Source organism: Microbacterium sp. EB106-03-03-XG65 (assembly GCF_058791955.1).
The window spans coordinates 1,557,199-1,614,032 of sequence record NZ_JBYTEB010000001.1; the positions used below are offsets into that span (position 1 = coordinate 1,557,199).

48 protein-coding genes and 1 riboswitch (2 of these 49 only partly in view) are annotated in these 56,834 nt (G+C 68.3%); of the genes, 19 read left to right on the forward strand and 29 right to left on the reverse strand.

Annotated features, from left to right (window positions below):
- On the reverse strand, positions 1–378 hold the beginning of the coding sequence (locus AC3WS6_RS07275) for a thiamine pyrophosphate-dependent enzyme (RefSeq protein ID WP_492500375.1). It extends 720 nt beyond the left edge of the window; 378 of the gene's 1,098 nt are visible here — the first part of the coding sequence; the start codon lies at positions 376–378; the stop codon falls past the left edge of the window.
- A gap of 151 nt (positions 379–529) precedes the next feature.
- Between AC3WS6_RS07275 and AC3WS6_RS07280 the strand changes: the two genes are divergently transcribed.
- Together AC3WS6_RS07280 and AC3WS6_RS07285 are read left to right on the forward strand one after the other, a co-directional pair.
- Positions 530–967, forward strand: a complete 438-nt coding sequence (locus tag AC3WS6_RS07280) for an Lrp/AsnC family transcriptional regulator (protein ID WP_492500376.1) — start codon at positions 530–532, stop codon at positions 965–967.
- 132 nt (positions 968–1,099) lie between these two features.
- Complete coding sequence (locus AC3WS6_RS07285) at positions 1,100–2,650, forward strand: HNH endonuclease signature motif containing protein (protein ID WP_492500377.1); 1,551 nt, start codon at positions 1,100–1,102, stop codon at positions 2,648–2,650.
- 52 nt (positions 2,651–2,702) lie between these two features.
- Here the strand turns inward: AC3WS6_RS07285 and AC3WS6_RS07290 are convergent, their stop codons facing one another.
- A complete protein-coding gene (locus AC3WS6_RS07290; protein WP_492500378.1) occupies positions 2,703–3,353 on the reverse strand; it encodes an HAD-IA family hydrolase in 651 nt (216 codons plus the stop codon).
- A 74-nt stretch (positions 3,354–3,427) separates the two neighbouring features.
- On the opposite strand from AC3WS6_RS07290, the gene AC3WS6_RS07295 reads away from it, so the two are divergent.
- Positions 3,428–4,534: a DUF998 domain-containing protein gene (locus AC3WS6_RS07295; protein ID WP_492500379.1), complete on the forward strand. Its 1,107-nt coding sequence runs from the start codon at positions 3,428–3,430 to the stop codon at positions 4,532–4,534.
- A gap of 10 nt (positions 4,535–4,544) precedes the next feature.
- Here AC3WS6_RS07295 and AC3WS6_RS07300 read toward each other — a convergent pair whose 3' ends face one another.
- Positions 4,545–5,399: a MurR/RpiR family transcriptional regulator gene (locus AC3WS6_RS07300; RefSeq protein ID WP_492500380.1), complete on the reverse strand. Its 855-nt coding sequence runs from the start codon at positions 5,397–5,399 to the stop codon at positions 4,545–4,547.
- Between the two features lie 75 nt (positions 5,400–5,474).
- Between AC3WS6_RS07300 and AC3WS6_RS07305 the strand changes: the two genes are divergently transcribed.
- The 4 genes from AC3WS6_RS07305 (at position 5,475) to AC3WS6_RS07320 (ending at position 10,002) form a co-directional block, all read left to right on the forward strand.
- Positions 5,475–6,392 (forward strand): BadF/BadG/BcrA/BcrD ATPase family protein, encoded by a 918-nt coding sequence (locus AC3WS6_RS07305; RefSeq protein WP_492500381.1) that lies wholly within the window; start codon positions 5,475–5,477, stop codon positions 6,390–6,392.
- Entirely contained in the window at positions 6,382–7,323 is a 942-nt protein-coding gene (gene murQ, locus AC3WS6_RS07310) for an N-acetylmuramic acid 6-phosphate etherase (RefSeq protein WP_492500382.1), read from the forward strand. Before AC3WS6_RS07305 ends, murQ begins: the two co-directional genes overlap by 11 nt.
- Positions 7,324–7,458: 135 nt before the next feature.
- Entirely contained in the window at positions 7,459–8,907 is a 1,449-nt protein-coding gene (locus AC3WS6_RS07315) for a glyceraldehyde-3-phosphate dehydrogenase (protein WP_492500383.1), read from the forward strand.
- Positions 8,908–8,943: 36 nt separating this feature from the next.
- The gene (locus AC3WS6_RS07320; RefSeq protein WP_492500384.1) at positions 8,944–10,002 is read left to right on the forward strand and encodes a winged helix DNA-binding domain-containing protein; all 1,059 of its coding nucleotides are present in this window, start codon (positions 8,944–8,946) and stop codon (positions 10,000–10,002) included.
- Between the two features lie 19 nt (positions 10,003–10,021).
- On the opposite strand, the gene AC3WS6_RS07325 is transcribed toward AC3WS6_RS07320, so the two are convergent.
- On the reverse strand, positions 10,022–11,464 hold the full coding sequence (locus AC3WS6_RS07325; protein WP_492500385.1) for a helix-turn-helix domain-containing protein: 1,443 nt from the start codon (positions 11,462–11,464) through the stop codon (positions 10,022–10,024).
- Between the two features lie 108 nt (positions 11,465–11,572).
- Between AC3WS6_RS07325 and AC3WS6_RS07330 the strand changes: the two genes are divergently transcribed.
- Complete coding sequence (locus AC3WS6_RS07330) at positions 11,573–13,435, forward strand: phosphoenolpyruvate carboxykinase (GTP) (protein WP_492500386.1); 1,863 nt, start codon at positions 11,573–11,575, stop codon at positions 13,433–13,435.
- A 147-nt stretch (positions 13,436–13,582) separates the two neighbouring features.
- Here the strand turns inward: AC3WS6_RS07330 and AC3WS6_RS07335 are convergent, their stop codons facing one another.
- From AC3WS6_RS07335 to AC3WS6_RS07345, 3 genes are all read right to left on the reverse strand, one after another.
- Entirely contained in the window at positions 13,583–15,466 is a 1,884-nt protein-coding gene (locus tag AC3WS6_RS07335; protein WP_492500387.1) for an ABC transporter ATP-binding protein, read from the reverse strand.
- A gap of 74 nt (positions 15,467–15,540) precedes the next feature.
- Complete coding sequence (locus tag AC3WS6_RS07340) at positions 15,541–15,747, reverse strand: AsnC family protein (RefSeq protein WP_492500388.1); 207 nt, start codon at positions 15,745–15,747, stop codon at positions 15,541–15,543.
- Positions 15,748–15,962: 215 nt separating this feature from the next.
- Entirely contained in the window at positions 15,963–17,423 is a 1,461-nt protein-coding gene (locus tag AC3WS6_RS07345) for an MFS transporter (protein ID WP_492500389.1), read from the reverse strand.
- A gap of 147 nt (positions 17,424–17,570) precedes the next feature.
- On the opposite strand from AC3WS6_RS07345, the gene AC3WS6_RS07350 reads away from it, so the two are divergent.
- Positions 17,571–18,068: a metallophosphoesterase family protein gene (locus AC3WS6_RS07350; RefSeq protein WP_492500390.1), complete on the forward strand. Its 498-nt coding sequence runs from the start codon at positions 17,571–17,573 to the stop codon at positions 18,066–18,068.
- Positions 18,065–18,586 (forward strand): GAF domain-containing protein, encoded by a 522-nt coding sequence (locus AC3WS6_RS07355; RefSeq protein ID WP_492500391.1) that lies wholly within the window; start codon positions 18,065–18,067, stop codon positions 18,584–18,586. The genes AC3WS6_RS07350 and AC3WS6_RS07355 overlap by 4 nt, the downstream gene beginning before the upstream one ends.
- A gap of 9 nt (positions 18,587–18,595) precedes the next feature.
- Here the strand turns inward: AC3WS6_RS07355 and AC3WS6_RS07360 are convergent, their stop codons facing one another.
- The 5 genes from AC3WS6_RS07360 to AC3WS6_RS07380 all read right to left on the reverse strand — a co-directional run bounded on the left by AC3WS6_RS07360 (position 18,596) and on the right by AC3WS6_RS07380 (position 24,045).
- Positions 18,596–18,961 (reverse strand): HNH endonuclease, encoded by a 366-nt coding sequence (locus tag AC3WS6_RS07360; protein ID WP_492500392.1) that lies wholly within the window; start codon positions 18,959–18,961, stop codon positions 18,596–18,598.
- A 37-nt stretch (positions 18,962–18,998) separates the two neighbouring features.
- Positions 18,999–20,738: a glycoside hydrolase family 35 protein gene (locus AC3WS6_RS07365; RefSeq protein ID WP_492500393.1), complete on the reverse strand. Its 1,740-nt coding sequence runs from the start codon at positions 20,736–20,738 to the stop codon at positions 18,999–19,001.
- 75 nt (positions 20,739–20,813) lie between these two features.
- Positions 20,814–22,169 carry an ABC transporter substrate-binding protein gene (locus tag AC3WS6_RS07370; protein ID WP_492500394.1) on the reverse strand — a complete coding sequence of 452 codons (1,356 nt, stop codon included), beginning with the start codon at positions 22,167–22,169 and terminating at the stop codon, positions 20,814–20,816.
- Between the two features lie 66 nt (positions 22,170–22,235).
- Positions 22,236–23,081: a carbohydrate ABC transporter permease gene (locus AC3WS6_RS07375; protein ID WP_314425590.1), complete on the reverse strand. Its 846-nt coding sequence runs from the start codon at positions 23,079–23,081 to the stop codon at positions 22,236–22,238.
- A gap of 46 nt (positions 23,082–23,127) precedes the next feature.
- Positions 23,128–24,045 carry a carbohydrate ABC transporter permease gene (locus AC3WS6_RS07380; RefSeq protein WP_492500395.1) on the reverse strand — a complete coding sequence of 306 codons (918 nt, stop codon included), beginning with the start codon at positions 24,043–24,045 and terminating at the stop codon, positions 23,128–23,130.
- A gap of 159 nt (positions 24,046–24,204) precedes the next feature.
- On the opposite strand from AC3WS6_RS07380, the gene AC3WS6_RS07385 reads away from it, so the two are divergent.
- Positions 24,205–25,188 carry a LacI family DNA-binding transcriptional regulator gene (locus AC3WS6_RS07385; protein ID WP_492501464.1) on the forward strand — a complete coding sequence of 328 codons (984 nt, stop codon included), beginning with the start codon at positions 24,205–24,207 and terminating at the stop codon, positions 25,186–25,188.
- On the opposite strand, the gene AC3WS6_RS07390 is transcribed toward AC3WS6_RS07385, so the two are convergent.
- The 6 genes from AC3WS6_RS07390 to AC3WS6_RS07415 form a co-directional block, all read right to left on the reverse strand.
- Positions 25,189–26,805 carry an MFS transporter gene (locus tag AC3WS6_RS07390; RefSeq protein WP_492500396.1) on the reverse strand — a complete coding sequence of 539 codons (1,617 nt, stop codon included), beginning with the start codon at positions 26,803–26,805 and terminating at the stop codon, positions 25,189–25,191.
- Positions 26,802–27,530: an ion channel gene (locus AC3WS6_RS07395; RefSeq protein WP_492500397.1), complete on the reverse strand. Its 729-nt coding sequence runs from the start codon at positions 27,528–27,530 to the stop codon at positions 26,802–26,804. Before AC3WS6_RS07395 ends, AC3WS6_RS07390 begins: the two co-directional genes overlap by 4 nt.
- A gap of 9 nt (positions 27,531–27,539) precedes the next feature.
- The gene (locus AC3WS6_RS07400) at positions 27,540–28,964 is read right to left on the reverse strand and encodes a DUF2252 domain-containing protein (RefSeq protein ID WP_492500398.1); all 1,425 of its coding nucleotides are present in this window, start codon (positions 28,962–28,964) and stop codon (positions 27,540–27,542) included.
- Entirely contained in the window at positions 28,961–30,415 is a 1,455-nt protein-coding gene (locus tag AC3WS6_RS07405; RefSeq protein WP_492500399.1) for a hypothetical protein, read from the reverse strand. Before AC3WS6_RS07405 ends, AC3WS6_RS07400 begins: the two co-directional genes overlap by 4 nt.
- A 14-nt stretch (positions 30,416–30,429) precedes the next feature.
- On the reverse strand, positions 30,430–31,554 hold the full coding sequence (locus AC3WS6_RS07410; protein ID WP_492500400.1) for an AI-2E family transporter: 1,125 nt from the start codon (positions 31,552–31,554) through the stop codon (positions 30,430–30,432).
- 63 nt (positions 31,555–31,617) lie between these two features.
- A complete protein-coding gene (locus AC3WS6_RS07415; protein ID WP_492500401.1) occupies positions 31,618–34,140 on the reverse strand; it encodes a winged helix-turn-helix domain-containing protein in 2,523 nt (840 codons plus the stop codon).
- Between the two features lie 203 nt (positions 34,141–34,343).
- Here AC3WS6_RS07415 and AC3WS6_RS07420 point away from each other — a divergent pair, with 203 nt between their 5' ends.
- Positions 34,344–34,601 carry a DUF8691 family protein gene (locus AC3WS6_RS07420; RefSeq protein ID WP_492500402.1) on the forward strand — a complete coding sequence of 86 codons (258 nt, stop codon included), beginning with the start codon at positions 34,344–34,346 and terminating at the stop codon, positions 34,599–34,601.
- Positions 34,602–34,645: 44 nt separating this feature from the next.
- Positions 34,646–35,023 carry an SHOCT domain-containing protein gene (locus tag AC3WS6_RS07425; protein ID WP_492500403.1) on the forward strand — a complete coding sequence of 126 codons (378 nt, stop codon included), beginning with the start codon at positions 34,646–34,648 and terminating at the stop codon, positions 35,021–35,023.
- A gap of 19 nt (positions 35,024–35,042) precedes the next feature.
- Here the strand turns inward: AC3WS6_RS07425 and AC3WS6_RS07430 are convergent, their stop codons facing one another.
- Positions 35,043–36,095 carry a hypothetical protein gene (locus AC3WS6_RS07430; protein ID WP_492500404.1) on the reverse strand — a complete coding sequence of 351 codons (1,053 nt, stop codon included), beginning with the start codon at positions 36,093–36,095 and terminating at the stop codon, positions 35,043–35,045.
- A 108-nt stretch (positions 36,096–36,203) separates the two neighbouring features.
- On the opposite strand from AC3WS6_RS07430, the gene AC3WS6_RS07435 reads away from it, so the two are divergent.
- Complete coding sequence (locus tag AC3WS6_RS07435; RefSeq protein WP_492500405.1) at positions 36,204–37,289, forward strand: ATP-binding protein; 1,086 nt, start codon at positions 36,204–36,206, stop codon at positions 37,287–37,289.
- 16 nt (positions 37,290–37,305) lie between these two features.
- Here the strand turns inward: AC3WS6_RS07435 and AC3WS6_RS07440 are convergent, their stop codons facing one another.
- The 7 genes from AC3WS6_RS07440 to AC3WS6_RS07470 all read right to left on the reverse strand — a co-directional run bounded on the left by AC3WS6_RS07440 (position 37,306) and on the right by AC3WS6_RS07470 (position 42,851).
- Positions 37,306–37,665, reverse strand: a complete 360-nt coding sequence (locus AC3WS6_RS07440; protein ID WP_056376022.1) for a hypothetical protein — start codon at positions 37,663–37,665, stop codon at positions 37,306–37,308.
- 55 nt (positions 37,666–37,720) lie between these two features.
- The gene (gene ribH, locus AC3WS6_RS07445; RefSeq protein WP_492500406.1) at positions 37,721–38,194 is read right to left on the reverse strand and encodes a 6,7-dimethyl-8-ribityllumazine synthase; all 474 of its coding nucleotides are present in this window, start codon (positions 38,192–38,194) and stop codon (positions 37,721–37,723) included.
- Complete coding sequence (gene ribA, locus AC3WS6_RS07450) at positions 38,191–39,459, reverse strand: GTP cyclohydrolase II (RefSeq protein WP_492500407.1); 1,269 nt, start codon at positions 39,457–39,459, stop codon at positions 38,191–38,193. The genes ribH and ribA overlap by 4 nt, the downstream gene beginning before the upstream one ends.
- Entirely contained in the window at positions 39,456–40,085 is a 630-nt protein-coding gene (locus tag AC3WS6_RS07455) for a riboflavin synthase (protein WP_492500408.1), read from the reverse strand. Before AC3WS6_RS07455 ends, ribA begins: the two co-directional genes overlap by 4 nt.
- Positions 40,085–41,119, reverse strand: coding sequence for a bifunctional diaminohydroxyphosphoribosylaminopyrimidine deaminase/5-amino-6-(5-phosphoribosylamino)uracil reductase RibD (ribD, locus tag AC3WS6_RS07460; RefSeq protein WP_492500409.1), 1,035 nt, complete (start codon positions 41,117–41,119; stop codon positions 40,085–40,087). The genes AC3WS6_RS07455 and ribD overlap by 1 nt, the downstream gene beginning before the upstream one ends.
- 72 nt (positions 41,120–41,191) lie before the next feature.
- Positions 41,192–41,337: riboswitch (FMN riboswitch) on the reverse strand.
- Positions 41,338–41,390: 53 nt separating this feature from the next.
- Positions 41,391–42,254, reverse strand: coding sequence for an Fpg/Nei family DNA glycosylase (locus tag AC3WS6_RS07465; RefSeq protein ID WP_492500410.1), 864 nt, complete (start codon positions 42,252–42,254; stop codon positions 41,391–41,393).
- Between the two features lie 33 nt (positions 42,255–42,287).
- Positions 42,288–42,851, reverse strand: coding sequence for a GNAT family N-acetyltransferase (locus tag AC3WS6_RS07470; RefSeq protein WP_492500411.1), 564 nt, complete (start codon positions 42,849–42,851; stop codon positions 42,288–42,290).
- 77 nt (positions 42,852–42,928) lie between these two features.
- Here AC3WS6_RS07470 and mfd point away from each other — a divergent pair, with 77 nt between their 5' ends.
- Complete coding sequence (gene mfd / locus AC3WS6_RS07475; protein WP_492500412.1) at positions 42,929–46,492, forward strand: transcription-repair coupling factor; 3,564 nt, start codon at positions 42,929–42,931, stop codon at positions 46,490–46,492.
- Between the two features lie 11 nt (positions 46,493–46,503).
- Here the strand turns inward: mfd and AC3WS6_RS07480 are convergent, their stop codons facing one another.
- The gene (locus AC3WS6_RS07480; protein WP_492500413.1) at positions 46,504–47,385 is read right to left on the reverse strand and encodes an SDR family oxidoreductase; all 882 of its coding nucleotides are present in this window, start codon (positions 47,383–47,385) and stop codon (positions 46,504–46,506) included.
- A 176-nt stretch (positions 47,386–47,561) separates the two neighbouring features.
- On the opposite strand from AC3WS6_RS07480, the gene AC3WS6_RS07485 reads away from it, so the two are divergent.
- From AC3WS6_RS07485 to AC3WS6_RS07500, 4 genes are all read left to right on the forward strand, one after another.
- Entirely contained in the window at positions 47,562–47,723 is a 162-nt protein-coding gene (locus AC3WS6_RS07485; protein ID WP_492500414.1) for a hypothetical protein, read from the forward strand.
- Positions 47,724–47,764: 41 nt separating this feature from the next.
- On the forward strand, positions 47,765–48,391 hold the full coding sequence (locus AC3WS6_RS07490; protein ID WP_492500415.1) for a gamma carbonic anhydrase family protein: 627 nt from the start codon (positions 47,765–47,767) through the stop codon (positions 48,389–48,391).
- Positions 48,388–51,327 (forward strand): aminotransferase, encoded by a 2,940-nt coding sequence (locus tag AC3WS6_RS07495; RefSeq protein ID WP_492500416.1) that lies wholly within the window; start codon positions 48,388–48,390, stop codon positions 51,325–51,327. Before AC3WS6_RS07490 ends, AC3WS6_RS07495 begins: the two co-directional genes overlap by 4 nt.
- 154 nt (positions 51,328–51,481) lie before the next feature.
- Positions 51,482–52,909 carry an APC family permease gene (locus tag AC3WS6_RS07500; RefSeq protein WP_492500417.1) on the forward strand — a complete coding sequence of 476 codons (1,428 nt, stop codon included), beginning with the start codon at positions 51,482–51,484 and terminating at the stop codon, positions 52,907–52,909.
- Between the two features lie 90 nt (positions 52,910–52,999).
- On the opposite strand, the gene gdhA is transcribed toward AC3WS6_RS07500, so the two are convergent.
- Both gdhA and AC3WS6_RS07510 read right to left on the reverse strand, forming a co-directional pair.
- Positions 53,000–54,370: an NADP-specific glutamate dehydrogenase gene (gene gdhA / locus AC3WS6_RS07505; protein ID WP_492500418.1), complete on the reverse strand. Its 1,371-nt coding sequence runs from the start codon at positions 54,368–54,370 to the stop codon at positions 53,000–53,002.
- A 145-nt stretch (positions 54,371–54,515) separates the two neighbouring features.
- Positions 54,516–56,834 carry the 3' portion of a phosphoenolpyruvate carboxylase gene (locus AC3WS6_RS07510; RefSeq protein WP_492500419.1) on the reverse strand. The gene runs 369 nt beyond the window's last position, so only the last 2,319 of its 2,688 coding nucleotides appear in the window; its start codon lies beyond the right edge, outside the window; its stop codon occupies positions 54,516–54,518.

Genomic DNA, 56,834 nt, shown 5'->3' on the forward strand with positions numbered 1-56,834 from the left:
GTGGTGTGCGCGCACGTCGTAGCCCGAGTGCCAGTCGCCCTTGAGGAGCACCATCGCCTGCGCCGGTGCGACCCCGCGAGCGATGACCGCCACCGAGTCGCGATAGGTCGGGAAGAGCCAGTCGCCGTCGGCGAGGGCGAGTGCGGCCCCGATCTGGCAGGCCTCTTGACCGTGCGACGACGGGTACACGGCGAGGCGCCCCTGCCGGACGAGGGCGCTGGCCTGATCGTTGATTCGGCGCCCCTCGACGAGCCCGCGGTAAGCGGCCAGCAGGGACGCCTCGCCGGGCAGGGCGTAGTGGTCGTCGGCGACGGCCATGCCGTCGGGATCGATGAGCTGCACCGCGGTGTCGCGCGGGAGCAGAGTCGCGTGGTCCATCCGGTCGCCCTCCTTGCCGAACCTGATGGAGTCAGCATGCGCCCTCGCCGACACTCGTCCAAGGGTCGGTGGCGGATCGTGGACGATTGTGCGAAGTTTGGCGCTCGCAGTGTCGAAATGTCAGAATTCCGTATCGGGACGAAGGAGTGCCATGATCACGCTGGACGAGACGGATCACGCGATCCTCGACGAGCTGCGTCGCGACGCGAGGGCGTCGATGACGGCGATCGCCGAGGTCGCCCACATCTCGCGAGCCGGGGCGCACGCCCGTATCAAGCGGCTGACGGATGCCGGAGTCATCACGGGGTACACGGTGCGCACCGATCCGGTGCTGCTCGGCCATCACGCGAGCGCGTACGTGACCCTGGCCATCGAACAGGCGACGTGGCAGGACGTGAGTGCGCGCCTGAGGGCGATCCCCGAGATCGAGCACATGGCCCTCGTCGGCGGCGATTTCGATGTGATCCTGCTCGTGCGGGCAAGCGATGCGCGAGACCTGCGACGCATCGTGCTGGAAGACATCCAGGCCATCCCATCGATCCGATCCACGCGCACGACGCTGATCTTCGAGGACTTCGCGCTGATCTGAACGGTGCGGGATTCTCCCCCCTGCGTCTTTCTTGCTGCGCTGTTCCGGAAGACCAGAATTCCCGGTTTATCTGGGGTTATTCGGAACACTTGCGGGCTTCGAATGTCGGTGGTCCCGGGTTGACTGGGGCGTATGAACAGCACTGCGGAGCTTCTGGACCGGGTCATCGCCGACCTCGATACGGTGCTTTCAGACGACGCGCTCGCAGGCCTGTCCGATGCGGAGCGGATCAGCGTGCTGCACCGTGCCGGCGCGGTGTTCCGCAGGGCCGAGGCAGTCGTCGTCGAGACGGTCGCGACGGGTGACGTGGCCGACTTCCCGCATTCAGCCGGGTGCCGCGGGATGAATGAGCTGTTGCAGCGGACGTTGCTGGTCGATGCGCGGGCGGCGACTCTGATCGACCGGGTTGTCGATCGGGTGCGGCGGCCGGTGAGTCTGGCGGGGGAGAGGATGCCGGCACGTTGGCAGGAGATGCGGTCGGCCTTACTGGACGGTGTGGTCGGTGTTGCGGGATTCCTTGCCGCGACGGGTCCGATCGAGAAGGTCTGGGACCGGATCAGCGTCGACCAACGTCTGGCGGCGGATGTCGCGTTGGCGGGGTGCGCGCGCGGGCACGGGATCGTCTTCGATGACGAGAGCGACCCGGCTGCCGGCCCCGACGCCGATGCGGATGGTCCGTCGCCGACGACGCAGGATCTGAAAGCCTTGGCAGATGACCTGGCGTCGATGTTCGACCCCGATGGGGAAGAACCGAAGGACCAGGATGCGCGGCGGCGCCGCGGAATCACGATCGGTCGACTCAAAGACGGCATGCATGCGATCCGCGGGTACCTCACGCCTGACGTCGCCGCGCAGTTGCACCTGCTCTTGGATGCACTCCTCAACCCGAAAGGCGAGGGGCCGCCGATGCCCGGCGTGTACTTCGCGCCCAGCGGAGAAGCAGATGCGGATTCATCCGGTGCCTGCGCTGAAGGCGCGGACGCTGACCCGTTCAACTCTGATCCGCGGTGCGTGATCGATGACCGCACCGCCGCGCAGAGGCGTCACGATGCTCTCGCTGCGGTGTTCGCGATCGCTGCCCGCCACAGAGACATGCCTGTACTCGGCGGGGCGTCACCGGTGCTGGTCGTCAACGTCGATGCGAAAGACCTCGCGACCTCCGGCGGTCACCCCGCCGGCTCAGCCTTCGGGTCGGGTGCGGCGGTCGGGGTCGGCGAGAGCGGGAACGGCGGGTGGGCGACGATCCCCGGATCCGGTGCCCACGTTCCCGTCTCCGTAGCCGCACAGGTCGGGTGCGCCGGAGCGGTCCAGCGCGTCCTGTTCGATGAGGGGCGGATCATCGGGATCACGACGACGGACCGAGTGTTCACGGTGCATCAGCGACGAGCGATCATCGCCCGCGACAAAGAGTGCCTGATCCCCGGATGCCACGTGCCCGCGTCGTGGTGCGAGATCCACCACGTCACTGAACACGCCCGCGGCGGCCCGACCCATACCGACAACGGTGTGCCGTTGTGCTGGTGGCACCATCGATCTCTCGGCACCTCGGGGTGGGAGATTCGGATGAACGACGGCGTCCCTCAGGTCCGGGGACCACGATGGTGGGACCCCGCGCAACGATGGCGCACCCCCCAGCTCAGCGCCCGCACGGGCCACGCTTCGAGGGTCATCCGCACCGGATGACCCGACGACCCGACGACCGGACGACCGGACATGAAGTGTCTCCGCGGGGGCGTCAGCTGACGGTGAGCTCGAACCCGTCCTCGATCGGCACCACAGCCACCTGCGTGAGGTCGTCGACGTGGAAGGTCGGATCGTGGGAGAGCGCGTGCGGGCCCACTCCGATCACGCGCATGCCCGCCGCGTGAGCGGCCTGGATGCCGGCACCGGAGTCCTCGAACACCACGCAGTCGGCGGGATCGACGCCGAGCAGCTTCGCGCCCTGCAGGAATCCCTCGGGATGCGGCTTCGACGCCGAGACGTTCTCAGCGGTCACCGTCAGAGCGGGCACCGTCAGCCCGGCCTGCCCCATGCGGGCGTTCATCAGAGTCACGTCAGCCGACGTGACCATCGCGTGAGGGTAGGGGAGCAGCGCCGCGAGCAGGGTGTCTGCGCCCGAGATCGCGACCACCCCGTCGACGTCTTCGCTCTCGTTCGCCAGCATCGTGGCGTTCTCTCGGATGTTGATCTCGTGATCCCGCTCCGGAAGCATGATCGCCATGCTCTGATGACCCTGGCGGCCGTGCACCACGCTCAGCACCGTCGCGGGATCGATGCCATGCGGTGCGGCCCAGGCCAGCCACAGGCGTTCGACGACGGCCGTCGAATCGACGAGGGTGCCGTCCATGTCGAGCAGGACGGCGCGGGCGCTGATGGTCTCGGTCATCTCCTCAGGCTAGCGGGGCGAGTATCGGGAGTCGCTGGAGGGCGAGGCTCCTATGATGTGGGCGGAGGCCAGTGATGCGATATCTCGGCGAGAAGGTCACGCAGGTCCTGCGTCAGCTGCGCGGACCCGACACTGCGGATGCGGTCCTCGAGGCGACGGCGCTCATCGTCGGCGCCGTGTTCTTCGTGCTCGGCTTCCTGATCGGATGGCCCTCGTTCTGGGGCCGCGAGCTGCCGATCAGCGGCACCGGATCCATCGGCGCCTTCACGGCTCACGGCGGAGCGCTCACCGCTGTCCTCGCCTTCGCGATCGGCCGTCTCGTGGTCAGGCCCGCAGAGGTCGCCCCTGATGGCACGCGTGACGGGTTCAGCGTTCCCGGCGATCGGCTGCGCTGGTACGACCTGGCCGCGATCGCCTTCGCGCATGCCGCGATCGCCTACCTGGGCTGGCTAGGCATCGCCGAGCTGCTCGAGCGCAGCTTCACCGGTGCGCCCGTGTACGCGTTCCCCGGTGCGATCCTGGTCGCCGTCGCGTTCGCCCTCACCGCCTACGTGACGTTCCTGAGCGCCGTGGCTCTGACGCCGACCGTGCTGTCTCTCGTCCTGGCCGTGTTCCTCGTCATCGGGGCGTTCGCGGCGATGCTCGCCTCCAGCGACGTGAACTGGTGGCAGGAGAATCTGTCGGCTCTCGGCATGAGCAGCAACAGCGCCTCGCTCGCGTTCAACACCACGCTGATCATCGCCGGCGTCCTGGTCACGACGATCGCACGATACGCCACAGCGGGCCTCCCGGTCGGCGACCGTGCAGCCCGCCGGGGGCGCCGCGTCGTTCGCGGCGGACTGATCTTGATCGGGATCTTCCTCGCGTGCGTGGGTGTCTTCCCGGTCGATGAGTTCTTCCTCGTGCACAACACGGTGGCCACGGGGATGACCGTGGCATTCGCGGTCATCGTCGTCGGGCTGCCGCGGTTCGTGCCCAGCATCCCTCGGGTGTTCGTGGCACTCGGCTGGATCTACGTGCTCGTCATCGTCCTGCTGGGCGCGTTCTTCGCGGTCGGCTACTACAACCTGACCGCGGTGGAGCTGATCGCTGCGGTGCTGATCTTCAGCTGGATCATCGTCTTCCTCCGCACGGCAGGCTCAGTCGGCCCCGAGCGCCGGCATGACCCCGCGCCCGCCTGAGGGATCGACGTCAGCGCAGCGGATGCGTGGCGTCGGACGTGCGCTGCAGGGCGTGGATCGTGTGCGCGTGCCGCTGCTGGGCCACTCCGACGAACAGGCAGTCGACCAGTGCGAGCTGCGCGATCCGGCTCACCATGGCGCCGGCCCGCAGGCGCGGCTCCCGTGCATGCGTGAGCAGAGCGTGGTCGCAGTTCTCGGCGATCGGGGAGGACGAGGTGCCCGCGACGGCGATGGTGACGCCTCCTGCGGCCCGCGCCGTCTGCAGGAAGTGCAGAGTCTCACGGGTGGTTCCCGAGTGCGAGAACCCGATCGCGACGGTCCTCCGTGCTCCCAGAGACGCGGCGGCGGTCGCCTCATGCGAGTCGGAGAGCACGATCGAGGCATGGCCGATGCGCAACAGCTTGTGGCCGAGGTCGGCTGCAGCCAGTCCACTCGCGCCGATGCCGAACAGCAGGATGCGGTCTGCGCTGTCGATCGCCGCGACGGCGGCGGCGAGATCGTCGTAATCGAGATGCGCGATGGTCTCCTCGATGGCGAGGAGTTCGAGCGCGGCGACCTTGGCTGTCGCCTCGCGCAGGGTGTCGGCTGCAGAGATCTCGGAGCCGAAGCCGGATGCTGCGGGGAACTGCACGGATTCGCGTCCCAGCTCTCTGGCCAGGGCCATGCGCAGGGCAGCATATCCGTTGACCCCGATCGCGCGGCAGAAGCGCACCACCGACGCGACCGAGGTGTCGCATGTGGCGGCGATCTCGGTGATCGTGCTGTCGACGACGATCGACGGGTCATCGGCCACCGTTCGGGCGATGCGCGCCAGTGAGGGCGGCAGCGTCTCGGCCGCGGTGGCGATCGTCGTCTGGATGCTCATCGCTCTCCTGGCTCGGGTGGGTGTCACGAGTGAATAATTCTTTCATGCGGGAGCGAAGATGCGTAGACTATTTCCATGCATTCCCCGCAGGCACTCGTGGCCGTCGACCTCGGCAAGTCACGGTGCCGCGTCGTGCTCTCAGAGTCGCGTTCCGACGACGGCCGGGAGCGCCGCCCCCTGTATGAGGGCATCGGTGCGCCGGGATTGGCCGCCGCCGACGGCGTCGTCTCCGCGCTCGCCGCGATCCTTCCGATGCGTGAGCGGCTCGAGCAGCCGATCACGTCCATCGCGGTCGGTGCTGCGGGGGCGTGGGCGGCGCCCGCGGCGGCATCCGAGCTCGCGCGCCGTCTTGCCGATGCGCTGAGCGTGCCGGCTGTCGTGGCTTCCGACGTGGTGACGGCCCATGCGGGCGCGCTCGCTGGTGGGGGCGGAGTGCTCCTGATCGCCGGCACGGGCGCCGCCGCGCTCGGCATAGAAGACCAGGCGGCGACGCTCGTCGACGGTTGGGGTCCCGAGCTGGGCGACTTCGGCGGCGGCTCCTGGTTCGGTCGAGAGGCTCTGCGCGCAGTTCTCCGCGCCTCCGTCGGTCTCGGGCCCGCGACTGCGCTCACCGACGCCCTCGCCGCGACGGTCGGCGCTCCGGCGGCGATTCCCTCGTGGCTCGCCCAGGACGATCCGCTCGGGAGGCGGCTCGCGACCCTTGCACCCGGGGTGCTGGATGCGGCCGAGCGAGGCGATCCCTGTGCAGCGGCGATCGCGGCGGAAGGAATCCGTCTGCTCGTCGCCTCCGTCGTCGCCGCATCGGACGGTCCTGTCGTCGCGCTGCATGGTGGGCTCACACAGCACACGTGGTTCCGTTCCGCGCTCGAAGCCGCGCTCCACGCCGCCGACCGCTCGGTCACCCCCTCGTCCGGCGACGCTCTCGACGGCGCGCTCCTCCTCGCGGAGCGCGCCGACCTTCCCCATGAAAGGTTCGTGCACCGTGCCGAATGACCCGGCCAGACTGACCACTCTCCTCGACGTGCTCTCCACGCTCGGCACCGAGGCGTCGGCCACCGAGCGCGGCGACCTCGATCTGCTGGACACGGCGGAACTCGTACACCGGATGAACGCCGAAGACCACCGCGTCGCGGCCGCGGTCGGCGAGCGCAGCGCCGAGATCGCCGCAGCCGTCGACGGCATCACCGATCGGTTCCGCAGGGGAGGGCGACTGATCTACCTCGGCGCCGGAACCGCCGGACGCATCGGCGTGCTCGACGCCAGCGAATGCCCTCCCACCTTCGGCACTGATCCCTCGATGGTGGTGGGGCTGATCGCCGGTGGCGAGACCGCCCTCCGCTCAGCGGTCGAGAACGCCGAAGACGACGACGTGGCGGCGGCGGCATCGCTGACGGAGCTCCGGCTCACCTCCGACGACACAGTGGTGGGGATCTCGGCCTCGGGGCGCACGCCCTACGTGGTCGGCGGCCTCGAATACGCACGTACGCTGGGGGCGCTCACGGTCGCGATCGCGTCGAATCCGGCATCCGGGATCGGCGCGGTGTCGGACATCGCGATCGAGGTCGTCACCGGCCCGGAGTTCATCTCGGGATCGACGCGGCTGAAGTCCGGCACGGCGCAGAAGCTGGTCGTCAACATGCTCACGACGCTGTCGATGATCAAGCTCGGCAAGACCCACCGGGGTGTGATGGTCGACCTCCTCGCGACGAACGAGAAGCTGCACGCCCGTTCGATCCGCACGGTGACTGAGCTCACCGGGGCAGGGATCGACGAGGCCTCAGCTGCTCTCGACGCGGCGGGTGGCTCGGTCAAGCACGCGATCCTGATGATCTCGACGGGGGCCTCGGCGCACACCGCCGCTCAGGCGCTGCAGGATGCCGACGGCATCCTGCGCGCGGCGATCGCCGCCCTGTCGCGGAGCTGAGCGCGAACGACGCGTCAGAAGCTCGGGATTTCTGAACCCCGCAGCGCGGCGCGTACCCTGGAGTCATCCCCCGAAGCTCACCCGGCAACCTCGCGCGCCGGCGACCTCGGCGCGCTCACACATGCAAGGACGCAGATGAACGTAACCGCCGCACCCCACGACGACTGGACGGCGAGAGAAGAACTGGCCGAGCGGATGATCCCGCTCATCGGGGCACTCAAGCGCGAGCGGGATGTGGTCACCTCCCTGCACGGGCACCGGCTACTCGGCCTGTCGGCCACCGGCATCGTCGAGATGCACGACAGGGTCGCTCAGCTCGGGCACGAGCCTCTTCCGCTCGACGACACCCTCGCCGTACTCGAAGCGGTCGCCGTGCTCGCACCCGGTGCCTCTTCGCTCGACCTCGCGCGACTCGCCGCCGGCCACGCTGACAGCGAGCTGCGTCTCGACGCGTATCTGGCCGAGGCGCTCGCGCCGACGGTCGGAGCGGTCGCCGCGGCCCCGACAGACGTCGTGCTCTACGGCTTCGGACGCATCGGGCGCCTGCTGGCGCGCATCCTCATCGCGCACAACGGCGGCGGCAGCGGATTGCGTCTGCGCGCGATCGTCGTCCGACGCGGCGCTGAGAACGATCTGGTCAAGCGTGCGTCGCTGCTGCTGCGCGACTCGGTGCACGGCCGGTTCGCCGGATCCGTCACAGTCGACGAGGAGGCCGAGCAGATCATCGCGAACGGCACTCGCATCCAGGTGATCTACTCCGACGATCCCTCGACGATCGACTACACGGCGTACGACATCCACGACGCGATCGTCGTCGACAACACGGGGCGCTGGCGCGATGAAGCCGGACTCAGCCGGCACCTGCAATCGACCGGGGTCGCCCGCGTTCTGCTCACGGCACCCGGCAAGGGCTCCTTGAAGAACATCGTGCACGGGATCAACGACGACACGATCGAGCCGAGCGACCGCATCGTCACCGCGGCATCGTGCACCACGAACGCGATCACTCCGGTGCTCAAGGCGGTCGACGAGGCCTACGGCATCGTGCGCGGCCACGTCGAGACCGTGCACTCGTTCACCAACGATCAGAATCTGATCGACAACTTCCACAGCGGCGATCGTCGCGGGCGTTCGGCCGTGCTCAACATGGTGATCGCCGAGACCGGGGCGGCGAAAGCCGTCGCGCGCGCACTGCCCGAGCTCGAGGGCAAGCTCACCGGGTCAGCCATCCGGGTGCCCACGCCCGATGTCTCGCTGGCTGTGCTGCATCTGACCCTCGAGCGCCCCGCCGACAGAGACGAGCTCAACGACTATCTGCGTCGGGTCTCGCTGCACTCCAAGCTCCGTCAGCAGATCGACTACGTCGAGAGTCCCGAGGTCGTCTCGACCGACTTCGTCGGCTCGCACCGCGCCGGCATCGTCGACGGCCTCGCGACCATCGCGAACGACCAGGACGTCGTGCTCTACGTCTGGTACGACAACGAGTACGGATATTCGTGCCAGGTGATCAGGGTGCTCGAGGTCATGGCCGGATCGCACCCGATCGTGCTGCCCGAGCGCCGTGAGGTGACGCTGCGCGGTTGAGCGCGCGATGTCGGTCGCTCGCGGCATGATGAGGGCATGAAGACCGGGACCCTGCGCGCCGAACGCCTGCGTTCGCATCGGCTGAGCACTCCGGCGCGCACGGTCGCGGATGCCGCGTCGCACATGCTCGCAGTGCAGAGCCAGGACTTCACCGCCGGCAGGTGGGTCCTCGCTTCGCGCACGCGGGGCGAACCGACTCTCAGAACGCTCGATCGTGCCTTCGGTCGGGGCGACCTCGTTCGGGCGTGGACCATGCGCGGCACGCTGCACATCATCCCGGCGCGCGACCTTCGCTGGGTGTTGTCGGTGACCGCTGAGCGGCAGCGTCGACAGGCGGCGGGGCGGCGCCGCGATCTCGGGATCGACGCGCCCATGGTCGCCGCGGTGATGGCGGCGGTGGTGCCGCGCCTCCGTGACGGCGGTCTCACGCGCGCAGAGATGTTCGAGGTCTTCGCCGGGATCGGCATCGACCCCACCGGCCAGCGCGGCATCCACCTGTTGAGCGAGCTGACCCTCGACGGTCTGATCTGCCAGGGTCCGGTGGTCCCGCGCGAGGGCGTGACGCGCGAACAGCTCTTCGTGCTGGTGGAACAGCATGTGTCTGAGCACGCGGCGCCCGACGACCCCCTGGCCGAGCTCTTCGTGCGCTACATCGATGGGCACGGTCCGGCGGGAGTGTCGGACTTCGCCTGGTGGTCGGGGCTCACGCTCGGCCAGTCCCGCGAGGCGCGCGACCGTGCGGCGGCCAGAGTGGTCGAGATCGACGACGGCCTCTTCGTCGGCGTGCGACGCCCTCGACGGTCGGCGACGGCTCCGCCGGTGCTGGCGCTCGGCGCCTTCGACGAGTACTACATCTCCTACGCCGACCGCACGGCCGTCTGCGCCCCGGAGCACCTCCCGCTCGTCGGGCCGGGAAAGAACGGCATGGTGCGGGCCACGATCGTCGCGGACGGTCGGGTGATCGGATGCTGGACGCACGCGAGCGCGTCTCTCGGGTCAGCTCCCGAGCTGTTCGAGTCCGGAGCGGGCGCCGCGGTCTATGCGGATGCGGTGCCCGCGGCGCTCGCGCGCTTCAGCCGATTCGTCGACGGCTGAGTCCTGCGACGGCCGATTGTCACTCACTCGCGTGACGGCCGAGGAAGTTGTACACCTCGTTGTCGTCGACCCCGGGGAAGGCGCCGCGGGGGAGCGGCGAGAACATGTGCGTGTGCACGCGGGCACTCGGCCAGGCCTTGCCGTTCCAGCGCTCGGTGAGGTCGGCTGACGGTCGGCGACAGCAGGCCTCGTCGGGGCAGCTCGACACCGCCCGATCCGTGGTCTCGCGTCCGCGCCACCAGCGTGCGTCGTCGAAGGGCACGCCCACCGTGATCGAGAACTCGCCGTCGGTCGAGGCGCCGGTCTGGGTCGAGCACCAGAAGGTGCCCGACGGCGTGTCGGTGTACTGGTGATGCTCGTTCGTGCGGTTCTGCTGCGTGAACGCCGCCCGCGCCTGGAACTTCCGGCAGACCCGCTGCCCCTCCACAGCGCCGGTGACGTCCATAGGCAGGGGCAGATCGTCGTTCTCGTACACGCGCGTGATGGCGCCGGTCGCATCGACGCGGAGGAAGTGCAGCGCCATGCCGACATGCTGGGTGAGCAGATTGGTCATGCGCATGCCCGCGGCCTCGTGCGTGACGCCGAAAGCATCGCGAAAGTCCTCGACCGCGAGGTTGCGGTCCTTCTTGGCCTGCGCGAGGAAGGCGACGGCAGCCGTCTCGGGCATCAGGCAGCAGGCGGCGTAGTAGTTGATCTCCAGCCGCTGCTGCAGGAAGTCGGCGTAGTCGGTGGGCGGAGTGTGACCCAGCAGGCGGTGCGCCATCGCCTGCAGCGCCATCGACCGCAGGCCGTGCCCTCCCGGAATCGAGGCGGGAGGAAGGTAGATGCGGCCGTTCTCGAGGTCGGTCACCGAGCGCGTCGAGTGCGGCAGATCGTTCACGTAGATCAGCTCGAACCCCAGCTTCTCCGCCATGATGCTGACGGTGCGGTGCGAGAGCGCCCCTTGCGCGTGCCCTGCGGAGCGCAGCTGCTTCTCCGCGAGCTTCTCGATGTCTGCGAGGTAGTTGTGCTGGGCCCTCATGCGCAGTCGCAGCTCGGTGTTCGCACGGCGCGCCTCTTCGGGGGTCGCGATGGCCTCGCGCTCGCGGCGCTGCAGTTCGCGATGCAGGCCGAGCACCGATTCGATGGTCTCGTCACTCACGCCCTTGGTGACCCGCACCGGGGCGATCCCCAGCTGGCGGAAAACAGGACTCGCCTGCGCGCGCTCGAGCTCGATCTCCAGCGCCGCGCGTCGATTCGGCGGCTCGTCCGAGATGAGATCCGTGACCTCCGTGCCGGTGGCCTGCGCGATCGCCTGCAGAAGCGAGAGCTTCGGCTCGCGCTTGCCGTTCTCGATCAGGCTCAGCTGCGAACCGGCGACTCCGACGGCGGCTCCGAGCTCGTCGAGGGTGAACCCCTTTTCGAGGCGGTGGTGCCGAATGCGGTGACCGAGAGTCGTGAGGTGGATGCCCGTGCTGACCATTCCTTGATGATAGCGAAAGAATAGCAATTCTTAAGCGGGATATTGCATGAAACTATGACGGGAAGCGGAAAGGATTGATGCAACGCCCCCTACTTCGAAGGAGCAGTCATGGCGATCGCCGATGTCTTCACCCCTCGCACCACAGCCGTCGCACCCGTCCGCACGTTCGGTACGGCACCGACCTATGACACGCCCGCCATGGCGGAGCTGGTTGCCTGGGTGGACGAGATCGCAGCGCTCACGCAGCCCGCGTCGATCCACTGGGTCGACGGGTCGCGCGCCGAGAACGACTGGCTTCTGCGCGGCCTGGTCGACGAGGGGAAGCTGATCAAGCTCAACCCCGAGTGGCGTCCGGGCTCGTACCTCGCGCGCTCGCACCCCAGTGACGTCGCCCGCACCGAGGGGCGCACCTTCATCTCGTCCGAGCGCGAAGAAGACGCCGGTCCCACCAACAACTGGGCGCCGCCTGCGCAGATGCGCGAGAAGATGACCGAGATCTTCGAGGGGTCGATGCGCGGGCGCACGATGTTCGTCGTGCCGTTCTCGATGGGTCCCGTCGGCGGTCCCCTCTCGCACATCGGCGTGCAGGTCACCGACAGCGCGTACGCCGTGACCTCGATCGGCATCATGACCCGGGTCGGCGACGCCGTGACGCGAGAGATCGCCGAGGGCGCGCCGTGGGTCAAGACGGTGCACTCGGTCGGCGCACCGCTCGCCGCGGGCCAGCCCGACGTCGAGTGGCCGTGCAACGACGACAAGTACATCGTGCACTTTCCCGAGACGCTCGAGGTCTACTCGTTCGGGTCCGGCTACGGCGGCAACGCGATCCTGGCCAAGAAGTGCTTCGCGCTGCGCATCGCCTCGGTGATCGCCCGCGACGAGGGATGGCTCGCCGAGCACATGCTGCTCATCCGCGTGATCGATCCGGCGGGCAAGGCGTACCACGTCGCCGCGGCCTTCCCCTCGGCCTGCGGCAAGACGAACCTCGCGATGCTGCGACCGACCATCCCCGGCTGGCGGGTCGAGACGCTCGGCGACGACATCGCGTGGATCCGCCCCGGTGAAGACGGTCGCCTCTGGGCGATCAATCCCGAGGCCGGCTTCTTCGGCGTCGCTCCGGGCACCGGCGAGTCGACGAATGTGACGGCGGTCGAGACCCTCTGGGGCAACACGATCTTCACGAACGTCGCGCTCCGCCCCGACGGCGACGTCTGGTGGGAGGGGCTGACCGACCAGGCACCCGCTCATCTGATCGACTGGGAGGGGAACGACTGGACGCCCGATTCCGGACGCCCTGCCGCGCACCCCAATTCCCGCTTCACGGTCTCGGCGGCCCAATGCCCGCAGATCTCGGAGGACTGGGAGGCGGCGGTGCCGCTCGATGTCATCCTCTTCGGAGGGCGTCGCGCGACCAACGTGCCGCTCGTGGTCGAGGCGACCGACTGGACGCACGGCGTGTTCCTGGGCTCCAACATCTCGTCGGAGCGCACCGCCGCTGCCGAGGGCAAGGTCGGCGAACTGCGCCGCGACCCGTTCGCGATGCTCCCGTTCTGCGGCTACAACATGGCCGACTACTTCGGCCACTGGCTGAAGGTCGGTCGTGGCCTCCGTTTCGACCGTGCCCCGCGCATCTTCCAGGTCAACTGGTTCCGCCGCGGATCCGACGGCCGGTTCCTGTGGCCCGGATTCGGCGACAACTCGCGGGTCGTCGACTGGATCATCCGCCGCATCTCCGGCGAGGTCTCCACTGTCGACAGCCCGATCGGTCGCCTGCCGCTGGTCGAGGATCTCAACCTCGACGGCATCGAGGTGCCGGAAGCTGATCTCGAGGAGCTGTTCTCGGTCGACACCGAGGCCTGGAAGACCGAGGCAGATCTCACCGAGGAGTTCTACGACACCTTCGGCGACAGGATGCCCGCTGCCCTCCGGGCCGAGCTGGCATCGCTGCGCTACCGGCTCGAGAGGGCCTGACAGACCGGGCGCCGGTTCGGGGGAGCCGGCGCTCCACCTCCCCAGATTCCCCCACCCCCAGACCGCGAAGGCGGGATGGCTGAGACGAACCCATGGCTGAGTGGTCTCTGACATCCCGCCTTCGCGTACGTCGTCGTTCGGCCCGGCTCAGGCGAGCAGTTGGTGACGAGCGAGATCGCGGTACAGCGGCGTGGACTCCACGAGCTCCGCGTGCGATCCCTGCCCCACGACGACTCCGTCCTGCAGCACGACGATGATGTCGCTGTCGACGACCGTCGAGAGACGGTGGGCGATCACCACGAGCGTACGGTCGGTCGAGACCGCGTCGATGGCCTCGCGCATCCGCTGCTCGTTCACTCCGTCGAGCGACGATGTGGATTCGTCGAGCAGCAGGATGGGGGCATCCGTGAGCAGAGCGCGGGCGATCGCCAACCGCTGGCGTTCGCCGCCCGAGAGCATGACACCGTCCTCACCCACCGGGGCATCGAGTCCGAGTGGATTCCGCTCGAGCACGTCGCCCAGGTTGACGGCGCGCAGCACCCGTTCGCACTGTTCGTCGGATGCGTCGGGCGAGGCGAGCCGCAGGTTGTCTGCCAGCGTGCCCGCGAGCGTCGGCGCATCCTGCTCGACGTACCCGAACCGCGCACGCAGCTCCGCGCGCGCGTACGTCCGAGAATCGTGTCCGTTCACGCGGATCGAGCCGCCGGTCGGGTCGTAGAAGCGCTCGATGAGCGAGAGGATCGTGCTCTTTCCTGCGCCGCTGGGGCCGACGAGGGCGACCCGCGCGCCTCTCGGCACCGAGAACGAGACTCCTCGCAGAACCTCTCGCGGAGCCGGGGTCGCTGGGGCATCGGCGGTTTCGAGATGGGCGTCGGCGAGTACCGTGCGAGCCTCCTTCGCGGCCGCCTCGCGCGCTGCCACCACGTTCTCGGGGTAGCGGAACCGCACGTCCCTGAACTCGATCGCCGGAGCGTCTGAGGCGGCCTCGGTGGTCTCGAGCGCGGCGGCGATCTCGTCATCCCGCTCGGTCTCGGTGGGGAGGTCGAGCACCTCCTGGATGCGACCCAGCGCCCCGAGCGCCTGGTTCACCGAGGTGATCGCACCGAACGTCGTCGCCAGCGGCATCACCAGCATGAAGAGGAAGAGGATGAAGGTGATGAGCGACGCGATCGTGATGGTTCCCGCCGCGACCCGGAAGCCGCCGACGCCGAGCACCACGAGAAGAGAGAGCTGCAGGGCGACGCCCGCGATCGGAACGACCAGCGATGAGATCTTGGCGATGCGCACGCCGATGCCGAAGGCGTCGGAGGCCAGCGTCGAGACGCTCTCGGTCTCCCGCTCGGTCGCTCCCGATGCCCGCACGGTGCGGATGGATCCGACCGCACGCTCGACCCCCGAGGCGAGTTCGCCGACCTTGACCTGTTGCTCGGTCGAGGCCGTGCGGATCCGACCGCTGAGCACTGTGACGACGACCACCGAGACACCGATCACGATGACGATGAGCAGCAGCAGCACGGGATCGATCACGAGCATCGCGATCAGGGCGCCCACGAACAGGATCGCGCTGCCGACGGCATCCGCGAGACCCTGGGTGAGCACGGCGTAGAGCAGCGTGGTGTCGGTGCCGACGCGCGAGACGAGGTCGCCCGTGCGGCGAGCGTCGAACTCGCTGATGGGCAGGTGCAGGATGCGCGCGATGAGCTTGCGTCGGCTCGAGTACACGATCGCCGTGCCGGTGCGCTGGAGCAGGTAGTGCTGATAGCCCGAGATGATCGACGACACGACCACGAGGCCGATCAGCACCCAGACGAGGATGCCGAGACCCTGCTCCGACTGCACGGCGTCGATGACCTGTCCGACCAGCAGCGGCTGAGCGAGCGAGGCCGCGGCGCCGAGCACGCTGAGCACAGCGACGACGATCAGTGTGCGCTTGTGTTCGAACAGGAAGGGGAGGAGCTGGCGGAACGTGGCGCGCGGACCATCCTGCTGCGCGCCGCGACCGCGTCGGCGTGATGTCGCCGTGCTGGACATGCGGAACCTCGCTCTGTTGGGGGTACTTCGACCGTACTTCGTCTGCGGTCGGTTTCTGTGGTTCAGCTGTGCGCTCAGCGCTTGCCGAAGCGGCGGTGCGCCGCCTGTTTCGAGACGCCGAGCGCGCTCGCGATCGCCTGCCAGGAATAGCCGAGGTTGCGGGCGCGGCGCACCTGGGCCTCCTCCGAGCGTGCGAGTTCCGAGCGGAGCGCGGCGAGACGGTGCAGCTCCGAGATCGGCTCGCCGCCGTCGTCCTGAGCGATGGCTGTCTTCACGGTCATGATGATCCTCCCGGTGTCAATCATTGTTGACGATGGGCGGCGTGTCAACACATGCTGACGAGTCACCCTCCTCCCTGCCCCTTCGAATCGCGCACTGTGCAGATCTCGACCCTCAGAAACTGCCAGGTGCGCGATTCGAAGGCGCAGGGCGGGGCGCGGGAAGACGAAGGGCGGCACCTCCGAGAAGATGCCGCCCTTCGCGCTGGACGAGCGCGTCAGAGCTCGACGGCCGCCGCGACTCCGAGATCGGACTCGTAGTCGTTGTCCTTGGTCTCCTTCGACAGCAGGAGAGCGATGAAGGTCAGCACGCCCATCGCCGAGAGGTAGAGGCCGACGAGCCACGGCGCGCCGTCGCCGAGCTCCCACAGCCACAGCGCGATGAGCGGTGCCACGGCGGCACCGAGGATCGACGAGACGTTGTACGAGATCGCCGACCCTGTGTAGCGGACGTTCGTCGGGAAGAGCTCGGGAAGCAGCGCTCCCATCGGGCCGAACGTCGCGCCCATGAGCATGAAGCCGAACACGAGGAATGCCTGAGCCAGGGCGCCGGTGAACTTCGGGTCCATCGCCGGAAGCAGGAAGGCGTTGAACGTGAAGCCGAACACGATGATGAGCCCGGTGACCCACAGCAGCAGCTTGCGTCGACCGATCGCATCGGCGATCGGGCCCGAGAGCAGCGTGAACACTCCGAAGAACACGACGCCGACGATCTGCATGAGCACGAAGTCGGTGTACGCGAACCCGAGACCCGGATAGAACTGCGCCGCGAAGGCGGATGCATCGAAGTCCTTGCCCGTCGCCTCGGCAGCGGCCTGTGCGGCGGCCGACGCCGTCTCGAGCGTCGCGGGCTTGGTGCCGTACGCCAGGGTGAAGTTGGTCATCAGGTAGAACAGCACGTAGGTCGCCAGCATGATGAACGTGCCGAGGATGAGCTGCTTCCAGTGGTGACGGAACACGGTCGCGAGGGGCAGCTTGCGGATCGCGCCCTTCTTCTCGGCCTTCTTGAACGTGTCGGACTCGACGAGCTTCAGCCGCACCCAGAGGCCGATGATGACCATGACGGCGGAGAACAGGAACGGGATGCGCCAACCCCACGACAGGAACGCCTCGGACTTGAGTGCGGGGTTCTCGGCGTGCGGCAGCAGCCAGTTGATGCCGAGGAACAGGAAGTTGGCGATGATGAAGCCGAGCGGTGCGCCGAGCTGCGGGAAGGTGCCGTACCAGGCGCGCTTGCCGGCCGGTGCGTTCTCGGTGGCGACCAGTGCCGCACCCGACCACTCGCCGCCGAGCGCGAAGCCCTGAGCGAGGCGCAGGATCAGCAGCAGCAGGGCCGCCCACCAGCCGATCTGCTGGAATGTGGGCAGCAGGCCGATGATGAACGTCGCGATACCCATCGTGAGCAGCGATGCGACGAGCGTCGCCTTGCGACCGAACTTGTCGCCGAAGTGTCCGAACACGACTGCGCCGATCGGACGCGCGACCATCGCGGCACCGAACACGGCGAACGACGAGAGCAGTGAGGTGGTGTCGTTGCCGGTGGGGAAGAAGAGCACCGGGAAGACGAGCACGGCGGCTGTCGCGTACGCGTAGAAGTCGTAGAACTCGATCGTCGTGCCGACGAGGCTCGCCGTGATGACGCGCGAGCGCGGATTCGCGGGCGCTGTGGTCGTGCTCATGCTGCTCCTTCGTTCCGAGTGCCGGTATACCAAGGCACCGAGAGATCTTACGCCTTCCTGAGCGTTTGCTGGGTACGCATGACATCGAGGCGGGGTGCCTGCGTAGAGTCGGACGCGGATGCCGGGGGCCCAGGAGACGGGAAGAGCGTGACGACGAGACTGTTGCTGCTGGCCGACACCCATGTGCCGGCGCGTGCGAAGCGACTGCCTGATCCGGTTCTCCGGGCCGTCGACGACGCCGACATCGTCATCCATGCGGGTGACTGGATCGATGTCGCGACGCTGGAGCTGCTCGAGTCGCGCTCGCGCTCACTCGTGGGCGTGTACGGGAACAACGACGGTGCGGCGCTGCGCGAGCGACTGCCTGAGATCGCCCGACTGACGGTCGAAGGGGTCGAGGTGGCCGTGGTGCACGAGACGGGTGCGAAGCAGCGACGCGAAGAGCGGATGGATGCCGCATTCCCCGGCACTGATCTGCTTGTCTTCGGGCACTCGCACATCCCGTGGGACACCGTCGCACCGTCGGGGATGCGTCTGCTCAACCCGGGCTCTCCGACTGATCGGCGCCGTCAGCCGGTGTGCACGATGATGACGGTCACGATCGATGCCCGTCGGATCGACGCCACGCTGGTGCCCGTCGCATGAGCGCACGATCGGAGGCGAGGGGCGGGAAGGATGCTCCCTCCGTCTTCCGCGCCCCGATGCGGTCGCGCGATGACGGCTTGATCGACGGGCCCGCCGTCGAGAGAGCACTGGCGATCGACGTCTGCGGCGTGGGCGGCAGGCTCGACGTCGCGCCGGAAACGATCGCCGATGCGCTCGCCGCAGTGGACGCGGCCTACGGAGAGCGGATGGCACGCCGACTGGAGCGGTTCGCGGGGGTGCCCGAGGGGGCGTACGTCTGGACGCGCGACGTTGACGGGTTGCTGTGGCTGGGCAGGATCACCGGCCCGTGGTGCTACGACGCCTCGGCCGAGGCCCGTGCGGTCGATCTCGTGCACGTGCGAGCATGCGACTGGCTCGAACGTCCGGTCGAGCCGGCTGCGATACCCGCCGGCGTGCTCGAGACGTTCGCACGCGGCGGCCGCAACTGGCAGAGCATCAGTCGAGGAGACGCCGCTCACGTCACCTCCGCCGTCTGGACGTCGCGGACGAGTCGGTAGCGGGGCCGCTCAGTCGGCCTGACGAAGGTCGTAGAGGATTTCGGCGTATCGCCCGAGGAAAGCGCGCTCGTCGAGCCGTTTGCGGCGGAGCCACGACGTGACCTCGTCGTTGCGCTTGCTCGCGTTGCACGAGCCGCACGCGGGCACGACGTTCTCGACGGTGTAGCGGCCGCCTCGGGAGATCGGCATGACGCAGTCGCGCTGCAGCGCGACCTCGATCGCACCGCAGTACGCGCATCCGCCCCAGGCCTCTCGCAGCGTGGCCCACTGCTCAGTCGTGAGGTCGTTGTCCACGCGCGCCAGACGACCCTGGCGTCGCTTCGCGTGACGGGCGCGCGCAGCGGGCGTGGGGGTGGAGAACCTTCGGCGCGGCACAGACACACGGTACTGGGCGGATGCGCGCCTCCGAGCGCTATTCCTGTGTGTCGCCGAGAGCGAGTGCCGAGACGAAGTCGGCCGACGGATCGATCACATGCTCGAGCTCGAGCACCACGAGCTTATTCGCGCCGGCACTCGTGGCCGGTGCGGGCACGAAGAGGGTGCGCTGGGGGCCGTTGCGCCAGTAGCGACCGAGGAAGAACCCGTTGACGAACGCGTAGCCCTTGCTCCACGACGCGGTGTCGAGGAAGAGGTCTGCGGGGGAGTCGAGGTCGAACTCGCCGACCCACGCAGACGGTCCGGTCGGCCCCTCGGCCGCATCCACCCGCCCTGCCGCGATCGCCGCGGCGATCTCCGCGACGTCCAACGGCGTCGAGCGCCAACCGATCAGCGGAACGCCGTCGAGCATCGGCGACCCGACGAGACCCTTCTGCTCGCCGAGACGGTGGTCGTAGTTCACACGACCCCCGTCTTCGACGAGGATGCTGAGCGTGCGCCCCGCCGGGATCCGCAGAGCACGGTCGTGGCGGGTGCGCGAGAGCGTGCCCACGGGCTGCCCGTCGACGCTCACCCAGGCGAGGTCGCGGATCTTATCGGTGACCAGGAGACCGCCGCGGCCCTCCGGCAGCTCCACGTCGTAGCGGATGAGAGCACTCAGGTGCCCGAGCTCATCGAACGTCGCAGGGTCGTCGCTCGCGCATGCACCGGATGCCGCATCCGTCCACGCGCCGGCAGGGGCGAGAGGCACGGAGAATGCGGGCGCGGGAGTCGCGGCCGCAGGGAGATCGTCGGGCACCGGGGCGTACTTCGCGATGACGTCGCGGAACGCGTAGAACTTCGCCGTCGGATTGCCCGCTTCGTCCAGCGGCGCGTCATAGTCGTACGACGTGACGATCGGCAGGTAGCGACCCTTGTGGTTCGCGCCGTTCGTGAGACCGAAGTTGGTGCCCCCGTGGAACATGTAGATGTTCACCGAGGCTCCCGTGGCGAGAAGCTCATCGAGGTCTGCGGCGGCGGCCGTCACATCCGTCGTGTGGTGCACCCCGCCCCACCAGTCGAACCAACCGTCCCAGAATTCCGAGCACATGAGCGGGCCCGAGGGCTGATGCGCACGCAGGGTCGCGAGCCGTTCGGCGCTGCGCGAGCCGAACGATCCGGTCTTGTGCAGGGTCGGCAGGCTGCCGTCGGCGAGCATCTGGTCGGTCGGCTGGTCGACCGTGGTCAACGGCACCGTGATCCCGGCGGCGCGGGTCAGCGAGACGAGCGCCTCGAGGTAGTCCTTGTCGGCGCCGTACGCGCCGTATTCGTTCTCGATCTGTACCAGCACCACGCGGCCGCCACGATCGATCTGTCGCGGTGCGACGATCTCGTAGACCCGGCGCAGGTAGCCGCTGATGTCCTCGAGGAAGGCGGGATCCGACGAGCGCAGGGGGCGGTCGCCCGCCGTGAGCCAGTTCGGCAGTCCGCCGTTGTGCCACTCGGCGCAGATGTAGGGTCCGGGGCGGACGATCGCGTCCATCCCCTCCTGCTCGATCAGGTCGAGGAACCGACCGAGGTCATTGGCGCCGGTCGCATCCCACTCGCCTCGGCGCGGTTCGTGCGCATTCCAGGCGACGTAGGTCTCGATCGTGTTGAGTCCCATCAGGCGGGCTTTGCGGATGCGGTCCTGCCACTGGTCGGGGTGCACCCGGAAGTAGTGGATGGCTCCGGAGATCACCCGGTGCGGCCGGCCGTCGCGGAGGAAGTCGGACTCGCCGATGGAGAAGGAGGTCACGATGAAGTGCTTTCGATCAGGAAGGTGTCGCCGCCCCTCCGAGGCGCGGAGGGGCGGCGCACACCAGACGTGCGATTACTTGTTGACGGCGAAGCCCTGCTCGTTGCCGTACTGCTCGAGCGCGTCCTGCCAGGACACGAGGCCCTCGTCCAGGTCGGTCCGGTTCTGGTACGACTGGCCCACGGTGTCGCCGAAGATGCTGTTCGCGTACACCTGGTAGGGCAGGTAGCCCCAGCCCTCGACGACCTCGTCCGCGGCGGCGGCGAGGACCTCGTTGATCTTCTGTCCACCGAAGTACTCGGGGGCGTCGGCGAGGAACTCGTCACTCGACAGCTCGGCCGTCGTCGACGGGAAGCCACCGGACTCGAGGAAGATCGAGATGCTGTCCTCCGAGTTGTTCAGCCACCACAGGAAGCCGGCGGCGAGGGCCGGGTTCTTGCTCTGGGTCGTGACGGCCTGGCCGCCGCCGCCGTTCTCGGCGGTCGCCGGCGTGCCGTCGTAGGTCGGCATCGGAGCCACACGCCAGTCACCGGCGCCGTCGGGAGCGCCGGAGATCAGGTTCCCGGGCATCCAGGCGCCGATCACGAGGGTGGCGAGGCTGCCGTCGCCGAGGGCGCGGAACCACTCGTCGCTCCAGCTGTTGTACGGGGCGAGCAGGTCTTCCTCGACGAGGCGGTTCCAGTTCGCGGTCCACTTCGCAGAGCCCTCGTCCTGCAGGTCGATCGTGACATCGGTGCCCGAGGTCTCGAACGGCTTGCCGCCCGCCTGCCAGATCATCGACGTTGCGAAGCCCGCATCGCCGGTGTCGTTGGTGATGTAGGCATCCGGGTTCGCGGCGTGGATCGCTTTCGCCGCCTCGTAGTACTCATCCCATGTGGTGGGCACGCCCACACCGGCGGCGTCGAAGACCGCCTTGTTGTAGAAGAGCGCCATGGGGCCGGAGTCCTGGGGCAGGCCGTAGATGGCGTCGCCGTCGGTCACGGAGTTCCACGTCGATGCGGTGTAGTCGTCTTCGAAGTCCGCGAATCCGTACTGCGAGAGGTCGACGAACGCGTCGGTGAGAGAGAACTGGGGAAGCGCGTAGTACTCGACCTGCACGACATCGGGAGCGCCCGAGCCCGCCTTGATCGCGTTCTGCAGCTTGGTGTACTCCTCGTTGTTGGTGCCCGCGTTGACCACGTTCACCTTCACGTTCGGGTACTCCTTCTCGAAGGCCTCGACCTGGGCTTCGGCCGACGGGGTCCACGACCAGTACGTGATCTCCCCGCCCTTCTCGAGTGCGGCTTCGACCGAGTCGAACGATCCGTCACCGGCGGCGGAGCCGGAACCCGAGTCGCCCGTGCTGCAGCCGGCCAGCGCGAGCGCTGCGACGGTTCCGGCGGCGAGCACCGATATGGTGCGCCGCGCGGCAGGAGAGGGAAGGTGCTTCATTGCTGTGTCCTTTCGGGGGTGCGGTCCTGCATCGGACCGACGTTGTGGATGCAGGGGTGCGGGGAGCTACTGCTTGACGCTGCCTGCGGTGAGGCCTGACTGCCAGAAACGCTGCAGCAGGAGGAATGCGATGACGATCGGGACGATCGTGAGCAGCGAGCCCATGATCACGAGGTTGTAGATGGGCTGCGATCCTGCGCCGATCGCCTGCGCGCTCCACTGGTTCAGACCCACCGTCAGCGGGTACCAGTCCGGATCGGAGAGCATGATCAATGGCAGGAAGTAGTTGTTCCAGGTCGCGACCACCGTGAACAGCGTGACGGTCACGATGCCCGGGGCGAGCAGGCGCATCGAGATCGTGAAGAATGTGCGGAACTCGCCGGCGCCGTCGATGCGCGCGGCCTCCAGCAGCTCTGTCGGGATCGACTCCGAGGCGAACACCCAGATCAGGTACAGCCCGAACGGGCTGATCAGCGAGGGGATGATCACGGCCCACGGGGTGTTGGTCAGGCCCAGTTCGCTGAACAGCAGGAAGGTCGGCACCGCCAGAGCTGTGCCGGGGACGGCGACCGCGCCGAGCACGATCGCGAACACGGCACGGCGTCCCGGGAAGCGGTACTTCGCCAGGCCGTAACCCGCCATGGTGGCCAGCAGTGTCGCTCCACCGGCGCCCACGACGACGTACAGCAGGGTGTTGCCGAGCCAGCGCAGGAAGATCCCGTCCTGGTACGAGAAGGTCGCGACGAGGTTGTCGAAGAACGCGAAGTCGTCGGAGAACCAGAGTCCGAACGAGCTGAAGAGTCCGGACTGCGTCTTCGTGGAGCTGAACAGCAACCACACCAGAGGGATCAGTGTGTAGAGCGCGTACCCGATCATCACGATCAGCAGCGTCTTGGACTTGCGCGGATTCATCGGATCATGGCGCTTGTGCGAGGGGCGGGCGAGGGGGAGAGCCATGTCAGCGCACCTCCGACTTCGAGCCGCGCAGCTGCACGACGTAGGCGATCACCGCGGTGATGACGCCCATGATGATGGCGATCGTCGCGGCGTAGTTGAACTGCTGCCCGGCGAAGGACAGGTTGTACGCGTACATGTTGGGCGTGAAGAACGTGGTGATCACGTTCGGGGCGAGCGGACGCAGGATGTTGGGCTCGTTGAACAGCTGGAAGCTGCCGATGATCGAGAAGATCGTCGCGATCACGAGGGCACCGCGCACCGAGGGGATCTTGATCGAGAAGATCGTGCGCCACGCACCGGCGCCGTCGAGCGAGGCCGCCTCGTACATGTCGGTCGGGATCGTCTTGAGCGAGGAGTAGAAGATCAGCATGTTGTAGCCCACGAACTGCCAGGTCACGATGTTCCCGATCGAGACGAGGATCCACTCCCGGGCGAACGGCGTGAAGAAGTCGCTGCCGAGGAAGTCGTTCAGATTGCTGGTGAGTCCGAACTGGTCGCCGTAGATGTAGCCCCACATGAGCACGGCGACCACAGCGGGCACCGCATACGGCAGGAAGATCAGGATGCGGAAGAACGACGCTCCGCGCAGCCGGGCGCTGTCGAGGGCGAGCGCCGCCGCGAGGGCGAGGGCGAGCATGATCGGCACCTGCACCACGAGGAACAGCACCACGCGGCCGAAGGCCTCCCAGAACTGCGAGTCGGTGAGCGCTCGCACGTAGTTGTCGAATCCGACGAACGCGTTGCCGCCGATGAGCTTCTCCTGGAAGAAGCTCAGGTACACGGAGTACGCGAGCGGGGTGAGGAACACCAGGGCGAACACGACCATGAAGGGGCCGACGAACGCCCAGCCCTTCCAATCGCGCTTCTCGCGCCGGCGGGTGCCGTGGTCCGCACGGGTTGCGGAATCTTGAGTCGTCATTGACGAGACCTTCTTAGAAATCGGGCGCTCTCCGCGCCGTGTGTCAACGTCAACATATGCGATGCGCTGCTAATGTGTCAACGTCAACATACGAACGGATGGTTGATCGTGATCTCGGACCAGTCGGCAGAGCCGCCGCAGCGGCGCAGAGAGCCCTCGATGGAAGACGTCGCGCGTGCCGCAGGGGTCTCCGGCCAGACCGTCTCGAGGGTGGTGAACGCGCGCGGCTACGTCGGTGCGGCGACCCGCGAACGCGTCGAGGATGCCATGCAGCGCCTCGGCTATCGTCCGAACAGCGCCGCCAGGGCGCTGCGATCGGGCCGGTTCCGCGCCATCGGCGTCATCATGTTCTCGTTCAGCTCCTACGGCAACCAGCGCACGCTCGACGCGATCGCGGTGCGCGCCTCGCAGATGGGATACGCGCTCACGTTGATCCCGGTCGAGTCCAGCGCGCGAGACACCGTGGCAGGAGCCTTCCGCCGCCTCGAGGAGCATGCGGTCGACGGCATCATCATCGTGATCGAGGCTCATCAGCTCGATGAGGCCGAGGTCGAGATCCCCGATGGACTCCCCGTCGTGCTGGTCGACTCGAATCGGGGAGACGCCCACCCCTTCGTCGACACGGACCAGGCGCAGGGCGCTCGCCTCGCGACCGAGCATCTGCTCGATCTCGGGCACCCGACGGTCTGGCATGTGGCGGGACCCGCGAAGTCGTATTCCGCCGAGCGCCGACGCGAATCCTGGCGCTCGACCCTCGAGAGCCGGGGCGTCGCGGTTCCCGAGCCTCTGCAGGGGGACTGGACGGCGGAGTCCGGATACCGGGCGGGCGTCCGGCTGCGCGCCGACGACAGCGTCACCGCGGTCTTCGCGGCAAACGACCAGATGGCGATCGGCGTGATCCGAGCCTTCCGCGAGGCCGGCCGCGACATCCCGGGAGACGTCAGCGTGGTCGGCTTCGACGGACTGCCGGATGCCGCACAGCTGTGGCCACCGCTGACCACCGTGCAGCAGCATCCCGAACGCGTCGGTGCGCTGGCCGTCGATGCCCTGCTCGCCGAGCTCGAGGGCGAACCGCGCATGCAGACTCCGCTGGTCGGGACCGAACTCGTGGTGCGCGAGAGCACGGCCGCTCCGCGGGCGTGATCACGCGCTGTCGTCTGCGCCGGTGCGGCGGCGGATCATGGCCGCTGCGGGGATGCCGCGTGAGAACAGGATCGATACCAGGCTGATCACGATCAGTCCCACGAATGCGACGCGCAGCGACGAGAGCTGCGATTCGCGGTAGATCTCCGTCAGCTCGGCCGACTCGTCGTCGGTCAGGCCGGCGGCCTCGGCGAGACCCGCCACGTCGGAGGCGGGAATCACGGTGACGCCGCGATCGGTGACCTCGCTCACGGTCGCGCGCACCTCAGGCGGCAGATCGCTGGTGGCGACACCCGACGCGAACGACGTCGACAGCGCCCCGATGAGCAGCGAGCCGATCAGCGCGGTGCCGAGGGAGGAGCCCAGGTTCTGGAACACTCCTTGGAGGCCCCCGGCCTCGCTCGTGTCCTTCTCGCTCACGCTCGACATGTTCACGTTGCCCAGTTGTGACGCGAGAAGACCCAGTGCACTTCCGGTGAAGAACATGCCGATTCCGAAGAGCGCACCGCGCAGTTCCTCCGTCACGGCGCCGAGCAGCAGCACCGCGCTGAGCACCAGCACCGACTGTCCGACACGCACGATGAGGCGAGGCGACCAGCGACGCGACAATGCCGTGCCCACGATCGAGAACAGCACCAGAGCGACCGACAGCGGGAAGATCTTCATCCCGGTCTCGAGCGCGTCGAGACCGAGGGTCATCTGCAGGTAGACAGGGACCATGAAGAACAGCCCGGCCGTCACGGTGTACTGGGCACCCAGCACCGACAGGCCGCTGCGCAGTGTGGTGATGGAGAACAGATCCGGCTGCATCAACGGCGATCGCCCGTCACGCAGCAGGCGGCGCTGCCAGCGGATGAACAGCGTAATCAGGATGGCCCCGAAGGCGATGCACCACGCGGTCAGCGAGATCCCGAGCGGAGCGAGAGGAATGCCGGCGATCTGCGGCGTGTACAGCGGTATCACCCAGCCCCAGGTCTTGCTCTGGAGCATGCCGAACACGACGAGCACCAGTCCGGCCGACGACAGCAAGACGCTGCCGATGTCGATGCGGATCAGCTGGCGCGGAGTGGAATCGGTGATGATCCGCGCACAGAACACGACGGCGAGCATGATCACCACCTCGGCGACGAAGACGAATCGCCAGCTCGAGTACGTGGTCACCGCACCGCCGATCAGCGGGCCCGCAGCGACGGCGGCCCCCGAGACGGCCCCGATGACGGCGAAGGCGGTGACGCGCTCACGGCCCTGGTAGTTGTCGGCGACGAGCGCGGCGATCGCAGGGATCACCAGGACCGCCCCGAGACCTTCGACGATCGACCAGCCGAGAAAGAGGAATCCGACCGTGGGGCTCACCGCGGTGATCAGGGAGCCGAGCGCGTAGACGCACGAGCCGATCACGAAGGCGCGACGACGACCCCAGACATCGCCGAGCTTGGCGCCGAAGAGCATGAAGGCTGCCATGGTCAGCGTGTAGAACGTGATGGCCGCCTGCATCGCCGCGACCGAGGTGTTCAGATCGCGCACGACCGTCGAGATCGACACGTTCATGACCGTGCCGTCGAGCACCATGACGAACTGCGCGGCACTCAGCACGATGACGACGTTCCACTTCTTCATGACATCTCCTCGGAGGCGGATGCTGTCTCGTAAGCGGGTCGGCGGTTGCCGCGCATGATCCGTGCCACGGCCGTGATCAGGAACAGCTGTCCGGTGATCGCCTCGGCGACCGCGATCCCCTGCACGGTCGGGCTCACGGGCACGATGTTGCCGTAGCCGGTGGTGGTGAGAGTCGTGAACGAGAAGAACAGCTGGCTCGAGAGCGAGTCGACGACTTCGGGGCCGAAGGTCGGCACGACGGTCAGAAGCGCGACGAGGTTGTAGACGAGGGCGAAGAACATGCCCACCAGGGCGTAGGCGGAGATCGCTGCGAGCAGGGCCTCGGTGTCCAGGCCCCGACGCCGCACCTGGTGCCGGATGATCGCCACCGGCGCGAGGAGGAAGGCGACAGTCGATGCCGCCGACAGCGCTATGTCGAGCGCCTGTCCGCGAAGGTCGAGAACCGCGACGAGAGTCGCCGCGATGCCCGCGGCCGCGAGTACGATCCAGGCGATGTGCTGCACCCGCCGATGCGCATCGGTCACTCGAAGCACGACGGCCACGGTGAACAGCTGCACCACGAACGCCGCGGGGCTCGGGTCGGTGGTGCCCTGAGCGGCGCACAGAACATAGGTGAGCACGAGGAGTGCGAGCACGAGCCAGTACCCCGACGGCCAGCCGGCCACCGGGCGCGCGACGTGGGCCCCGAGAGTCGCGGTCTCACGCATCGTGTCTTCGGGGCTCATCACGCTGCCTCACACGGCTCCGTGTTCGTGAGGCAGGCGCCCTGTCGCCAGAGCCGCCTGCAGCGCCAGGAAGTCGCTGTCGTTCTGGTCCGCGTACGACGCGGCGAAGTCGGCGATCGCCTCCTCGAACGTGTCGCTCCGCCCCAGATATCCCGCGATCTGCACCCGATCTCCGGATCGGGAGTGGGCTCGCGCCAGCGTCTCCCCGCAGATCCGCGCGTACAGGGTCGCACCCCGCACGCTCATCGCATCCGGGTCGATTCCCCCTTTGCCGTCCTGCAGCTGGCGGATGTAGAAGTCACGGTGCTGCCCGTCGAGGCCGACCACGGATTGCCACCCGAGGAAGATGTCGCTGGACGCCTGCATCAGCCGCTGGCCACGCACGACGCGCTCCGCGTGGTCGTCGTACTCGCTCGGCCCGAGGAAGCGCTCGAGAACGGATGACTGAGCCTCCTTCGCCTGGAGGAGCAGCGGGTCGTCATCGTCGCGGCCGCTGAAGAGGATCACCCAGGCGCGCGTCCCCACGCTTCCGACGCCGACCACCTTTCGCGCCATATGCCGGTACCGGTACTCGGTGATCGGATGCCGTTCTCCGACGAGCGTCGTCCGATAGGCGCCGAGCACCTGATGCATGACATCCGCTTCGTCTGCGGCACGCCCCGCTTCGCGGATGAGGTCCTCGACGGGCACGATCAGCGGTGGCGCCGCGATGATGCGCAAGTGGCCGTCGACGACGCGCACCAGCTTCTTGAAGGCCTTGCGATGGTCACGTTTTCGCGCCTTCGCTATCGTCGCGTCCAGGCGGCGTGCCTCTTCATCGCCCACCCGCTGGTCGAGCTGCGCCTCGCGGATCGACAGCCTCGCGCGCTCGGCGTCGAGTCGGTCGTACCAGGCGTCGAGCACGGTCGCCTTCGCCGCTGCCCTCATCGCCGACCGATAGCCGTGCGCTGCGGCGACGACGCAGGCGCGCTCCTCTTCGGCGCTGAATCCGCGTTGTCTGCCGGCCACGGCGAAGCTCGCCGCGAGTCGTTTCACATCCCATTCGAAAGGGCCGGGCAGCGTCTCATCGAAGTCGTTGATGTCGAAGATCAAGTGGCGCTCGGGGGTGCTGAACAGTCCGAAGTTCGACAGGTGCGCGTCTCCGCAGAGCTGCGAGATGATCCCGCTGTGTGTGGACGAGGCGAGATCCGAGGCCATGAGCAGGGCCGCCCCGCGGTAGAAGGCGAGCGGCGACACGGCCATGCGCGCGTAGCGCACGGGTGTGAGCTCCTGGACCCGTGATCGTCCCTGCTCCTCGAGCAGATCGATGGGGTCCGGCCGGTCCGGGGCCGGTGACCATGCTCCGAGCTGCTCGCGAGGCATCCGTGATCGACCGGCTCGCCCTTTCTCGCGCCGCTCTGCGAACGGCTTCGCGACCTCCGACGGCCAGGTCATGAGCTGGCCCGGCCGAGAGGGTCGACGGAGGTGGCAGCCGCCTTCTCACGCTCGGCGCCCTCGAGCACGTCATCCTCCGACGCCAGGACGTCGATGACTTCGGGATCGGTTTCGGCTTCGGCGGACGGCGGACGTTCGACCACCTCGAGGATGAGCACGACGAGCAGCGACAGCGCCAGCGTCCACAGCACGAGCGCGGGGCTGAGAGGCCGCACGAGCAGCACGACCGCCGCGCCAGTCACGATGATCACGCCCCTCAGGAAAGAGCGTCGCGAGTACAGCCATGCGCCGACACGACCACTGCTCAGGCCGCGCCGTTCCAGGGCTCCACGAACGGAGGACGCGCCGCCGTGGACGACGGCGCGAAGCCGTCGGGGGACATCGAAGGGGCCGGCGAACCACCCGACCACGGCGGTGACGAGCGCGAGGACGAGGACGGCCACCGCCGTGTCGCGCATGGCGCCGCCGACCAGATGGTAGATCGCGCCCCCGGCATCCGGGGGGATGCCGTGGCTGCGCAGCGCGGCGTCGAAGAACACCCTGCCGACAGCGAGGCCCGCGAGCACGATCAGCATCACGAGACCGAGGGAGAGCGCTGCGGTGATCAGCGCCACCGGTCGTCGTCGCGCGGCGACCACCCCGGCGGCGAGGAGAAGGATCGCCACCCAGGGCAACCACAGGCCGGCCGCCACCACCAGCTCGTACGCGAGCTGGACCGAGGCGAGGGAGTCGACCTGCGCGACGGTGATCGTGCGATCGACCGTCGGAATCGACGCCGCGAATCCGACGCCCTGGTCGACGAGCACCTCTTTCGCGGCATCGATGATGGGCGCCAGCTGAATCCCGATCGTGCCGTCGGAGCCGAGTGCGATCGCCGCGTCCGGATCGTTCTGCAACGCGGACACCACCTGCGAGTGGCTGATGCGGAGCGCGCTCGCCCAGACGTTCGCGAACGCCTCGGACTCGACGAAGCGTTCGACCACGGTGCCCACGAGCGACTGGAGTCCCTGTGCGGCGGGGCCCTTGAGCAGCTCCAGCGCCCGAGTCGCCGCGGGGCCGGTGCCGAGTTCGATGAGACCGTCGATCACGTCCGTGGTGAGGGTCGGTATGTCCACCTGCCCCTCGATCGCCTCTATCACCTGGTCGGTGACCGCGGACTGCACAGCAGGATCGCTCGCGAGCACGCTGTAGGTCGCGACGAATCGGTCGGTGTCGCTGAGCTGCACGTTCGCCCAGGCGGCGACGAGGGCGATCGGTGCGATGAGCGTTCCCAGCACGATCAGGACGGTGGCGGAGAGCGTGCGCCCCCACCCGCGGGATCGGCGGCCCGACACGGCCGGATCGGGCGTCGGGAGCGGTTCTGCGATGGGGATGCCGCCGCGGAGCGCGCTGTTCTCGGCTTCGAGGGCGGCCAGGCGCCGCTGCAGCTCCTGGACTGTGGATCGTGCCATGGGATTCTCCGTCCTCAGGCTTTCGCGTTCTGACGCGGGATATGGACCTGCGTGATGACCAGCAGGATCGCGGCCGTGATCGGGATCGACACCAGCGCGCCGAGCAGGCCGAGCAGGGCCCCGCCGATGAGCGCCCCGATGATCACGAGCGACCCCGGCACCGCGATCGCCCTGTTCATGATGCGCGGCGTCAGCAGATATGCCTCGAACTGCATGTAGATCAGATACAGCACCGAGAAGATCAGCGCGAGCAGGGGATCGGCGAAGAGCGCGACGATCGAGGCGAAGATCCAGTACGTGACCGGACCGATGAGGGGTATCAGTGTGATCAGGAAGGCGGCCAGCCCCATGAAGGCGGGGGCCGGGAGCCCGAGAACCAGATGCAGCAGGGTCGCGAACACCGCGTTGCAGGCGGCGAGCACCACCATTCCGATGAGGTATCCGCCCACCGAGTCGGTGATCTGCTCCGTGAGCGATCGGAGTCTCGCGCGATCGCGTGCGGGTGCGAGCGAGTAGAACGCGGACTTGATAGACGTCAGGGACGCGAGGAAGTACAGCGTGAGCACGACCACGATGATCACGCCGGAGACGGCGTTGCCCACACCGAACCCCACGGCGAGCACCCCGCCTCCGACGGCGAGCAGGTTGCCAGGATCCGCGAAGAACGCCGCGATCTGATCGAGGGCGGTGCCGAGGACGTCTCCGACCTGCGCCTCGAACGCTGTGTACGCCTCGGAGGCGCGGAAGTCCGCGATGGCCGCGGGGATGGAGCGGGCGAACTCGCCCAGCTGCACCAGGGCGGGCGGGAGGATGAGCCCGATCACGACGGCGAGGAAGACGAGGAACCCGCCCGAGACGATGAGCAGTCCGCGCGTTCGCGACACCCGATGCGCTTCCAGCCAGCGGATCACCGGGTCGAGGCCGAGCGCGACGAAGAGGGCGATGGCGATGTAGATCAGGATCGTGGCGACAGAACTCGCGGCGACTCCGAGGACGAACGCACCGAGCCCGCCGAGCACCAGCGCGAAGCCGAACAGCAGCGGGCGAGTCACGGTGATCTGGATGCTGCGCGGTCGCGACGCGCGAGTGGCGCGCCGGAGCCGAGGGGATGACTCCTCAGGCACGCTCGCATCGCTCACGGTGCCACTCTCGGGCGCAGGGCGCACGGCCGCGTCACCCTTTCAGGGCGATATACCGCGGCGTCAGAGCAGCCCGAGGTCCTGAGCGCGCGCGACAGCGGAGTTGCGGTCGGGCACCGCGAGCTTTCGGTAGATGTGAGCCATGTGGGTCTTGATCGTGTTGGGCGACACGTAGCAGCGGGCCGCGAGCTCGATGTTGGTCATCCGGGTCGGCAGGTACGCGAGGATCTCGAGTTCGCGATCCGTGAGCTGTTCGGCCAGCTCGGGCGACGATGCGCGGGCGCGACGGAGCAGGCTCGCCCGTTCCAGCACGGTGGCGCGGAACGGCGTCGAGGTGCCGGGGAGGTCTGCGATCAGACGCGTGACTTCGGGGCCCGCTCGCACGAAGACGGCGACCAGATCGTGCTGTGAGGCCAGGTCGAGGGCTCTGTGCATGGCGTCTGCGCCCGCGCCCGCGCCGCGCTCGCGGGCGTCGAGCCACGAGCGGAGGACGAGCTGCTCGACGCTGGCGCGCGGCATCGTCTCGGGCGGCTCGGGGGCGACGGCATCGAGGTGGGCGCGCGCGAGGTCGGGACGGTTGCGCGTCAGTGCGGCCGCTGTCGCCTCGAAGGCCAGAGGAGACCAGCGTCCTGCCGGTGGATGACGCAACCCGCCGTTCGACGCGTGGGCGAGGCGAAGTGCGCGAGCCTCCTCGGCCTCGAGCGCCACCGCGACGATGGGAGGCGGGGTCGACGGCAGGCGATCGGCCGCGTCCACGGGGTCGCCCTCGCTGAGGATCCTCTCGAGGTGCGCGATCCACATGAGCTGAGTGCGATGGTTCGCTGCGGCGCGGAGCGCGCCCTCGTGCAGGGGCGCCGCGGCGGACGAAGGCGTGGCTCGCTCGATCGATGCGAGCGCCGCGGCGAGGAAGGCGTCTGCCGGTGACGGATGCGCGAGCAGGCGGGTCTCGGCGGCGAGGTCCAACGCCTCCTGCGAGAACGCCGCGGCAAGGCGCAGCCGTCCGGCCCACGCCTCCAGCAGCGCGAGCGAGCCGAGGAGGTGGATGCGGTACAGGCTGTACTGGGCCCCTGGCTCGGCGAGCGCCTCGTCGAATCGTCGTCGCGCGGCGGCGAGATCACCGGCGAGGAAAAGCGCGCGGCCCGCCGAGGTCAGTGAGCCCGTGCGCAGCAGGTGCGGGTGCGTGAGGCCCAGCAGCTCGGGCGGGTGCAGATCCGGATGCTCGCGGAGCAGCACCGCCGCGGATTCGGCAGCGTGCAGTGCGACGACGGGATCGGGCCGGAACTGCACCCGCGCGGCGAGATAGGTGTGGATGATCGCCGATCGGCCCGGTGCGAGATCCTGCCGGTCGGCCTGTTCACGCAGCACGTCCTCGGCTCGGGCGGCGTCCCCGTTCATCATCAGCAGCATCCCGCGCAGGATCTCGATGTCAGGGCGGATCGCACGGAACTCTGCCGGCAGCGCATCCAGCCACCGGCTGACCGAGACGGTGTCGTTGCGTTCGAGCACTTCGCGGCCGCGCGCGGAGATGACGGTCGCCGCACGCTCCCACGATCCCGCTTCGAGGAGGTACTCGATCGCGGACGGCGTGTCGCCCCGCGCGAGATGCCAGTCGGCCGCGGCCGTGCGTATCTTGTTCACCGCGCCGGGGTGCTCGGCCTTCAACCGGTAGCGCAGGAGCTCTCGGAACATCGGGTGGAACCGGAACCATTCGCGATTCCGGTCGAGGGCGACGAGGAACATCGACTCTCTCTCGAGCTCCTCGAACAGCGACGTCGCGTCGTCGACGGAGAGGACCGATTCGACGAGTTCTGCGGACATCCGATCGAGGACCGACAGGCGCAGGAGCAGCGATCGGCGCTCGGACGGCTGCTGGGCCAGCGCCTGCTCGCTCAGGTACTCGGAGATGAGGCGATCGGTGCCGCGAAGCTCGCTCGCGAAGCGTTCGGGATCGTCGTCACTGCGCAGTCCGAGACCGGTCAGCACGACGCCGGCTGCCCAGCCTTCGGTCCGTTCCATGACCGCTGCGAGTGTGCGGGGGGTGACCGGAGCGCCGGTGATCTGTTCGAGCAGCGTCGCACTCACGGTCTCGTCGAACGCGAGATCGCTCTGTCGCAGCTCGAGCAGTGAGTGGTCCAGGCGATGACGACCCCAGCCGAGACCGTAGTCGATGCGTGACGAGAAGATGAGGTGGGTGTGCTCGGGAACGTTGTCGGCGAGCCACCAGAGGTCGGGCAGCAGTGGCGATCCGGCGAGGTGGTGCAGGTCGTCGAGCACGAGCACGACGGGGGGATGCTCACGGAAGACGCCGACGAGAGAGTCGAGGACGGGACGCCCGAAGGCTCGCGCGTTGACTGCGTGCGGGCGGCCGAGATCCCGCGGCCCGCGGCCCGGCGGCATCACTGCTCTCAGCAGCCGGTCGAGGAGTCGACGTGGATCGCTGTCCGCCGGTTCCAGCCCGATCCAGATGACACGCACGTCGGGGTGCGATGCCGCCCACTGCGACAGCAGCACCGTCTTGCCCGAACCGGCCGGGGCGACGACCACGCTGAGGGGCGCATTCAGCGTCGCGTCGAGTCGGCTACGCAATCGTGGTCGCTCGACGGCGTGAGCCGGCGGGGGAGGTATGGCTGTCATCGGCGATTCCGCTGTCAGTATGGCAGGGCGCGGTCGCATCATCCACAGCCGCTTCAGATCATCCGCAGAGGATGAGGACGGCTCCGATCCGCGCATGCATCATGGGACGATCGCGCTCGCGCCGATGTCGCTCGTGCTCCAGAGAGGCTGCCGTCATGACCCGGGTCTTCGAAGTGCTCGTCCGCGGGCGGATGAGCACACAGCTCGCACAGGCGCTGGACGGCTTCACGGTGCAGGCCCGACCCGGTGGACTGACGAGCATCCTCGGACCGGTCGACGACCAGCCTCGTCTGCTGGGCCTTCTCGGGGCGTTCGATGACCTCCACATCGAGGTCATCTCGGTGAATCCCGTGCCCGAGCCCGACGCCGGGTCACCCGGGCAGGGTGACGCGCGCGCATCCGCGTCTGACTAGCTTCGGACCTGGTACCCACCACCTCCGATAGAAAGGGATCGCGCATGTCCATCTGGGATCTCGTGGCCTGGTTCTTCTGGTCCTTCGTCTTCATCTCCTACCTCATGGTGGTCTTCACGATCATCGGCGACATCTTCCGAGACAGTTCTCTCAACGGGTGGCTGAAGGCGGTGTGGGTCATCTTCCTGGTCTTCCTCCCGTTCCTCACTGCACTCGTCTATCTCATCGCCCGTGGTCAGGGCATGGCGCAGCGGCGCGGCGAGCAGATCGCCGAACTGCAGGCGGCGCAGACTGCCTACATCCGCGAGACTGCGGGGTCTTCGCCGGCAGACGACATCACGAAGGCTCGTGGACTTCTCGATTCGGGCGTGATCACGCAGGCTGAGTTCGAGACGCTCAAGGCGAAGGCGCTCGCGTCCTAGCCGCCCGGCTTCTGTCGACTCAGTCGACCGTCTCGATGGCTCCCTCGGTGTTCCGGAGGAACAGCAGCAGCCACGTGAAGATGATCAGGAAGGCGACGAGCTCGACAGCCGTGAGGGTGTAATACCCCGTGGCGAAGAAGACTGCGAGCACGACGATGCACGCCACGAACGCATAACCCAAGGCCAGGAACACCTGTGCGGTTCCCGGAACGGTGCGGCGCAGCCCGATGACCATCGCGATGAACACCACCACCATCCCGGTGGCGCACAGATTGTGCAGCGCGAGGAACCTGTCGACAGGGAAGAGCCCGACACCGGTGAGCATCACCCCCATGGCGGTCAGCTCGAGTCGGACGATGCGACGCCCCCGCGCGGCGCGGGCAGAAGGTGCAGGGATCGACGCGGTTCCGAAGTGGGCGACCGTGGTCACGATGACGCCCGCGATGATCAGGGTGATGTTGAACGTGAGGGCCGATACATCGTCCGTCACTCCGAGGCTGCTGAGATGCAGTTTCCACCACTGTTCGTCCGATGCGCTCAGCATGCTCGCGAAGGCGCCCACGACCAGGAACAGCATCAGCACGACTGAGAGCATTCCGGGGCTCATGTTCGCCGCCGAGAGAGCGACGAAGTACGCGGTGCACGCCATCGCGGCACCGGCCAGCACGGCACCGGCGAAGGTGAAGACCTCCGCGCCCACGAAGCTGCGTTCCATGATGTCGGCGATCGCGGTCCAGCCGAGGAGAGCGATGACGCCGTGGGCGATCGCCAGGGCCGCGATGTCGAACCACCGCATCCTCCCGCGCGATGCACCCGTTGCGGGCTGGATGCGGGCGAGCGAGCGCGCTGCGACGAACACCACGATCGCAGTGATCGCCGAGCCGATGGCGGCGAACTGGCCGATCGAACCGGGGCCGGAGATCGGCATCGTGTGTCCCCAGAAGGCCAGCAGCGCGACGCCGGATCCGATGATCAGCGTGGCCGCGCTGACGAGCAGCGCCGCGGATTCCCGCGACCCGGCGCTCGCGAGCGGGTGTCGCAACACGGCGGTGAGTGGCAGTCGGTCCGTCATGCCGCTCATCCTGACCCCGCCTTCGGCGAGCCGCGTCACCCGAGAAGTGTGATGATCCTGCCGAGCGTTCGAGGCAAGCTGGAGACCGAAGGCGACGGGAGGCCGCGCATGACCGCATTGACCATTGGCACGATGACGGACGACGCGGATGCGTCCGTGCAGCTGGACGCACGCCGTTTCAACCGGCACACGTTCTGGTGCGGCCAGAGCGGCAGCGGCAAGACGTACGCGCTCGGTGTCGTGCTCGAGCAGCTCCTGCTGCACACTGAACTGCCGATGCTCATCCTCGATCCGAATGCCGACTTCGTGAGGCTGGCGGAGACGAGAGCAGGCGCTTCTACCGAGCACGCGGCCGCCATCGCGCAGGCCGACATCCGTGTGTTCAGGTCGGGGCACGGAGAGGGCGACAAGGTCCATGCGCGGTATGTCGATCTGTCGCCCGCTGCGAAGGCCGCCGTGCTGCAGATCGACCCGATCGCGGATGCCGAGGAGTACAACGCGCTGCTGCACTGGTCGGTGAGCACCACGGACTTCGACGCCGACGAGATGCTCAGGGGGTTCCGAGCGACAGGAGACCCGGCGTATATCCGGCTCGCGAATCGGATGGAGAATCTGCAGGTGCTCGAGTGGGATCTGTGGTCGCGAGGCGCGGGCTCCGTCGTCGACGTGGTCGATGAGAGGCCGCGGGCGACCGTCCTGGATCTCGGGGGATTCGATCACCCCGCCGAACCGAAAGTCGCGGCCCTCGCGGTGCTGGAATCGCTGTGGATGCAGCGAGAGAGCCGGCGTCCGCTTCTCATCGTGATCGACGAGGCGCACAACCTCTGCTCGCCCGAGCCGCGCACCGCCGTCGAGAAGGCTCTCACTGAGCGGCTCGTGCAGATCGCGGCGGAGGGCCGCAAGTTCGGTCTCTGGCTCTTCCTGTCGACGCAGCGTCCGACCAAAATCCACCCCAACGTGCTGTCGCAGTGCGACAACCTCGGCCTGATGCGCGTGAATGCCCCGCGGGACATCGCCGAGCTCGCCGAGGTGTTCGGCTTCGTCGGGGAGGACGACATCCGCCGGGCCCAGGGCTTCGCTCAGGGACAGGCGCTGTTCGCCGGTGGGTTCATCGCGCAGCCGACGTTCGCGCAGATGGGGGAGCGGCTGACTGAGGAGGCCGGAGCCGACGTACGGGTGCCACTGCGCTCGTGACCGAGGGATCCCCGGATCAGCGCCAGATCGCCGCGATGCCGGCGTTGAGCGCCGTCAAGATGCCGACGAGCCAGAACATCGCGACGGGCACGGATCCGGACTTGCGCTGCTTCGAGGTGCCGATGCCGAGCAGAGCGCCGATCACGAGGAGTACGACGAGCTTGGTGCCGATCTTGGCGTAATTCATCTCGACGCCCTCAGGAAGGCCCCAGGGCGCCGCCAGGGCGAGTCCCGCCACAGCGGCGATCGTCATTCCGATGCTCATCAGCCGTGTGAACTCGCGCTTTCCGCCGAACGCCTGCACCGCCCACGCACCGAAGAGCACGGCGAAGCCGATGAGATGGACGAACAGAACGACGTGACGCAGAGTCTCCATGCCCTCACGCTAGGAGCACACGGGGCGTGCGCGCCAGCAAGGGCAGGCTGACCTCTCAGCCGCGCAGCTCGCGCACGAGGAGCGCGGTGCGCAGCGCCGCATCCGCAGCCTCCGCGCCCTTGTCCTCCTTCGAGCCCTCGAGACCCGCGCGGTCGAGACCCTGCTTCTCGTCGTCGAGGGTGAGCACGCCGAAGCCCACCGGCTTGCCCGCATCGAGCGAGACACGGGTGAGCCCATCGGTGGTCGCCGCCGAGACGTACTCGAAGTGCGGGGTTCCACCGCGGATGATCACGCCGAGCGCGACCACGGCGTCGGCGCCGCCTGCGAACGCGGCCTGAGCCGCGAGGGCGAGCTCGAACGAGCCGGGCACGCGCACCAGTCGGTACGCGGCGTCGGCCTCGTCGAGGACGCGCTGCGCACCGGCGATCAGGCCGTCGGTGATGACGTCGTGCCAGGTGCCGGCGACGATGACGACCTTCAGTCCGCGTCCGTCGATCTTCTCGGTCTCGGGTGCTCCTGCGCCGCTCATGCGTCGTCCTTCCGTCCGTCGGCGAGAGCCTCTGCGAGCTCCGCCTCTCCGATGATGTGACCCATCCGGTCACGTTTGGTCTCGAGGTACTGGTGGTTGTTGGGCCCCACACCGACGATCAGCGGCACCTGCTCGACGACGTCGAGCCCGAGGCCGCGCAGCTGATTCACCTTGTCGGTGTTGTTCGTCAGCAGCCGCACCTTCGACACCCCGAGGTCTGCGAGGATCCCCGCCGCAGCCGCATAGTCGCGGGCATCGGCGGGCAAGCCCAGCGCGAGGTTGGCGTCGACGGTGTCGAGGCCTTCCTCCTGGAGGCTGTACGCGCGGAGCTTGTTGATCAGGCCGATGCCTCGCCCCTCGTGGCCCCGCATATAAATGACGATGCCCCCGTCCTGCTCGATCGCATCGAGAGCCGCGTCCAGCTGCGGGCCGCATTCGCACTTGAGCGAGCCGAACGCCTCACCGGTCAGGCACTCGGAGTGCACGCGCACGAGTGCGGTCTCGCTCGGCTCGCCCGACACGACGGCGATGTGGTCGGTGCCGGTCACCCTGTCCTTATAGGCGAGGAACCGGAAGGTCCCGTGCGTCGTCGGCACGGTCGCGTCGGCGCGCAGGCTGACACGACGACTGGCGCGTTCCGGCGACCACCCGGTCGGGTCGACCTCGTTGAGGTGCGCGATGAGCTGCTCGATCGTGATGACCGGCACTCCGTCGCGCGCGCCCAGCTCGATGAGGCCGGGCAGGCGCATCATGCTGCCGTCCTCGGCGACGACCTCGGCGATCGCGCCCACGGGCCGCAGCCCGGCGAGCTTCATCAGATCGACCGCGGCCTCGGTGTGACCGCTGCGCTCTCGCACGCCGCCGTCGACCGCGCGCAGCGGCAGGACGTGACCGGGGCGGATGATGCTGGTCGCGGTCGACTCCGGGTTCGCGAGCACGTTGAGAGTGTGCGCGCGGTCGTGCGCGCTGATACCGGTCGTCACACCCTCTGCTGCGTCGACGCTCACGGTGTAGGCGGTCGAGCGTGCGTCTTCCGAGGCGGCGACCATCGGCTGCAGGTTGAGGTTGTCGGCGAGGTCGGCGGGCATCGGGGCGCAGATGAACCCGGACGACCAGCGCACGGTCCATGCGACCCATTCGGGCGTGGCGAGCTCGGCCGACATGATGACGTCGCCCTCGTTCTCCCGGTTCTCGTCATCCGCGACGAGAACCGGTCGTCCGGCGCGCAGCGCTTCGAGGGCCTCGGTGATGGTGGAAAGGCTCATCGTGAGCCTCCTTCCGGTGCTGCCTGGAACGCGAGCAGGCGCTCGACGTGGCGGGCGAGGATGTCGGTCTCGAGGTTCACCCGGTCGCCGACCGTGCGCGAGCCGAGGGTGGTGGCGGCGAGGGTCTCGGGGATCAGCGAGATCTCGAACCAGTGCGCGTCGGCATCGACGGCGCTGACTGCGCTCACCGTGAGCGAGGTGCCGTCGACCGAGATCGAGCCCTTGTCGACGACCAGCGGGGCGAGGTCGTCGGGCAACGAGATGCGCAGCACGCTCCACTGCTCGCCGGGGCGCACGTCGAGCACGTCACCGACGCCGTCGACGTGCCCCTGCACGATGTGGCCGCCGAGTCGCGCGCCGACCGGCATCGCCTTCTCGATGTTCACGCGGGTGCCGACGGATGCTCCGCCGAGAGCCGCCACGTCGAGGGTCTGCCTCATGACGTCGGCGTCGAAGGTGTCGACGGTCGAATCGACGACCGTGAGGCACACTCCCGAGACCGCGATCGACTCGCCGTGCACGGCGTCGGAGACCGCCTTGGGTGCGCGAACCGTCAGCCGCCAGCCGTCTCCGGCGGGCGCGATCGCGGTGATCTCGCCGATCTCCTCGATGATTCCGGTGAACATCAGGCGACTCCTTCTTCGGTGGTGAGCGCTGGATGAGCGATCGCCAGCAGATCCGCCCCGAGAGGCAGCCACTCCTCGACCGTCAGTCTGCGGGCGGCGTCGATCGATCCGACGCCGATGTCTGTGAGTGCCAGCCGATCGCCGCCCAGCAGCACCGGCGCGAGGTAGGCGAGCACGCGATCTGCGAGTCCGGCGGCGACGAAGGCACTTGCGAGCGTCGGACCGCCTTCGACGAACACGCTCTGGATGCCGCGCGAGTGCAGGTCGGCGAGAACGTCGTGCAGGTCATGCGTGTCGTAGAAGAGCGGTGTCTTCGGATGCCGACGGATCGCCGCGTCGTCAGGTGTGGCCCGGGACCCGATCACGACCGGCACCGGCTGGTTCTCGAACAGCGTGTCTCCGTCGCGCGCGGTCAGCGACGGGTCATCGGCGAGCACGGTGCCGGTGCCGACCACGATCGCATCGGATGCGGCGCGTCGCCGGTGCACATCGGCGCGAGCATCGGGTCCGGTGATCCACTGACTGGTGCCGTCGGCTGCCGCCGCGCGGCCGTCGAGCGACTGAGCCCACTTGACGGTCACATGCGGGCGGCCCAGGCGCTGCGCCGTGAGCCAGCCGTCGATGACTCGCTGCGCGACATCGCTCTGCTCGCCCGACTCGACGCTGACTCCCGCTTCGCGCAGGCGTTCTGCGCCCCCACCCGATACCGCACCGGGATCGTCGAGCGCGTACACCACGCGAGCGATGCCCGCCTCGATCAGTGCCACGGCGCAGGGGCCTGTCCGGCCGGTGTGATTGCACGGCTCGAGAGTCACGACAGCCGTCGCGCCCGCTGCGTCGCCGGGGGCGAGCTTCGCGAGAGCGTCGACCTCGGCGTGCGGCGTGCCGGCACCGTGGTGCCAGCCCTCGGCGATGATCTCGCCGCCGGGGGAGAGGATGACGGCGCCGACCTGCGGGTTCACGCCGCGGGGGCCGAGCACCGCGAGCTCGAGCGCACGGGACATGGCCCTGCGTTCCGCCTCGTTCACTGCCATCCGTGGTCCTCTCTGAGGCTCCGGGGAGATCTCCTCATCGGAGACACAGGCAGAACGCGCGCACGGCGGCGCACCGTGCTGCCTCCCTTCCGGACTAGCGAGGCTGCGCCTCGCATCACCGTCGGTCCCGGATTTCCACCGGATCGGCACCTCGGAGAACCGAGACGCTCGCGGACTGTCACCGCCGGTTCGGATTCCCACCGACCCCGGAGCACGTTGATGTTCTGAGTGTACAAGGCGCACCGAACGCATTTCATTCCGCGTCGAAGTACTACTTCAGCAGCCTCGACAGGCGCCGGTCGGCGAGCGGTTTGCCGCCGGTCTGGCACGTGGGGCAGTACTCCATCGAACGGTCCGCGAAGAACACGCTGCGCACCGTGTCGCCGCAGACGGGGCATGCCTCGCCTCGACGCGCATGCACCTGCATTCCGCGGCGCTTGGCGTCCTTCAGGTCGGCCGGCGGCTTGCCGGACGCCTCCGCCACGGCCTCTGCCAGCGTCGTCTTCATCGCGCTGAAGAGGCGATCGATCTCGTCGTCGCCGAGCTTGTCGGCGATCGCGTACGGCGACATGCGCGCCGCGTGCAGGATCTCGTCGGAGTACGCGTTGCCGATGCCGGCGATGACCCCCTGGTCGCGCAGCAGCCCTTTGATCTGCGTCCGGCGTCCATGCAGCAGGGCGGCGAACGCATCGCGGGTGAAGGAAGCCTCGAGCGGATCGGGCCCCAGCCTCGCGATGCCGGGTACCTCGTCGGGACTGCGCACGACGTAGACCGCGAGCGACTTCTTGGTGCCGGCCTCGGTGAGGTCGAACCCGCTCTCGTCGTCGAGTCCCACGCGCAGCGCGATCGGCGACTTGCCCGGTTTGATCAGAGTCGTCGGCAGGGTCTCGTACCAGCGCAGCCACCCAGCCTTCGCGAGGTGGAACACGAGATGGAGCTCCGTGCCGCACGCGATGTCGATGAACTTGCCACGTCGCGAGACAGCCGTGATCTGCGCGCCGTGCAGGGCGGTGTTCGGCGGGTCGTAGGTCTTCAGCGCGGCGATCGCGCCGACACTCGTGCGCACGATCGTGCGTCCGAGTGCTCGTTCGGCGAGAAAGGTGGTGAGTCCCTGCACCTCGGGCATCTCCGGCATGCGCTCATCCTGCCATCGGGGCCCGACATCCGGCTAGAGCACCGGCCAGTCGACGGGCGTGCGGTCATCGGTCGCGAGCAGTCCGCCGAACCACCCGTCGTCCCGGCCGCGCTGGCTCGTGAGGGACGCGCGAGACATTCCCTCGTATCGGAATCCGAGCGCGCGTGCGGCTCGCGCCGAGGCGATGTTGCCCCGCACCGCGCGCCACTCGATGCGCGCGAGAGCGAGGTCGCGGAAGGCCCAGTCGACGATCTCGCGAGCGGCCTCGACGAGGTAGCCCTGGCCGCGCGCCTCGCGAGTGACCCAATAGCCGATCTCCGCACTGCCTCCCGCCGGGTGCGGGTCGATGCGATGCAACCCGATCGACGCGACAAGCCCGCCGTCGCGATATGCGCACCAGATGGCCTGGCTCCCGTCTGCCCACCACTCGCCGACGAGGCGCACGTACTCCTCGGCATCCTTGCGGAAGTACGGATCCGGCACCGTCGTCCACCGCGCGATCTCAGGGTCCTGGCAGGCGGACGCGATCGTGTCGACATCAGTCTCGTCCGGAACGTGCAGGCGGAGGCGTTCTGTCGTGAGGGTGACCGGTTCCATCCGAGAAGCCTACGGGCGCGAGCGTCGCCGGCCGCCGGACGGGAGCCGGTGTCGGAGGCCGCGGCTAGGCTTGACCGGTGACTGTTCCGGGGATTCTGCGCGCCTTGGAAGAGGCGTCTCTTTTTCGTGACGCCCTCAGCTGGGCGCAGACCGATGCCGACCTGGGCCTCGTCGACGGCCTCGACGCCCCGGCGCTCGCCGGTCTGCTCGAGAAGCGGCGTGCCGCGGGGCACCCCCCAGCCCTCCTCACCGTCGTGCCCACCGGCAGGCGAGCCGAGAGCCTCGCGCAGGCGCTCGCCGCATACATCCCCGATGCTGAGGTCGTCACCTTCCCGGCGTGGGAGACCCTTCCGCACGAGCGGCTGAGCCCGAGCCCCGACACCGTCGGCCAGCGCCTGCAGACCCTCCGTCGCGTCGCCGAATGGTCGGGTGACCATCCGCTCGTGGTGGTGGCCTCGGTGCGTGCTGCTCTGCAGCCGATCGCCGGCAACCTCGGCGAGATCGCGCCGCTCGAACTGCGCGCAGGCACGCGCGGCAATGAACTCGATCGCGTCGTCGAGCAGCTCGTCGAACGCGCGTACTCCCGGGTCGATATGGTGTCGCGACGAGGAGAGTTCGCGGTGCGCGGCGGCATCCTCGACGTCTTCCCCGCGATTTCCGAGCATCCCTTCCGCGTCGAGTTCTTCGGCGACGAGGTCGATCAGATCCGCGCCTTCTCGGTCGCCGACCAGCGATCGCTCCCGGGAGACGTCGACGGCGTCGACCTTCCGCCGAGCCGTGAGCTGCTGCTCACCCCTGACGTGCGCGACCGCGCGCGGGCACTGATCGGCGGGTTCCCCGCGATCGCGGGCATGCTCGAGAAGATGGCCGAGGGCATCCCGGTCGAGGGCATGGAGTCGCTCCTTCCCGCGGTGTCCGGTCCGCTCAAGTCGCTGGCCGAGTATCTGCCCGAGGGCAGCGCCACAGCCGTCGTCGACCCCGAACGCTCGAGCGCCCGAGCCATCACGCTGGGTGAGACCAACCGCGAGTTCCTCGACGCGGCGTGGAGCGCCGCGACCTCCGGTGCCTCTGCTCCCATCGATCTCGGCGCGGGTGACTTCCTGACCATCGCCCGACTCCGCGAGGTCGTGCGCGATCGTGGCGGAGTGTGGTGGCGCTTGAGCCCGTTCGCGATGGGCGGCGAAGACGCCGAGACCATCGACGCCCAGGTCATCCCGTCGTTCCACGGCAACGTCGACGGCGCGATCTCGTTCGTCGACGCCAAGGTCGCCGAGGGGTGGCGGGTGGTCGTGATCGCTGCCGGTGCCGGCCTCGTCGATCGCGCTCGAGACGTGCTCTCCGATCGCGGCATCGCCGCACGCATCGTCTCCGAACTCACCGAGGCACCCGACACGGGGGTGGCGACGCTCGTCACGGGTTCGGTCGAGGCCGGATTCCAGAGCGCCGAGGCGAAGCTCGCCGTGCTCACCGACAACGAGTTCTACGGGCGCACGATCGGCGGCGACCAGCGCGTGGTCAAGAAGCTCGCGTCCCGCCGCAAGAACGTCGTCGATCCGCTGCAGCTCAAGCCCGGCGACTTCGTCGTGCACAACACGCACGGCATCGGACGGTTCGTCGAGATGACCCAGCGCGAGGTGTCGACGGGTGGTCGCAATGCGACCAAGTCGGTGCGCGACTACCTGGTGCTCGAGTACGCGCCGTCCAAGCGGGGCTATCCGGGTGACAAGCTGTTCGTGCCCACCGACCAGCTCGACCTGCTGTCGAAGTACGTCGGCGGAGAAGGCCCCACCCTCTCGAAGATGGGCGGCAGCGACTGGTCGCAGGCGAAGGGCAAGGCGCGCAAGGCCGTGCGCGACATCGCCGTCGAGCTCGTGAAGCTGTATTCGGCGCGGATGAGCGCCAAGGGTCACGCATTCGGGCCGGACACGCCGTGGCAGCGAGAGCTCGAAGAGGCGTTCCCCTTCGCCGAGACGCTCGACCAGCTGCAGACCATCGACGAGATCAAGGCCGATATGGAGCGCCCGATCCCGATGGACCGCCTGCTCTCGGGCGATGTCGGCTTCGGAAAGACCGAGGTCGCCGTGCGAGCGGCGTTCAAGGCGATCCAAGACGGCAAGCAGGTGGCGATGCTCGTGCCGACCACGCTGCTCGTGAAGCAGCACCTCGAGACGTTCACCGAGCGGTTCGCCGGGTTCCCGGTGAAGGTGCGCCCGCTGTCGCGCTTCCAGACCGACAAAGAGGCGCGCCTCACCCTTGACGGACTGCTCGACGGCACGGTCGACATGGTGATCGGCACGCACCGAATCCTCACGGATCAGGTCATGTTCAAGGACCTCGGTCTGATGATCATCGACGAGGAGCAGCGTTTCGGCGTCGAGCACAAGGACACGCTCAAGAAGATGAAGACCAACGTCGACATCCTCGCGATGAGTGCGACGCCGATCCCTCGCACGCTCGAGATGGCCGTCACTGGCATCCGAGAGATGTCGACTCTCGCCACCCCGCCCGAGGATCGGCATCCGATCCTCTCGTTCGTCGGTCCGCGCAGTGACAAGCAGATCACCGCCGCCATCCGCCGCGAGATCCTGCGCGAGGGACAGGTGTTCTTCGTGCACAACCGTGTGCAGTCGATCCAGCGTGTCGCCGCTCAGCTCGCGGAACTCGTGCCCGAGGCGCGCATCGCGGTCGCCCACGGGCAGATGGGGGAGCACGCGCTCGAGCAGGTCGTCGACGACTTCTGGGAGCGCAAATTCGACGTGCTCGTCTCGACGACGATCATCGAGACCGGTCTCGACATCTCGAACGCGAACACCATCATCATCGACAGGGCCGACAAGTACGGGCTCAGCCAGCTGCATCAGCTGCGCGGACGAGTCGGCCGCGGCCGCGAGCGCGCATACGCCTACTTCCTGTACGACGAGATGAAGCCGCTGAGCGAGACGGCGGCCGACCGACTGCAGACCATCGCGGTGAACAACGATCTTGGCTCCGGCATGCAGGTCGCGCTGAAAGACCTCGAGCTGCGCGGTGCGGGCAACCTGCTCGGGGGCGAGCAGGCAGGCCACATCGCCGGCGTCGGGTTCGATCTCTACCTCCGGATGATCGGCGAGGCCGTCGCCACATTCCGCGGAGAAGACGTCGACTCCGGGCAGGAGCTGCGTCTGGAGTTGCCCTTGGAGGCGCGGATCCCCGAGTACTACATCGACAGCGAGAGGCTCCGGCTCGAGGCCTATCAGAAGCTCTCGGCGGCCTCGACCGCGACCGCGAAGGACGACGCGATCGATCTCGTCATCGAGGAGCTCACCGACCGTTACGGCGCTCCGCCCGAAGACGTCGAGGGGCTCATCGCCGTGGCGCGTCTGCGGCGGCGGGCCGCTCGGGCCGGACTCTCCGACGTCGTCGTGATGGGATCGAACCTCCGTATCGCGCCCGCGCGCCTCGAGGACTCGATCAAGGTGCGATTGCAGCGTCTGTATCCGAAGGCGAAGCTCGTCGCGGGCGGCGAGGCGCTCGTGGTGCCGATGCCGACGGTTCCTGCGGCGGTCGGCGTGGGTGTCGAGCCGCTGCCCGACGCCGAGCTGCTGCAGTGGGTGTCACAGCTCTTCACCGCGATCTTCCCCGAGCCCGTCAAGGCCGAGTGACCTCGGTCTCTTCAGAGCGAGAATCCGCCGTCGGTCGTCAGCACCTGTCCGACGACCCACGACCCCGCGTCCGTGCACAGCCAGCTGATCAGGCGAGCAGGGTCGTCCGTGCGGCCGACTCGCCCGAACGGCGTCCCTGAGATCCACTCGTCGACGCCCGACAGGTCCCGATCCGTCGTCTCTGCATCGAGGTAGCCCGTGTTCACCGGACCCGGGTTCACGGTGTTGAGCACGAGGCCGACATCGAGCAGTTCGGCCGCCGTCGAGCGCGTGATGCCCGCGAGCGCCGCCTTGCTCGTGGCATACGAGATCTCTCCGCGCATCGCGCTGTGGCCCTGACCCGACGTCATCCAGACGACGTGGCCCGTGGGTTTCTCGAAGGGGCCGAGTGACGGGATGCTGTCGCCGGGTCGGGCCGCGGCGGTCGTGACCCCGCCGAGCTCCTGGCGTCGGCGTCGAGCCAGCCCGGCCGTCAGCAGCAGCGACGCGCGCGCATTGGCCTGCCAGTGCGCGTCGAGGCGGTCGGCGGTCATGTCGAAGATCGTGCCGTCCCCTCCACTCATCGCCTGATTGCAGATGACGATGTCGAGCCTGCCCGACAGTGACGACGCCGCGTCCAGCAGCGGCTCGATGCTCGCCGGGTCGCGGAGATCGGCGTGAGCGTCGCCCATCACCGCTCCGGGCGCGAGCGCGTCGCGGATGCCCGCCCTGACCGCGTCGAGGTCGTCGCCGCCCCACGGGTGATCGAGATCGTGGGGACGGAAGTGATGGAAGAAGATGTTCGCGCCGAGGGCGGCGAGGGCCGTCGCGGTCGCGAATCCGATGCCACGTCGGCGCGAGACACCGGTCACCAGTGCGGTGCGGCCGAGCAGGGGAAGGACGGTGGGGTGCATGAGATGCCTTTCGATCGAGAACGCCCCGGGCACGCTGATCAGCGTGCGGAGGCGGAGAGTGGGGATCGGGTCACCGGCATTTCATGACCGTCAGCGTAGCAGCGTCGCCGCTACCCACCCGCGCCGCGTACGTCAACGGGTTGTTCGGTCACTCCTCCTGCCCGCATGCTGGACGCATGTGGATTCTCCTGATCCTCCTCCTCGTCGTCTGGGCCGCACTGTCGGTCTTCGGCTTCCTCGTCGAGGGACTGCTGTGGCTGGCTGTCGTGGGCATCGTGCTGTTCCTCGCGACGGCTGTCGTCGGCGTGCTCAGAGGGCGCGCGGCGACCAAGGAGTAGCGGGAGCCACTCCACCATCCCGACGGCGCTACGCTGGCGTCATGTTGTACGAGCACCTCGGGGCTCGGCCCCGGATTCATGACACCGCCGTCGTCGCTCCCACCGCCGTCATCTCCGGCGACGTCGAGATCGGCCCGCACTGCCAGGTGCTGCATGGCGCCGTGATCACGGCCGAGGGAGGTCCCATCCGGCTCGGCGCGCACGTCATCGTGATGGAGAACGCGCTGATCCGTGCGACAGCGGCGAACGCCGTGCACGTCGGGTCTCACACGCTGGTCGGGACGCTCGCGAGCATCGCCGGAGCCACGGTGGGCGAGGAGGTCTTCCTCGCGTCCGGCGCGCGTGTCTTCAACGGCGCTCTGATCGGTGATCGGTGCGAGGTGCGGGTGAACGCCATCGTGCACCGACGCGCCGTGCTCCCCGCTGGCTCCGTCGTGCCGATCGGGTGGGTCGCGGTGGGCGACCCGGTGCAGCTGCTGTCTCCTGACCGCGATGCCGAGATCGCCGCCGCGCAGCCCGAGCTCGACTTCCCTGGTCACGTCTTCGGCGTCGACCGCGACACCCCTGACCTGATGGTGCAGCTGACCGAGAGATACGGCACATCGCTCGCGAGGCATGCAGACGACGTGCGGATCGACGGCGGCGGCAGGTCGGCGGGTCGCGAGTGAGCACCGGCGCGGGACTCGTGCGGCCCGCGATCAGCAGTGCCGATGCTGCGCTGATCGCGCGCGAGTGCTACGGGATCGAGGCCGTCGCGACGGAGCTGGGCAGCAACCAGGATCGCAACTTCTCACTCACCGAGCCCGACGGCTCGCGCAGCGTGCTCCGCGTCGACAATCCCGTCTTCGGCGATGACGCCCGGGACGCCCAGCACCTCGCCCTCGACGCCTACCGGGCTGCGGGAGTTCGCGTTCCCGCCGTGCTTCCCGGTCTCGACGGCGCGCTGACGCAGCGGTGGCGCGGCTTCGCAGTACGCCGCAGCGAGTTCGCCGACGGCGAGCCGCTGGTCGACGCGGGGTACCTCGCACCCGTCGTCCTCACCGAGTTCGGCACTCTCGCTGCGGCATCCGTGAACGCACTCGCCGCGCTCGAGCATCCAGGGCTCGACCGCGACCAGATGTGGGACATGCGGGTCGCGCATGCGCAAGTCCGCGAGCTCGCGCCCTCGATCGCCGAGCCGGTGCTGCGGCGACAGGTGCTCGCCGCCGCCGACGACGCGCATGCGGCGGTGTCACGCGTGGCGGATGCACTGCGCGTGCAGCCGATCCACGGCGACCTCACGGACGACAACGTCATGGGCGCGCGCGGGGCCGATTCGCGCCTTCACCCGCGCGTCGTGCTCGATCTGGGTGACCTCGGCCTCGGCTGGCGCGTCGCAGAACTCGCCGTGTGCGCGTCGTCGATGCTTCATCACGAGCCGGATCGTCCGCTCCGCGTGCTCGACACCGTCGCCGCCTTCCATGCCGAGGCGCCACTGGATCGGCACGAGGCGCTCGCCGTGTGGCCGCTGATCGTGCTGCGCGCGTCGCTGCTCGTGGCGAGCGGCTGGCGACAGCTCGAGATCGACGGGGACAACGACTACGCGCGGGAGCGGATTGCGGCCGAGCAGGCGATCTTCGATGCGGCGACCGCGCTGCCGCTCGTCGAGGCGACCGAGCATGTGGTGGCGAGGCTGGGGTTCGAGGCGCAGGAGTTCATCGCCACCCCGGTCGCGGGCGAGGTCATCGGCTTCCTGCCCGATGTCAGCGGTCCTCTGTCGGTCATCGATGCCGGGGTCGAGTCCGACGCGCTCGATGCGGGTCGGTGGGCCGCGTCCGATGCGGAGGATCTGCTGATCGCGAGGGCATTCGCCGATGGCGCGCGCGTGGCCGTGATGCCGTATGGCGCCTTCCGTCTCACGCGCACCGCCGTCGACACGGCCGATGCCGCGGCGACCTGGCCCATCGAGACCGAGCTGCACATCGCCCCGGGGCCGTCGTCGCGGCTGCTCGCCCCGGTGGCGGGAGAGCTGTCGGTGGACGGCGACCGCGTGCGCATCGCCACGGCCGACGGCTGGGTGGTCGAAGTCCGTGCCGCCGACCTCGAGCCGGCGCGTCCGGCCACGGTCGCCGCGGGGGAGAACATCGGCAAGCTCGCGGCATCCTTCGACAGGAGGACCCTGGTGCTGGCGGTGCGCCGGGCCGACGCGCCGGACCTGCCGGGGTCCGGCGACGGGGCGCGTCTCGTGGCGCCCGAGCGAGTGCCCGCCTGGTCGCGCCTCGCCGCGGATCCCGCTGTGCTGCTCGGCCTCGCGTCCCGGGCGCGACGAGACGAATCGGCCGACGAGCTCGAGCGTCGTGCGCATGTGTTCGCCGAAGCCCAGGAACGCTACTACGAGCACCCGCCGCAGATCGAGCGGGGCTGGCGTCATCACCTGATCGACACGACCGGACGCAGCTACATCGACATGGTCAACAACGTCGCTGGCCTCGGACACGGGCACCCTGCGATCGCCGCGGCCGCCGCTCGCCAGCTTCGCACCCTCGCGACCAACTCGCGGTTCCTCTTCCGTGACCTGGCCGAGTACAGCGAGCGTCTGACGGCTCTCATGCCCGCGGGGAGCGGGCTCGACACGGTGCTGCTCGTGAACAGCGGCTCCGAGGCGGTCGACCTCGCGCTCCGTCTCGCGCAGGCGGCCACAGGTCGGCGCACCGTCGTCGCGCTCCGCGAGGCGTACCACGGGTGGACCATGGCCAGCGACGCGGTCACCACCAGTGCGTACGACAATCCGCATGCGCTCGACTCCCGTCCCGAGTGGGTGCACGTGGCCGACGTTGCGAACCCGTTCCGAGGCACGTACCGCGGTGCGGGCTCGGCTGATCGATATCTGGCAGACCTGGGCGATGACCTCGACGGTCTCGCCGAACAGGGCAGACACGTCGCAGCGTTCCTGTGCGAATCGGTGCTGGGCAATGCGGGGGGAGTGCTCCTGCCCGACGGCTACCTCGCCGGCGCGTACGAGCGCGTGCGCGCACACGGCGGCCTCTGCATCGCCGACGAGGTGCAGGTCGGGTTCGGGCGCATGGGCACGACCTTCTGGGGGTTCGAGCAGTCGGGCGTCGTGCCCGACATCGTGACGATCGCCAAGCCCATGGGCAACGGGTTCCCGATCGGAGGCGTCATCACCTCGAAGCGCATCGCCGATGCGCTGAGCACCGAGGGGCAGTTCTTCTCCTCGGCGGGCGGAAGCAGCCTCAGCTGCCGGGTCGGGATCGCCGTGCTCGACGCCATGATCGACGACGACGTCCAGCGCAATGCACGCGAGATCGGACCGCGACTCGCCGAGGGTCTTCGTGAGCTGGGGCATCGGCATCCGCTCATCGGAGCGGTGCACGGGGCAGGGCTCTACCTCGGCGTCGAGCTTGTGCGCGACAGGGAATCGCTCGAGCCGGCATCCGCAGAGGCCGCTGCGATCTGCGAGAGGATGCGCGAGCTCGGGGTGATCGTCCTGACCACCTCGGAGCGCTCGAACGTGCTGAAGATCAAGCCTCCGCTGTGTCTCGACGCTCACAGCGCCGACCATGTCATCGCCGTGCTCGACAGGGTGCTCACGGAAGGCTGGTAGTCGAACCTTCGAAAAACGTGCGAAACGACGATGTTAAATGCGCATTTCGAATCCGATTATCTCTTCCGCTGATGAATAGCGCTGGTCCATACTGTTGCTCACAGCGCCGGACGACCCGAAGACCGGCCCCTGCGCAGTTCTCGAGGGAGTGCACATGGCCACGAAGACGAAGCCGCTCGCGCAAGGCGGCGGAACACTCAGACGCAATCTCGGCCTCTGGGCGATCGTAGGTCTCGGCCTCGGCTACATGACCCCGACGGTCGTCTTCGACACGTTCGGCATGGTCGCGCGCGACACCGACAACGTGGTTCCCGCCGCCTACCTGGTCGCACTCGTCGTGATGGTGTTCACCGCCATCAGCTACGGCAAGATCTCCCGCGCGATCCCGAGCGCCGGATCCGCGTACACGTATGTGCGGGAATCCATCCATCCGAACCTGGGCTTCATGGTCGGGTGGACTTCGCTCATCGACTACGTACTGCTCCCGATGGTCAACTGCCTCATCATCCGCAGCTACCTCGAAGCGCTGTTCCCCGACATCCCCGGCTGGATCTGGGTCGTGCTCTACTGCATCCTCGTCACGTCGATCATCTACATGACCATGCGCGGCACCTCGAACATGAACATGATCCTGCTCGTGTTCTCGATCGTCGTGATGGTGGTGTTCGTGGTCATGGTCGTGGCACAGCTGATGCGCGGAGAGGGCGCCGCCACGATCGCATCCGCAGCCCCGTTCATCCACGACGGCGCGACCATGAGTGCAGTGCTCATGGGGGCGACGATCGTCTGCTTCTCGTTCATCGGCTTCGACGCCGTGACGATGTATGCGGAGGAGGCGAAGGACCCGAAGATCATGCCGAAGGCGATCCTGCTGACCGTGCTGCTCGGCGGCGCGATCTTCCTCGTCGCCGCATACGTCACGCAGCTGCGGTTCCCGGACTGGAACGAGTTCGCGCCCGGGGGCGACATGCAGTACGTCGAGGACTCCACTCTGCCGATCATCGGCAACCTGGTCGGCGGCAATGTATTGATGGCGGTCCTCACGGCTGCGGGGTTCTGCGCGACCCTCGCCTCGGGCCTCGCGTCGCACGCCTCGGTCTCGCGCATGCTGCTCGTGATGGGACGCAACAACGTGCTGCCGCAGAAGGCGTTCGGCTACATCAATCCCCGCACGCACACACCGACGTTCAACATCGTGCTCGTCGGTGCGATCTCGCTGCTCGCGATCCCCTTCACCCTCGAGCTGATCGCGGCGTGGATCAACTACGGCGCGCTGATCGCGTTCACGTTCGTCAACATCTCGGTGATCGCGTGGTTCGCGGTTCGCAAGGGCCGTCGCAAGACGCCGAAGGACATCGTCAACTACATCGTGATGCCCGGCATCGGAATGCTGCTCACGGGTCTGCTGTGGGCCAATCTGCACCAGGACGCGCTCATCGGAGGTCTGACCTGGACCGCGCTCGGGCTGATCTACCTCGCCGTGATCACGAAGGGCTTCCGCAAGAAGGTGGTCGCGTTCGACGAGAACCAGGCGGTGACCGGGTTCAACAAGGTCGTCAAGGTGCCGGTCGACAAGAGCTGACGGCGCTCACCCGCTGTTCGAATCGCGCACTGTGCAGGAATCGACGATGGAAACCTGCACAGTGCGCGATTCGAAACGAGGAGAGAGCGGTCAGATGACGCCCTGCGCGAGCATCGCGCCCGCGACGCGCTCGAAACCGGCGATGTTCGCGCCGGCGACGTAGTCTCCCGCGACGTCATAGCGCTCGGCGGCGTCGAACGCGGCGCTGTGGATGTCGCCCATGATCTCGCGCAGTCGGTTCTCGCTGGCCTCGAAGCTCCAGCGCTGTCGGGATGCGTTCTGGCTCATCTCGAGAGCAGAGGTCGCGACTCCACCGGCGTTCGCGGCCTTGCCGGGAGCGAAGAGCACGCCTGCGCTCTGGAACGCCTCGACAGCGGCAGGGAGGCACGGCATGTTCGCGCCCTCGGAGACCGCACGGACGCCGTTGGCGATGAGCGCCTCGGCGGCATCGAGGTCGAGCTCGTTCTGCGTGGCAGAGGGCACGGCGATGTCGACCGGCACCTCCCAGACGCTGCCGCCCTCGATGAAGCGTGCCCCGGAGCGGCGGTTCGCGTACTCGACGATGCGAGCGCGCTCGACCTCCTTGATCTGGCGCAGCAGATCGACGTCGATGCCGGCGTCGTCGATGACGTACCCCGAGGAATCGGATGCGGTGACCGCGGTCGCGCCGAGCTGGGATGCCTTCTGGATCGCGTAGATCGCGACGTTGCCCGACCCCGAGACGCCGACGCGCTTGCCGTCGAGCGACTCGTTGTGGACCCCGAGCATCTCCTCCGCGAAGAACACGGCTCCGTAGCCCGTGGCCTCGGTGCGCACCTCGGCGCCACCCCAGCCGGTGCCCTTGCCGGTGAACATGCCCGATTCGTGGCGGTTGGTGATCTTGCGGTACTGGCCGAACAGGTACCCGATCTCGCGCCCGCCGACCCCGATGTCGCCCGCGGGAACATCGGTGTGCTCGCCCAGGTGCCGGTACAGCTCGTTCATGAACGACTGGCAGAAGCGCATGATCTCGGCGTCGGAGCGGCCGTGCGGATCGAAGTCCGAGCCGCCCTTGCCGCCGCCGATGCCCTGGCCGGTGAGCGCGTTCTTGAAGATCTGCTCGAAGCCGAGGAACTTGATGATCGAGAGGTTCACCGAAGGGTGGAAGCGGAGTCCGCCCTTGTACGGCCCGAGCACCGAGGAGAACTGGATGCGGTAGCCGCGGTTCACCTGCAGACGCCCCGAGTCGTCGACCCAGGGGACGCGGAAGAGGATCTGACGCTCCGGTTCGACGAGGCGCTCGAGGATCCCGCCGTCGACGAACTGCGGGTTCCGCTCGAGCACGGGGGCGATCGAGTGCAGCACCTCGTGCACGGCCTGCTGGAATTCGGGTTCGTGCGGGCTGCGGGCCAGCACGGTGTCGAAGACGGGCTGCACGGAATCGGCGAGCGGGTGGAAGTCGGCGGAGGACGAAGCGGTCACGCGAGAACTTTCTGACGGGGGATGGGAAGAAGGCGATCGTGTCGCGTGAGGGGTCGCCGGATCGGGCGGAGTTTTCACTCTATCGGGCACCGGGACGCGAGCCCTCTCGCATCCCGGTACACCGCACTCGTCGGCGGACGAGAGGTCACCCGGTGTTCTGCAGACCCGCTGCGACGCCGCTCACGGAGAGCAGCAGCAGCCGACGCTGCTCGTCGTCCGAGCCGGATCCGGTCGCCTGGGCGGGGTCTCGGAGAGCTCGGAGCGCGCGCAGCTGCAGCAGAGAGAGTGCGTCGACATAAGGCGTGCGCAGCTGCACGGCGCGCTGCAGGATCGGCTTGTTCTCGAGCAGTCCGACTCCACCCGTGAGACGGATCACCCACTCTCGCGTCAACGTCATCTCGTCGAGCACGAGCTGGGCGAGGTCGTCGCGGTCGCCGAGGGCGAGGTACTCACGGGCGATCCGCTCGTCGGTCTTCGCGAGGCTCATCGCGACGTTGTCGATCATGGTGCGCAGCAGCGGCCACTCCTGGTACGCCTCAGTGAGCCGGGCCTCGTCGCCGACAGCGGCGAGTGCGGTGCCGAGCCCGAACCAGCCGGCCAGGTTGATGCGCGCCTGCGTCCACGCGAAGACCCAGGGGATGGCACGCAGGTCCTCGAGCGATTCGACCGACAGGCCGCGTCGCGCCGGACGCGATCCGAGGGCGAGCAGACCGATCTCCTCCATCGGGGTGACCGTGGCGAACCAGGGCGCGAAGCCCTCGGCCTTCACGAGCGAGAAGAAGCGCTCGCGCGACGAGCGGTCCATGACGTCGGCGATGTCCGCGAAGCGGGCCGCCGCGTCGCTCGTGCGCTGCTCGACGGTGGGAGAGGAGGCGAGCAGGGTCGCGGCGGCGACCTGATCGATGTGGCGCATCGCGATCGCCGGCTCGCCGTAGCGCGCGAAGATCACCTCGCCCTGCTCGGTGAGCTTGAAGCGACCGTCGACCGAGTGCGGCGGCTGGGCGAGGATCGCCGAGTTCGCAGGCCCGCCACCGCGGCCGAGTGCGCCGCCGCGACCGTGGAAGAGCGTGAGTTCGAGCCCCTGGTCCTTCGCCCACTGGGCGATCTTCTGCTGGGCCTCGTACAGGGCGAGGTTCGCCGCCACAGGACCGACGTCCTTCGACGAGTCGGAGTAGCCGAGCATGACCTCGAGCCTGTTGCCGGTCGCGTCCAGCCGCTGGCGGAACTCCGGGTAGGTCACGACCTCCGCCAGGATCTCGGGGGCGGCCTGAAGGTCGGCGAAGGTCTCGAACAGCGGCACGACATCGAGTACCGGGGCGTCGTCACCCAGGGCGTGCTTCGCGAGCCGGTGCACGTTCGCGAGGTCCGAGGCAGCCTGCGTGAACGAGACGACGTATCGGCCGGCGGCACGGAGGCCACGATCCCGCTGGATGTCGGCGACCGCACGGAAGACCTCGAGCACCTCCTCGGTCTGCGCGCTGATCGCCTCGCCGCCCTCGAGTTCGGCGAGGGCCTTGGCGTGCACCTGGGAGTGCTGGCGGACCTCGAGCTCGGTCAGGTGGAACCCGTAGGTCTCGACCTGCCAGATCAGGTGCTGCACGCTGCCGAACGCGTGACGCTGGGCACCGGCGTCGCGCAGCGAGGCCTGCACCGCGCGCAGATCGGCGAGCAGTTCCTCCGGCGCGGAGTAACGCGCCTCCTCACCGCGACGCGTGGCACCCACGCGGTGTGCGAGTGCGAGCAGCACCCGACGGTGCGGCTCGCCCGGTGATCGCGCGCCGAGCTCCTCGGCGGGGCGCGGCTCGGCCGCGGCGAAGCGGTCCCAGAGTGCGATGACGTCGGCGCTCGGGGGAGTGTCGTCGGCGTCGAGAGTCAGGGTGCGGCCGATGCGCTCGAGCGCGCGCTCGAGTCCGCGCAGCACATGGTCTGCGGCGATCTGCGAGGCCTCGCGGGTGACTGATGCGGTGACGAAGGGGTTGCCGTCCCGGTCGCCTCCCACCCACGAGCCGATGCGCACGAACGCCGGCACGACGGGTGCGGTCGAACCCGAGTCGTCCCCACGCAGAGCATCGTCGATTCGGCGGTACACGTGCGGCACCGTCGTGAACAGCGTCTCGTCGAAGACGCCCATGACAGTGCGCACCTCGTCGGTGGGAGACGGCTTCTGCGCGCGCAGCGGCGCCGTGCGCCAGAGAGTGTCGATCTCTTCGAGCATCCGGCGCCGGGCGCGGTGCTCCTCGGCCCCGCCTTCGCTCGCTGCGTCGTGCTGGGTGAGCAGCTCGGACAGCCGGCGGATGCTCGACGAGACGGCGCGGCGACGCGCCTCGGTCGGGTGGGCCGTGAAGACGGGGTGGAAGCGGAGTCCCTCGAGCCGGCGGCGCGCCTCGTCGTCGCCGACCTCGGAACGCAGCTGGGCGTAGGCGGTGGCGACGGTGTCGGCTGCATCCTCGCGCCCCGGCTGTCC

What these genes read in the sequence shown, in the direction of transcription:
- AC3WS6_RS07290 (WP_492500378.1), bottom strand. Translation starts at nt 3,353, where the DNA reads ATGACCGAGACCATCAGCGCCCGCGCCGTCCTGCTCGACATGGACGGC.
- AC3WS6_RS07405 (WP_492500399.1), bottom strand. Translation starts at nt 30,415, where the DNA reads ATGGCACGATCCACAGTCCAGGAGCTGCAGCGGCGCCTGGCCGCCCTC.
- AC3WS6_RS07425 (WP_492500403.1), top strand. Translation starts at nt 34,646, where the DNA reads ATGTCCATCTGGGATCTCGTGGCCTGGTTCTTCTGGTCCTTCGTCTTC.
- AC3WS6_RS07490 (WP_492500415.1), top strand. Translation starts at nt 47,765, where the DNA reads ATGTTGTACGAGCACCTCGGGGCTCGGCCCCGGATTCATGACACCGCC.
- AC3WS6_RS07485 (WP_492500414.1), top strand. Translation starts at nt 47,562, where the DNA reads ATGTGGATTCTCCTGATCCTCCTCCTCGTCGTCTGGGCCGCACTGTCG.
- AC3WS6_RS07380 (WP_492500395.1), bottom strand. Translation starts at nt 24,045, where the DNA reads ATGACGACTCAAGATTCCGCAACCCGTGCGGACCACGGCACCCGCCGG.
- AC3WS6_RS07345 (WP_492500389.1), bottom strand. Translation starts at nt 17,423, where the DNA reads ATGAGCACGACCACAGCGCCCGCGAATCCGCGCTCGCGCGTCATCACG.
- AC3WS6_RS07470 (WP_492500411.1), bottom strand. Translation starts at nt 42,851, where the DNA reads ATGGAACCGGTCACCCTCACGACAGAACGCCTCCGCCTGCACGTTCCG.
- AC3WS6_RS07335 (WP_492500387.1), bottom strand. Translation starts at nt 15,466, where the DNA reads ATGTCCAGCACGGCGACATCACGCCGACGCGGTCGCGGCGCGCAGCAG.
- AC3WS6_RS07330 (WP_492500386.1), top strand. Translation starts at nt 11,573, where the DNA reads ATGGCGATCGCCGATGTCTTCACCCCTCGCACCACAGCCGTCGCACCC.
- AC3WS6_RS07315 (WP_492500383.1), top strand. Translation starts at nt 7,459, where the DNA reads ATGAACGTAACCGCCGCACCCCACGACGACTGGACGGCGAGAGAAGAA.
- AC3WS6_RS07390 (WP_492500396.1), bottom strand. Translation starts at nt 26,805, where the DNA reads ATGAAGAAGTGGAACGTCGTCATCGTGCTGAGTGCCGCGCAGTTCGTC.
- AC3WS6_RS07430 (WP_492500404.1), bottom strand. Translation starts at nt 36,095, where the DNA reads ATGACGGACCGACTGCCACTCACCGCCGTGTTGCGACACCCGCTCGCG.
- AC3WS6_RS07285 (WP_492500377.1), top strand. Translation starts at nt 1,100, where the DNA reads ATGAACAGCACTGCGGAGCTTCTGGACCGGGTCATCGCCGACCTCGAT.
- AC3WS6_RS07400 (WP_492500398.1), bottom strand. Translation starts at nt 28,964, where the DNA reads ATGACCTGGCCGTCGGAGGTCGCGAAGCCGTTCGCAGAGCGGCGCGAG.
- AC3WS6_RS07295 (WP_492500379.1), top strand. Translation starts at nt 3,428, where the DNA reads ATGCGATATCTCGGCGAGAAGGTCACGCAGGTCCTGCGTCAGCTGCGC.
- AC3WS6_RS07370 (WP_492500394.1), bottom strand. Translation starts at nt 22,169, where the DNA reads ATGAAGCACCTTCCCTCTCCTGCCGCGCGGCGCACCATATCGGTGCTC.
- AC3WS6_RS07480 (WP_492500413.1), bottom strand. Translation starts at nt 47,385, where the DNA reads ATGCACCCCACCGTCCTTCCCCTGCTCGGCCGCACCGCACTGGTGACC.
- AC3WS6_RS07435 (WP_492500405.1), top strand. Translation starts at nt 36,204, where the DNA reads ATGACCGCATTGACCATTGGCACGATGACGGACGACGCGGATGCGTCC.
- AC3WS6_RS07300 (WP_492500380.1), bottom strand. Translation starts at nt 5,399, where the DNA reads ATGAGCATCCAGACGACGATCGCCACCGCGGCCGAGACGCTGCCGCCC.
- AC3WS6_RS07395 (WP_492500397.1), bottom strand. Translation starts at nt 27,530, where the DNA reads ATGAGCCCCGAAGACACGATGCGTGAGACCGCGACTCTCGGGGCCCAC.
- AC3WS6_RS07320 (WP_492500384.1), top strand. Translation starts at nt 8,944, where the DNA reads ATGAAGACCGGGACCCTGCGCGCCGAACGCCTGCGTTCGCATCGGCTG.
- AC3WS6_RS07280 (WP_492500376.1), top strand. Translation starts at nt 530, where the DNA reads ATGATCACGCTGGACGAGACGGATCACGCGATCCTCGACGAGCTGCGT.
- AC3WS6_RS07340 (WP_492500388.1), bottom strand. Translation starts at nt 15,747, where the DNA reads ATGACCGTGAAGACAGCCATCGCTCAGGACGACGGCGGCGAGCCGATC.
- ribA (WP_492500407.1), bottom strand. Translation starts at nt 39,459, where the DNA reads ATGAGCCTTTCCACCATCACCGAGGCCCTCGAAGCGCTGCGCGCCGGA.
- AC3WS6_RS07355 (WP_492500391.1), top strand. Translation starts at nt 18,065, where the DNA reads ATGAGCGCACGATCGGAGGCGAGGGGCGGGAAGGATGCTCCCTCCGTC.
- AC3WS6_RS07305 (WP_492500381.1), top strand. Translation starts at nt 5,475, where the DNA reads ATGCATTCCCCGCAGGCACTCGTGGCCGTCGACCTCGGCAAGTCACGG.
- AC3WS6_RS07325 (WP_492500385.1), bottom strand. Translation starts at nt 11,464, where the DNA reads ATGGTCAGCACGGGCATCCACCTCACGACTCTCGGTCACCGCATTCGG.
- AC3WS6_RS07420 (WP_492500402.1), top strand. Translation starts at nt 34,344, where the DNA reads ATGACCCGGGTCTTCGAAGTGCTCGTCCGCGGGCGGATGAGCACACAG.
- AC3WS6_RS07375 (WP_314425590.1), bottom strand. Translation starts at nt 23,081, where the DNA reads ATGAATCCGCGCAAGTCCAAGACGCTGCTGATCGTGATGATCGGGTAC.
- AC3WS6_RS07455 (WP_492500408.1), bottom strand. Translation starts at nt 40,085, where the DNA reads ATGTTCACCGGAATCATCGAGGAGATCGGCGAGATCACCGCGATCGCG.
- AC3WS6_RS07465 (WP_492500410.1), bottom strand. Translation starts at nt 42,254, where the DNA reads ATGCCGGAGATGCCCGAGGTGCAGGGACTCACCACCTTTCTCGCCGAA.
- AC3WS6_RS07500 (WP_492500417.1), top strand. Translation starts at nt 51,482, where the DNA reads ATGGCCACGAAGACGAAGCCGCTCGCGCAAGGCGGCGGAACACTCAGA.
- AC3WS6_RS07440 (WP_056376022.1), bottom strand. Translation starts at nt 37,665, where the DNA reads ATGGAGACTCTGCGTCACGTCGTTCTGTTCGTCCATCTCATCGGCTTC.
- ribH (WP_492500406.1), bottom strand. Translation starts at nt 38,194, where the DNA reads ATGAGCGGCGCAGGAGCACCCGAGACCGAGAAGATCGACGGACGCGGA.
- ribD (WP_492500409.1), bottom strand. Translation starts at nt 41,119, where the DNA reads ATGGCAGTGAACGAGGCGGAACGCAGGGCCATGTCCCGTGCGCTCGAG.
- AC3WS6_RS07385 (WP_492501464.1), top strand. Translation starts at nt 24,205, where the DNA reads ATGGAAGACGTCGCGCGTGCCGCAGGGGTCTCCGGCCAGACCGTCTCG.